48 protein-coding genes and 2 pseudogenes (2 of these 50 only partly in view) are annotated in these 57,671 nt (G+C 48.4%); 20 read left to right on the top strand and 30 right to left on the bottom strand.

All coding sequences use genetic code 11. The features are described from left to right. The 3 genes from ACR9Y8_RS18470 to ACR9Y8_RS18480 all read left to right on the top strand — a co-directional run. Positions 1–66: the 3' end of a helix-turn-helix domain-containing protein gene (locus ACR9Y8_RS18470; RefSeq protein ID WP_481214724.1), read on the top strand. Its footprint begins 753 nt before the window's first position; the window shows 66 of its 819 coding nt (coding positions 754–819); its start codon lies off the left edge, out of view; it ends in the stop codon at positions 64–66. Positions 67–172: 106 nt separating this feature from the next. Next, on the top strand, positions 173–1,681 hold the full coding sequence (locus ACR9Y8_RS18475) for a PQQ-dependent sugar dehydrogenase (protein ID WP_481214725.1): 1,509 nt from the start codon (positions 173–175) through the stop codon (positions 1,679–1,681). A 215-nt stretch (positions 1,682–1,896) separates the two neighbouring features. Then, a complete protein-coding gene (locus ACR9Y8_RS18480) occupies positions 1,897–2,238 on the top strand; it encodes a HopJ type III effector protein (protein ID WP_481214726.1) in 342 nt (113 codons plus the stop codon). Between the two features lie 37 nt (positions 2,239–2,275). Here the strand turns inward: ACR9Y8_RS18480 and ACR9Y8_RS18485 are convergent, their stop codons facing one another. From ACR9Y8_RS18485 to ACR9Y8_RS18505, 5 genes are all read right to left on the bottom strand, one after another. Continuing rightward, a complete protein-coding gene (locus tag ACR9Y8_RS18485; protein WP_481214727.1) occupies positions 2,276–3,013 on the bottom strand; it encodes a hypothetical protein in 738 nt (245 codons plus the stop codon). 56 nt (positions 3,014–3,069) lie between these two features. Continuing rightward, positions 3,070–5,049 carry a glycoside hydrolase family 97 protein gene (locus ACR9Y8_RS18490; RefSeq protein WP_481214728.1) on the bottom strand — a complete coding sequence of 660 codons (1,980 nt, stop codon included), beginning with the start codon at positions 5,047–5,049 and terminating at the stop codon, positions 3,070–3,072. Between the two features lie 220 nt (positions 5,050–5,269). Next, positions 5,270–6,313, bottom strand: a complete 1,044-nt coding sequence (locus ACR9Y8_RS18495) for a sulfatase/phosphatase domain-containing protein (protein WP_481214729.1) — start codon at positions 6,311–6,313, stop codon at positions 5,270–5,272. After that, complete coding sequence (locus ACR9Y8_RS18500) at positions 6,310–6,819, bottom strand: sulfatase-like hydrolase/transferase (protein ID WP_481214730.1); 510 nt, start codon at positions 6,817–6,819, stop codon at positions 6,310–6,312. The genes ACR9Y8_RS18495 and ACR9Y8_RS18500 overlap by 4 nt, the downstream gene beginning before the upstream one ends. Before the next feature lie 44 nt (positions 6,820–6,863). Continuing rightward, entirely contained in the window at positions 6,864–7,733 is an 870-nt protein-coding gene (locus ACR9Y8_RS18505) for an oxidoreductase (RefSeq protein ID WP_481214731.1), read from the bottom strand. Positions 7,734–8,231: 498 nt separating this feature from the next. On the opposite strand from ACR9Y8_RS18505, the gene ACR9Y8_RS18510 reads away from it, so the two are divergent. Then, positions 8,232–9,074 carry an aldo/keto reductase gene (locus ACR9Y8_RS18510; protein WP_481214732.1) on the top strand — a complete coding sequence of 281 codons (843 nt, stop codon included), beginning with the start codon at positions 8,232–8,234 and terminating at the stop codon, positions 9,072–9,074. On the opposite strand, the gene ACR9Y8_RS18515 is transcribed toward ACR9Y8_RS18510, so the two are convergent. Together ACR9Y8_RS18515 and ACR9Y8_RS18520 are read right to left on the bottom strand one after the other, a co-directional pair. Then, positions 9,075–9,758 carry a dihydrofolate reductase family protein gene (locus ACR9Y8_RS18515; protein WP_481214733.1) on the bottom strand — a complete coding sequence of 228 codons (684 nt, stop codon included), beginning with the start codon at positions 9,756–9,758 and terminating at the stop codon, positions 9,075–9,077. It abuts the gene before it with no gap. Between the two features lie 18 nt (positions 9,759–9,776). Next, positions 9,777–10,790 carry a helix-turn-helix transcriptional regulator gene (locus ACR9Y8_RS18520; protein WP_481214734.1) on the bottom strand — a complete coding sequence of 338 codons (1,014 nt, stop codon included), beginning with the start codon at positions 10,788–10,790 and terminating at the stop codon, positions 9,777–9,779. A 202-nt stretch (positions 10,791–10,992) separates the two neighbouring features. On the opposite strand from ACR9Y8_RS18520, the gene ACR9Y8_RS18525 reads away from it, so the two are divergent. Continuing rightward, complete coding sequence (locus ACR9Y8_RS18525) at positions 10,993–12,417, top strand: RtcB family protein (protein WP_481214735.1); 1,425 nt, start codon at positions 10,993–10,995, stop codon at positions 12,415–12,417. 239 nt (positions 12,418–12,656) lie between these two features. Here ACR9Y8_RS18525 and ACR9Y8_RS18530 read toward each other — a convergent pair whose 3' ends face one another. Further along, positions 12,657–13,034: a winged helix-turn-helix transcriptional regulator gene (locus tag ACR9Y8_RS18530; RefSeq protein ID WP_481214736.1), complete on the bottom strand. Its 378-nt coding sequence runs from the start codon at positions 13,032–13,034 to the stop codon at positions 12,657–12,659. Positions 13,035–13,110: 76 nt separating this feature from the next. On the opposite strand from ACR9Y8_RS18530, the gene ACR9Y8_RS18535 reads away from it, so the two are divergent. Beyond that, the gene (locus tag ACR9Y8_RS18535) at positions 13,111–13,875 is read left to right on the top strand and encodes a nucleotidyltransferase domain-containing protein (protein WP_481214737.1); all 765 of its coding nucleotides are present in this window, start codon (positions 13,111–13,113) and stop codon (positions 13,873–13,875) included. Further along, a complete protein-coding gene (locus ACR9Y8_RS18540; RefSeq protein WP_481214738.1) occupies positions 13,865–14,935 on the top strand; it encodes a DNA polymerase beta superfamily protein in 1,071 nt (356 codons plus the stop codon). Before ACR9Y8_RS18535 ends, ACR9Y8_RS18540 begins: the two co-directional genes overlap by 11 nt. A gap of 35 nt (positions 14,936–14,970) precedes the next feature. Here ACR9Y8_RS18540 and ACR9Y8_RS18545 read toward each other — a convergent pair whose 3' ends face one another. The 3 genes from ACR9Y8_RS18545 to yiaK form a co-directional block, all read right to left on the bottom strand. Beyond that, positions 14,971–15,666 carry a 3-keto-disaccharide hydrolase gene (locus tag ACR9Y8_RS18545; RefSeq protein WP_481214739.1) on the bottom strand — a complete coding sequence of 232 codons (696 nt, stop codon included), beginning with the start codon at positions 15,664–15,666 and terminating at the stop codon, positions 14,971–14,973. A gap of 47 nt (positions 15,667–15,713) precedes the next feature. Then, complete coding sequence (locus ACR9Y8_RS18550) at positions 15,714–16,115, bottom strand: hypothetical protein (RefSeq protein WP_481214740.1); 402 nt, start codon at positions 16,113–16,115, stop codon at positions 15,714–15,716. Positions 16,116–16,254: 139 nt separating this feature from the next. Then, positions 16,255–17,241: a 3-dehydro-L-gulonate 2-dehydrogenase gene (gene yiaK / locus ACR9Y8_RS18555; protein WP_481214741.1), complete on the bottom strand. Its 987-nt coding sequence runs from the start codon at positions 17,239–17,241 to the stop codon at positions 16,255–16,257. Between the two features lie 106 nt (positions 17,242–17,347). Between yiaK and ACR9Y8_RS18560 the strand changes: the two genes are divergently transcribed. Further along, positions 17,348–18,541 (top strand): MFS transporter, encoded by a 1,194-nt coding sequence (locus ACR9Y8_RS18560; RefSeq protein WP_481214742.1) that lies wholly within the window; start codon positions 17,348–17,350, stop codon positions 18,539–18,541. Here ACR9Y8_RS18560 and ACR9Y8_RS18565 read toward each other — a convergent pair. The 8 genes from ACR9Y8_RS18565 to ACR9Y8_RS18600 are packed head-to-tail and all read right to left on the bottom strand — an operon-like array spanning position 18,486 to position 32,249. After that, positions 18,486–20,087: an IPT/TIG domain-containing protein gene (locus ACR9Y8_RS18565; protein WP_481214743.1), complete on the bottom strand. Its 1,602-nt coding sequence runs from the start codon at positions 20,085–20,087 to the stop codon at positions 18,486–18,488. The genes ACR9Y8_RS18560 and ACR9Y8_RS18565 overlap by 56 nt on opposite strands. Before the next feature lie 11 nt (positions 20,088–20,098). Then, positions 20,099–20,791, bottom strand: coding sequence for a fasciclin domain-containing protein (locus ACR9Y8_RS18570; RefSeq protein WP_481214744.1), 693 nt, complete (start codon positions 20,789–20,791; stop codon positions 20,099–20,101). Between the two features lie 10 nt (positions 20,792–20,801). Then, positions 20,802–22,289, bottom strand: coding sequence for a RagB/SusD family nutrient uptake outer membrane protein (locus ACR9Y8_RS18575; RefSeq protein ID WP_481214745.1), 1,488 nt, complete (start codon positions 22,287–22,289; stop codon positions 20,802–20,804). A 19-nt stretch (positions 22,290–22,308) separates the two neighbouring features. Next, the gene (locus ACR9Y8_RS18580) at positions 22,309–25,542 is read right to left on the bottom strand and encodes a SusC/RagA family TonB-linked outer membrane protein (protein ID WP_481214746.1); all 3,234 of its coding nucleotides are present in this window, start codon (positions 25,540–25,542) and stop codon (positions 22,309–22,311) included. 11 nt (positions 25,543–25,553) lie between these two features. Further along, on the bottom strand, positions 25,554–26,588 hold the full coding sequence (locus ACR9Y8_RS18585; protein ID WP_481214747.1) for a DUF5007 domain-containing protein: 1,035 nt from the start codon (positions 26,586–26,588) through the stop codon (positions 25,554–25,556). A gap of 11 nt (positions 26,589–26,599) precedes the next feature. Beyond that, complete coding sequence (locus ACR9Y8_RS18590; protein ID WP_481214748.1) at positions 26,600–27,739, bottom strand: carbohydrate-binding protein; 1,140 nt, start codon at positions 27,737–27,739, stop codon at positions 26,600–26,602. A gap of 11 nt (positions 27,740–27,750) precedes the next feature. Continuing rightward, a complete protein-coding gene (locus ACR9Y8_RS18595; protein WP_481214749.1) occupies positions 27,751–29,232 on the bottom strand; it encodes a RagB/SusD family nutrient uptake outer membrane protein in 1,482 nt (493 codons plus the stop codon). Positions 29,233–29,249: 17 nt separating this feature from the next. Continuing rightward, positions 29,250–32,249, bottom strand: a complete 3,000-nt coding sequence (locus tag ACR9Y8_RS18600) for a SusC/RagA family TonB-linked outer membrane protein (RefSeq protein WP_481214750.1) — start codon at positions 32,247–32,249, stop codon at positions 29,250–29,252. A 715-nt stretch (positions 32,250–32,964) separates the two neighbouring features. Here ACR9Y8_RS18600 and ACR9Y8_RS18605 point away from each other — a divergent pair. Both ACR9Y8_RS18605 and ACR9Y8_RS18610 read left to right on the top strand, forming a co-directional pair. Then, positions 32,965–33,990 (top strand): endo alpha-1,4 polygalactosaminidase, encoded by a 1,026-nt coding sequence (locus tag ACR9Y8_RS18605; RefSeq protein ID WP_481214751.1) that lies wholly within the window; start codon positions 32,965–32,967, stop codon positions 33,988–33,990. Positions 33,991–34,251: 261 nt separating this feature from the next. After that, positions 34,252–35,912 (top strand): annotated as a pseudogene (locus ACR9Y8_RS18610) (gamma-glutamyltransferase family protein). Positions 35,913–35,927: 15 nt separating this feature from the next. Here ACR9Y8_RS18610 and ACR9Y8_RS18615 read toward each other — a convergent pair. Then, positions 35,928–36,284 carry a winged helix-turn-helix transcriptional regulator gene (locus ACR9Y8_RS18615; protein WP_481214752.1) on the bottom strand — a complete coding sequence of 119 codons (357 nt, stop codon included), beginning with the start codon at positions 36,282–36,284 and terminating at the stop codon, positions 35,928–35,930. 452 nt (positions 36,285–36,736) lie between these two features. Between ACR9Y8_RS18615 and ACR9Y8_RS18620 the strand changes: the two genes are divergently transcribed. Together ACR9Y8_RS18620 and ACR9Y8_RS18625 are read left to right on the top strand one after the other, a co-directional pair. After that, positions 36,737–37,573 carry a carbohydrate-binding family 9-like protein gene (locus ACR9Y8_RS18620; protein ID WP_481214753.1) on the top strand — a complete coding sequence of 279 codons (837 nt, stop codon included), beginning with the start codon at positions 36,737–36,739 and terminating at the stop codon, positions 37,571–37,573. A gap of 11 nt (positions 37,574–37,584) precedes the next feature. Further along, positions 37,585–38,655, top strand: coding sequence for a family 10 glycosylhydrolase (locus ACR9Y8_RS18625; RefSeq protein WP_481214754.1), 1,071 nt, complete (start codon positions 37,585–37,587; stop codon positions 38,653–38,655). A gap of 77 nt (positions 38,656–38,732) precedes the next feature. Here the strand turns inward: ACR9Y8_RS18625 and ACR9Y8_RS18630 are convergent, their stop codons facing one another. After that, a complete protein-coding gene (locus tag ACR9Y8_RS18630; RefSeq protein WP_481214755.1) occupies positions 38,733–41,045 on the bottom strand; it encodes a GH92 family glycosyl hydrolase in 2,313 nt (770 codons plus the stop codon). A gap of 90 nt (positions 41,046–41,135) precedes the next feature. Between ACR9Y8_RS18630 and ACR9Y8_RS18635 the strand changes: the two genes are divergently transcribed. The 3 genes from ACR9Y8_RS18635 to ACR9Y8_RS18645 all read left to right on the top strand — a co-directional run bounded on the left by ACR9Y8_RS18635 (position 41,136) and on the right by ACR9Y8_RS18645 (position 44,637). After that, the gene (locus ACR9Y8_RS18635; protein WP_481214756.1) at positions 41,136–42,326 is read left to right on the top strand and encodes a DUF5009 domain-containing protein; all 1,191 of its coding nucleotides are present in this window, start codon (positions 41,136–41,138) and stop codon (positions 42,324–42,326) included. Positions 42,327–42,556: 230 nt separating this feature from the next. Then, positions 42,557–43,018 (top strand): BP74-related protein, encoded by a 462-nt coding sequence (locus ACR9Y8_RS18640; RefSeq protein ID WP_481214757.1) that lies wholly within the window; start codon positions 42,557–42,559, stop codon positions 43,016–43,018. Beyond that, complete coding sequence (locus ACR9Y8_RS18645; protein WP_481214758.1) at positions 43,015–44,637, top strand: L,D-transpeptidase family protein; 1,623 nt, start codon at positions 43,015–43,017, stop codon at positions 44,635–44,637. The genes ACR9Y8_RS18640 and ACR9Y8_RS18645 overlap by 4 nt, the downstream gene beginning before the upstream one ends. Before the next feature lie 7 nt (positions 44,638–44,644). Here the strand turns inward: ACR9Y8_RS18645 and ACR9Y8_RS18650 are convergent, their stop codons facing one another. Next, the gene (locus tag ACR9Y8_RS18650) at positions 44,645–45,418 is read right to left on the bottom strand and encodes a murein L,D-transpeptidase catalytic domain family protein (protein WP_481214759.1); all 774 of its coding nucleotides are present in this window, start codon (positions 45,416–45,418) and stop codon (positions 44,645–44,647) included. 213 nt (positions 45,419–45,631) lie between these two features. Between ACR9Y8_RS18650 and ACR9Y8_RS18655 the strand changes: the two genes are divergently transcribed. The 3 genes from ACR9Y8_RS18655 to ACR9Y8_RS18665 are packed head-to-tail and all read left to right on the top strand — an operon-like array spanning position 45,632 to position 47,224. Beyond that, a complete protein-coding gene (locus tag ACR9Y8_RS18655; protein WP_481214760.1) occupies positions 45,632–46,576 on the top strand; it encodes an SRPBCC family protein in 945 nt (314 codons plus the stop codon). Between the two features lie 20 nt (positions 46,577–46,596). Continuing rightward, positions 46,597–46,752 (top strand): hypothetical protein, encoded by a 156-nt coding sequence (locus ACR9Y8_RS18660; protein ID WP_481214761.1) that lies wholly within the window; start codon positions 46,597–46,599, stop codon positions 46,750–46,752. Then, positions 46,739–47,224 carry a ribonuclease H-like YkuK family protein gene (locus ACR9Y8_RS18665; protein ID WP_481214762.1) on the top strand — a complete coding sequence of 162 codons (486 nt, stop codon included), beginning with the start codon at positions 46,739–46,741 and terminating at the stop codon, positions 47,222–47,224. The genes ACR9Y8_RS18660 and ACR9Y8_RS18665 overlap by 14 nt, the downstream gene beginning before the upstream one ends. A gap of 122 nt (positions 47,225–47,346) precedes the next feature. Here the strand turns inward: ACR9Y8_RS18665 and ACR9Y8_RS18670 are convergent, their stop codons facing one another. The 3 genes from ACR9Y8_RS18670 to ACR9Y8_RS18680 form a co-directional block, all read right to left on the bottom strand. Then, a complete protein-coding gene (locus ACR9Y8_RS18670) occupies positions 47,347–47,817 on the bottom strand; it encodes a hypothetical protein (RefSeq protein ID WP_481214763.1) in 471 nt (156 codons plus the stop codon). A gap of 167 nt (positions 47,818–47,984) precedes the next feature. Beyond that, positions 47,985–48,464, bottom strand: a complete 480-nt coding sequence (locus ACR9Y8_RS18675; protein WP_481214764.1) for a hypothetical protein — start codon at positions 48,462–48,464, stop codon at positions 47,985–47,987. Between the two features lie 332 nt (positions 48,465–48,796). Continuing rightward, positions 48,797–50,053 (bottom strand): alkaline phosphatase family protein, encoded by a 1,257-nt coding sequence (locus tag ACR9Y8_RS18680; protein WP_481214765.1) that lies wholly within the window; start codon positions 50,051–50,053, stop codon positions 48,797–48,799. Between the two features lie 80 nt (positions 50,054–50,133). On the opposite strand from ACR9Y8_RS18680, the pseudogene uxuA reads away from it, so the two are divergent. Next, positions 50,134–51,308 (top strand): annotated as a pseudogene (gene uxuA / locus ACR9Y8_RS18685) (mannonate dehydratase). A 6-nt stretch (positions 51,309–51,314) separates the two neighbouring features. Here uxuA and ACR9Y8_RS18690 read toward each other — a convergent pair. Then, positions 51,315–51,869 (bottom strand): cupin domain-containing protein, encoded by a 555-nt coding sequence (locus ACR9Y8_RS18690; RefSeq protein WP_481214766.1) that lies wholly within the window; start codon positions 51,867–51,869, stop codon positions 51,315–51,317. 92 nt (positions 51,870–51,961) lie between these two features. Here ACR9Y8_RS18690 and ACR9Y8_RS18695 point away from each other — a divergent pair, with 92 nt between their 5' ends. Then, complete coding sequence (locus ACR9Y8_RS18695) at positions 51,962–52,213, top strand: hypothetical protein (protein WP_481214767.1); 252 nt, start codon at positions 51,962–51,964, stop codon at positions 52,211–52,213. Positions 52,214–52,219: 6 nt separating this feature from the next. Here the strand turns inward: ACR9Y8_RS18695 and ACR9Y8_RS18700 are convergent, their stop codons facing one another. From ACR9Y8_RS18700 to ACR9Y8_RS18715, 4 genes are all read right to left on the bottom strand, one after another. Next, positions 52,220–54,121: a monovalent cation:proton antiporter-2 (CPA2) family protein gene (locus tag ACR9Y8_RS18700; protein ID WP_481214768.1), complete on the bottom strand. Its 1,902-nt coding sequence runs from the start codon at positions 54,119–54,121 to the stop codon at positions 52,220–52,222. 211 nt (positions 54,122–54,332) lie between these two features. Beyond that, complete coding sequence (locus ACR9Y8_RS18705; RefSeq protein ID WP_481214769.1) at positions 54,333–54,950, bottom strand: NAD(P)H-dependent oxidoreductase; 618 nt, start codon at positions 54,948–54,950, stop codon at positions 54,333–54,335. Positions 54,951–54,973: 23 nt separating this feature from the next. After that, positions 54,974–56,827, bottom strand: coding sequence for a chloride channel protein (locus ACR9Y8_RS18710; RefSeq protein ID WP_481214770.1), 1,854 nt, complete (start codon positions 56,825–56,827; stop codon positions 54,974–54,976). Between the two features lie 31 nt (positions 56,828–56,858). Beyond that, on the bottom strand, positions 56,859–57,671 hold the 3' portion of the coding sequence (locus tag ACR9Y8_RS18715) for a transglutaminase domain-containing protein (RefSeq protein WP_481214771.1). The gene runs 108 nt beyond the window's last position; only the last 813 of its 921 coding nucleotides appear in the window; its start codon lies beyond the right edge, outside the window; it ends in the stop codon at positions 56,859–56,861.

Below are 57,671 nucleotides of genomic sequence, written 5' to 3' on the forward strand. Positions count from 1 at the left end.
ACTTTTAAAAAGATAAAAGGTACAACACCCAGTGCTTATCAGCAGTCCATTGCTCCGGATTTATAAAACCGTACTACGGGATCCGCTTTATAACACCTTCCTATTGAAAGTATAACTGATTTTTGAGCACGAACGGAAATGGTCCGTTCCGAATAATCAAAAATACTTTATAATGAAAAAGCTGATTCTGCTAGCCGGTTTATCGGTTATTTTTATCCCCTCATTTTCTCAGAGCACTGTCACCGAAAGACAGTTAATAGAAAATATGATCCAGCTCTATTTTGAAGGCTGGGCAACCGGGGACACCCTTAAGCTGGACAAAGCCATGCATGCGTCCTGCCATTTAAAGAACTACCGGGATGGAAAATTCATCGAATTTTCCAAAAGTCAGTACCTGAGTTTATTCACGCCACATGCCAGGCCCCAAAACCTTAGCACGCGTATAGTGTCGCTTGATATTACCAATAATATGGGTAGTGCAAAAGTGGAGATCAGCACAGCACGGGATTTGTTTACCGATTATTTCAACCTGATGAAGACGGCTGAAGGCTGGGTGATTGCAGACAAGGTATCGACCCGGACATCCCACAAGACCTTTGATATAAACGCCATACGGCTTGAAAAAGAAACGGTCCTGGAGGGCTTGAAACGTCCCTGGAGCATTGCCTTTATAACGGAAGAAGAGGCCCTGGTATCAGAAAAGGATGGCGATCTGGTAAAGGTTAATTTACTGAAGAAAGACAAGACCAGGATCGAAGGTTTTCCATCCGATATGGCGGACAGCCTCATTGGATTTGGCGATAATACCGGCAAATTCGAAATACTGCTGGATCCTGATTTCAGGAACAACCAATACATCTACCTGTCGTATGCTGCAAGGAAAGACACTGTGAGAACCACCAAAATTATCAGGGCTGTACTGAAAAATAATTCTTTGCAGCAGGTCAAAACACTTTTTGTGGCAACCCCCTATACACATGAACGTTTTCATTATGGCGGCGGAATGGTATTCGGGAAAGATGGCAAGCTATATTTTACGATCGGGGAACGGCTGTTTTCGGAAAAGGATCAACCGCTTGTTCCGATAGCCCAGGATATACAGGACAGAAGAGGCAAGATCTACCGGATTAGTCCTGATGGAACTATCCCGGATGATAATCCGGATTTTGGAGCCCAAGCGCCTCCGGGTTTATATGCAATTGGTATCAGGGCAGCCCAGGGCATTGCGCTTGACACGCTTACCGGTAAAATATGGTTTAGCGAACATGGCACCCACCAGGGAGATGAGATCAATGTGTTGAAGGCAAAGGCTAATTATGGCTGGCCGATGAAGACAACGGGAAAATACCGCTATGCTGAATATGCCCCCCAGGCTATTCCAGGTAATAGTTATAGTGATCCGGCCTGGTTCTGGCTGCAAACCGTAGCGCCCACGGGGCTGCATTTTTATTCAGGCAACGAATTTGCGGCCTGGAACGGGAACCTCCTGGTTGGCGGTCTGTCAAGGGGTAGTTTATGGCGTATGGTGATAGAAGGTGAAACTATAAAAAGCGCTGAGGAACTTTTTACTGACGAGCGCGTGAGGATCCGGAAAGTAGCGCAAAGTCCGGCGGGTAGATTGTATGTACTTTCTGATGAGGTAAATGGAAAAATAATCAGGATAAAGAACGCAGCGCTTTAGGAATTTTCATTGGAAATGCCGTTTGGATATTTAGCTTAAGGGTTAAACAGCTGCCAATGCCCCTCGGAGATGACCTCGATGGAACCAACGGTGACTTTAATGGCAGTCTGATGATCAATCGCATATGATGGCATGGCCAGTATTTGTTATCTGGAAGATATGTTTTTGCTGTTATTTAAAGACAGGCTATTTAATTTTAGACAAAAATATTCTGAATGAAAGAGCAACTGCCAACTTTGATTAAAAGGTTAAAAGACAATTCACTTCCGTTTAAAGAGGTGATTGAATTCATAGAAACTTATTACCAACATCAGCCAGCAGCCTTTAGAAATGGTGAGTTATATAATGAAGCAAGTCAGAATCAGGGGAGTGCTAAAGTTTTTACTTTCGCGCAGCTGAACGGGTTGGATAAGGAAGATACCCTTTATTTATTCGCAGAGCATTATCAGTCCGTATTAAGTAATCCGGACGGAACGGATCACCAGAATATCAGGCAGTTTATGATCCATGGCTGGCCGGGGATCGTTTTTGAAGGACAGGCCCTGCTTTCGAAATAATACAAATATTAAAAAAGCCACCTTCGGGTGGCTTTTGTTATTTTAAACGTGGCGTAGCGCTCGCCAGTAGAAAGTCTTTTACGGAGTGCCTTTTGATCCAGACCCAGTACAGCCAGGCCAAACCCATAACCGTGATCGTTATCTTCATTTCAAGGCCATGCGAAGTAAATGGAACAAGTGATAAAAAAAGCAGCATTAGTATTACCGAAGTGCGGTGAAGTAATCCCGCTCCCGTTATGGCGAGTGCAAGAAAAGGTAATATAACGGCTGCAAAATTCACTGGCTGCGGCTCAGTCAGTGCCAATGCGGAGAAAATGGCCATTATTAATGCTACAGCCCAGCTTTTTAAGCCCCAGGGCATACGTGGCATGAACTGCTTTACCTCGATATTGGAGAGCAATTGATCGTTAGTATAAAGTTCCACCCTTTCAAACAGGATTCTGGCCTTTTTATCCTGCACCTCAAAGAATATTTCAGCTGGTTCGCCCGGGCGAAGATTGCGGTATATCTGTGCAAAGTTTTCAAGTTTGCCATATTTATCATGTACGCTGAAATGCAGCATGATATCAATGGGAGTGTTGCTTACATTCTTAAAACCAATTCGCCATGCCTGGGAAACTTTTATCATGGTGTAATAACCCTTGCGTACGTGGATATGCCCACCGTCTGTAAGGTGGCCGCTGTAACCAGTACTATGGTATTCTTTTTGGCGGTGCTGATAGGGTTTGATCTTTAAAAACTCGAGACCAGGAACATTCGGAATGGTAAGGGACATAGGATGTTTGTTATGCTTGGGTGCAATAATAAGGTTTTTTGCATACCCAAGCATCACTACTCTTCAGTTAAAATAGCACTCCATCCTCCTCCCGGTTGCATATGAACGGAAACCTCCTGCCCTTTAACCCACTCCGCATTAGAAATCTTATAATCCTCTGCAAACCTATCAGCATTTATCCCATCAGCAAACATCCTTACTTTATATTTCTTATTTGCATCCAGGAAATCCAAATGAAGTGTTAAATCCCGCGCGCTCCAGTTACTCATCGCACCAATAAACCACTGATTTCCCTTTTTCCTTGCAACAGCCACATACTCCCTTATCTTCCCTTCCAGCGCAACCGTTGTATCCCATGTTGTGGGGAATGCTGCAATGTACCTGGTGCAAACAGTATCCCGCAAATAATTCGACGGATTATCTGCCAGCATTTGCAAAGGGCTTTCATAAACAGCATACATGGCAACCTGGTGTGCCCGTGTTCCCTCGCTCATAGGCGCATCGAAATTTATGTGGAAATCCTTTTTGGTGGCATTGCGCATTGCACCGGGGGTAAAGTCCATAGCGCCTAATACCATCCTGGTAAATGGCAGCGTTACTTCATGGGGAGGCGTGGCTTCGTCATCACTCCACTTGTAGTTTTCTAAACCTCGTACGCCTTCATAAGAAATGATATTAGGATACTTTCTGTTTAAACCTACAGGCTTGTATGCACCATGCAGGTCTACCAGCAAATGATGTTGAGCAGCCTTCGCAGATAGCCGCTCATAGAAATTAACCATGTACTGATCTGCACGCGCCATGAAATCGACTTTGACACCCTTTACGCCCCATTTTTCATAAGTGGACAATACATTATCCATATCTCTGTCCATGGGCTGCCATAGACTCCATAGAATAACTCCGACATTCTTTGTTTTACCATATGCTACCAATTCAGGAACGTCGATGGAATCTCTGGGATGAGTAATATCCCAGGTTGTTTTAGTCCATCCTTCATCCAGGATAATATACTGTAAGCCAAATTGGGCAGCGAAATCGATATAGTATTTATAAGTCTGGTTGTTGATCCCTGAGCGAAAATCAACTCCGTAAATATTATTAGCATTCCACCAATCCCAGGAGACTTTCCCGGGTTTTATCCAATCGGTATTTTGAAGAACATTGGGTGAGGCCAATTGAAAAACCAGGTTGTTTTCAATTAGTTCCTTATCCTCGTTAGCGACCATGATCAAACGCCAGGGGAAGGACCGGGCGCCATAGGTTCTGGCAATATAATCTGCATTTTCTTCTATTTTGGTGCCTCTATCCCTGATCAGGCTTTCTTTAAGTATAACCTTGGGAAAGCCGCTGGTTATTTTATTACTGCTTGTTCCAAAGAAGAACAGGTTGGAATAATCCAGCAGGTCTGCTTCACTAAAAAGCATCTTTGTTCCTGAATCGGAGGATACATACAATGGAAGGCCACAGTGTTGCTCCTTTGAAAAGGATGCCATGCTGGTATCCTTGAATAAAAGCTCGAAATGTGAGAGGAACTGCTTGTTCTCTTCTATTCCCCATAGCACCCGATTGTTATTGGGGAACATATAATCAACAATTTCGTTCTTTATGTTTATTGAATCTTTGAAATGAGTGACCCATCTATAAGCAACACCATTATCATAAGCCCTGAAAATAATGGCATTACCGCTCCTGAAATTTATTCTCAGTTCATTGTAAACATCTCTGATCGTTTGCTGCCTTACGGCAACGGTTGGATAAATAATATCGTTTTTAGAGCGCCTGTCAACAGACTTTACCTGCTCATTAAAACCAATGTAAGATTTGTTTTCAATGTCCAGACCTGCAACGGCACGGCTCACCAGCGTTTCATTTCCTTTCATGAGTTTCCATGACAAGCTGTCTTTAGTACTGATCTCGATAGTTAAGTTGCTGCCCGGGGATTTAAGCAGCATAGTGGATTGCGAAAATGAGGTAACAGAAAGTAAACAGCATACCCCTACAAACAACGCTGTTACTGCTTTATTTTGAATCATTCTAAATAGTTCGATTTAAAGATGTTGGATGTTTCCCTTAGCCCGTTAATTCAAAAGTAGCATCCATTTGCGCTATTGTTTATGCACATATTAACCGATAGAAGGCAAAAATTAACTCGCGCTGTAAACAGGTGAAAGCTTCACGAATGACTGGGATGCGAAAGCCTGGCTGAAACAGTTTGTATAAAGAAAAAGGCGCTCGTCAAAAGCGCCTTTTTCTTTATTTAGATGGTCGTTCCAGTATCCGTGCTGCCGCTGTGTCCTTGTATTCTTTTACAAGTACCTGTAGCTGTTGTTTTAAGGAATCTGTTATTTGCTCATAGCCCTTCTGTCCGTATACATTATTCACTTCTCCCGGATCTTTTTCCAGGTCATATAATTCCCAGGTGTCTGCCTGGTCGTAGAACCTGGCCAGGGTAAATTTCTCCGTACGTATACCAAAATGGGGGTACACATGGTGTGGCTGCGGAAACTCATAATAATGATAATAAGCGGCCTTACGCCAGTGCTGTGCGTTACCTTTGATTAAGGGCAAGAAAGACTTGCCTTGTATCTCTTTCGGTGCCTCCACACCTGCAATGTCAAGCATGGTAGGCGCCCAGTCTATATTCACCATTAGTTGAGGGATGGATGTACCTGGTTGGATCACGCCCGGATAGCGGATCATGAAAGGCGTACGCAACGATTCTTCGTAAATGAAGCGCTTGTCGAACCAGCCATGTTCGCCGAGATAAAAACCCTGATCTGAAGCATATACTATGACGGTATTCCTGGATAGCCCTGTTTTGTCTAGGTAGTCCAGCAGCTCGCCAATGTTCCTGTCCAGTGAGCGGGCGGTAGCCAGGTAATCTTTCAGGTAGCGTTGGTATTTCCATTGTACCAGTGCATCTCCGCTCAGGTGTTGCTGGTCAAATTCCCTGCTCACTTTCCCTTCGTAATATTCCCGGAAAGCCCTGAGCTGGCTGCTGTCAAAACGATTGTATATCGGACTTTTGCTGTAGTCTGCATGTACTTTAAGATCTTCTTTCAGGCGCATGGTCTTTGCAATGGTCATGTCCTGGTTTTGTGCTGCCACACGGTTTTTATAATCATCCCGGAAATTGGCGGGTAAAGGGAATTGGATGCTATCATAAGCGCCCAGGTCCTGCAAATCGGGTAGCCATTCCCGGTGAGTGGCCTTGTGCCCTACTACCAGGAAGAATGGTTTGCTCGTGTCCCGTTTTGCCAGCCAATTGATAGAAAAGTTGGTGACCAGGTTACTCACATATCCGGTACTCGTGTGGTATCTCCGCCTTTCTCAATAAAATCCGGGTTGTAGTAATGTCCTTGTCCGGGTAAGATACGCCAGTAGTCAAACCCTTCAGGAAGATTACCCAGGTGCCATTTACCGATCCAGGCGGTCTGGTAATTGTTTTGTTGCAGGATACGCGGGAAAAGTTCCTGAGATACGTCGAACTTCCCCTCGTTCATCATATAGCCGTTCATATGGCTGTACTTACCTGTCAGCAAGGTGGCCCTGCTGGGCCCGCAGATGGAATTGCCCACCAGTGCATTCCGGAAGATAGCGCCTTCCCGCGCAATGCGGTCAATGTTGGGCGTCTGAACCAATCTGCCTCCGTAAGCGCTGATCGCCTGGAATGCATGGTCATCTGAGAGGATGAAGATAATGTTGGGACGGTTAATCTTTTCCGGTTCTTTCGCTGCTTGCTGTGCGCAGCCTGCTGCTATCAGCAGGGATAATGCCAGGAGGGCCTTTCCGATAGTTTTCATGCAGGTGAAAATACGGTATCCTGCCGTAAAATGAAAGAAGTGAGTTATTCATGGACAGCGGTTTCAACCCTTACGTCGTCATGGTCTGTGCCGGTGATCACCTCGTACCATGCTTCAATGTCTTTCTCAAATGCAGCGCTCTTTTCCCGATAAGCGGCCAGTGTGTCCTTTCCTAAAGGCAGGTGAACCGGCGGGTTAGGGGAATTGGCGAGCAGTACAAATGCCTGCGCCAGTTTCTTTGCGTCTCCGGGCTGCTGTTTGTTGGCCTGGGTGGCAAATTCACGCATAGTCCCAACAGTAGTGGCATAGTCGGCTATCTCGTTACCGGTGCGGGTAAGAGAGCTGCTGTCCAGGAACTCTGTCCGGAAGAAACCGGGGGCTACAACCGTGGCCTTGATGCCCAGTGGGGCCAGTTCCTTTGCCATGGATTCGGTAATGCCTTCCACAGCAAACTTGGTGGAGCCATAGATACCCCAGCCAACATAACCGGTAAGCCCGCCAACTGAAGATATATTGATCACATGTCCGGAACCTTGTTTACGCATATAGGGTAATACAGCCCTGGTTACGTTCAGCAGACCGAATACATTGGTCTCATAGTTCTTCCTTACTTCCTCCGCAGCAGCTTCTTCTACAGCAGCCAGCAATCCAAAACCGGCATTGTTCACCAGCACATCGATCGTGCCGAATCGGGCAACGGCATCAGCGGCTGCTTTCTCTGCCTGTGCTTCGCTGGTAACGTCGAGGGTGATCACCTGCAGACCCTCCGGATTACCCAGCCTGGAGACGAGCTCTTCCGGTTTGCTACGTACGGTGGCAGTTACTTTGTCGCCGGAGGCCAGTACTGCTTTGGCTATTTCAAAACCGAATCCCCTGGATGCGCCGGTAATAAACCATACTTTCTGTGTTTTCATGATGTTTGATTTTTTTGTTGTTTAAAATGATGACACAAAGATGAGGCGGATTCCAGGGTGGGTTGATATGAGAAGTAATGCACTTTTTATGAAAATCAAATATTGGGGGTAATAGTAAGGCTGACCAATGAGGTAAACATATTCATACTATTTTAACAGCCTTCTCCAAGCATTCTATATGCCTTCTCCATGCTTTCTCTATGCTTTCAGTATGCTTCGGTCATTTTTGTTAAAATAGTATAAGTATTTACTCGTTTTGGTCAGCCCCCTGTAGAATAACCTTTTGAAACTGTCCGTTGGTGTAAAAATGCAGAACGTCTGATTAATATCAGCTCTTTTTCGGTAAACGGGCACAACTGGTCGTTCAAACGGGGATACCTTTCGGTGCTTCATCGTTGAAATTCATAAAAAGACCTTTGTTTTTAATATCGTCTGACATCTATAATACCACGAAATTTGTGATACGTGATTAAAACCGTAAAAGAAAATTCGTATAGTATGAAAACAGCAACTCAAAACCTCAGCTGGCAGCTAGGCGATCTTACTATTAATCGTATGGGGTACGGCGCTATGCAGTTAACCGGTCCTGGCGTGTTTGGCGAAGCAGCCGACCGTGAAAATGCAAAGAAGGTATTGCAGGCAGCCGTTGCCGCCGGCGTCAACTTCATCGATACTGCAGAGGCGTATGGTCCGCAGTTGAATGAAAGCCTGATAGCAGATGCGCTGCATCCCTATAAAGATGGCCTGGTGATAGCTACCAAGGGTGGTTTTCGCCGTCCAGGCCCCGGTGAATGGGTACCTGACGGTGATCCAAAATTTATTAGTGAGAATATCGATGGCAGCCTACGCCGCCTGAGAACAGACAGGATCGATCTTTGGCAGCTGCACCGTATAGATGCCAAAGTGCCGGTAGAGCAATCCCTGGAGTCAGTTGTAAAAGCAGTAGAGGCTGGTAAGATCAGGCACGTGGGATTGTCTGAAGTAGGTATAGAACAGATCGAGCAGGCAGAAAAAATATTGCCGATCGTTTCTGTGCAGAACCTTTATAACCTGGGTAACAGGCAGTGGGAAGAAGTACTGGACTATACGGCGACAAGGGGCATTGCCTTTATTCCATGGTACCCACTGGCCTCCGGTCCGGATACGCTGGCAGACAAGATCAGCAAAATTGCTGCAGCTCACAACGCTACCGTTGCGCAGATCGCCCTGGCATGGCTGCTGAAACGCTCTCCTAATATACTGTTGATACCGGGAACCAGTTCTTTAAAGCACCTGGAGGAAAACCTGAAAGCTACTGAGATAGCGTTAAGTGAAGAAGAATTTGATACGCTTTCCAGGTAATTATTTTATTACATTATACTTCATCCACACTACCTGTTTATCCAGCTGCTCCAGGTGGGTAAGCTCCAGCTCCGTTACGGGTACCCGCTCCGCATCTTTGGCAGTGGCATCGATCAGTGTGGGACTGCTGCTGCCATCGGCGATGGGGTAATACAGCACGCTGTAAGCGTCTATGAGCCCTGCCGCATGTAAGGCGCCGTTGATCTTTCCTCCGCCTTCCAGCAGCAGCTTTTTGATATTAAACAGGCGGTTCAGCTTTTCCAGCACCACACTAAAGTTAATGTGGATTTTACCACCGAAAATGTAGGATACGCCTTGCTGTTGCAGGTAGGAGAGGTATGCATCCGGCACCTGTTCGGTAAGCACAGCGATGATATGATCGCCCTCGATTTCGCCGCTGTCCCAGCCAAGCTTACCGGCAGCATCTACTGCAATAGCAAACGAGGCCGCCCCGGCATCCGCCACATAGTCGATCCTTGCTACGGGCGACGCAGCGGAAGACAGTTCGGGCAGCTTGCCGGCAAAGTGTTGTTCCATGGTGATCCGGCCGCACATCCAGCCATCGGCTTTTTCCAGCTTGCCTGTTCTTTCATAATGTTCGAAACCGTTTGCCCGGTTCCAGCGGTCCGTTTGTATCCGGCCGTCAATGGAACAGAGCATGTGGCAAATGATGTAAGGTTTCATATCTGCGTATTTAAAGCATTAGAGATCATAATATCCTGCCGCTGCCGCCAGCCGCTTTTTTATCCTTGATGCCAGTACGCGCGGGTACAGCACTTTTACATAGTCTCCGAATCCCAGTATTTCCCTTTCCAGCTCGAAGTTCAGCACAACATCAATGCGGATAGTGATACCGTCTGCATCTTTACTTAACAGTGCCTGTGAATGGTGGATTGGTTTTGTAAGCACATACGGCGCCTGGTCTTTCTTTACAAAAAGGACTACTTTATGCGCCCTGTCTTTCGATGTTTTGGTAACGCCCAGCAGATCGTCAAAGTACCGTCCGAAATCAACCCCGTCATAGGGCATAAACTTTTCTTTTACCAGTTCCTGGAAAGCAATGATCCTGTCCAGCGCCATTGTAGCCAGCTCCGGTTTCTTCTGTTGCTGAGCGATCAGGAACCAGCGGTTGCGATATTCTTTCAGCAGATAGGGGTAGCAGATCACCTGTTGCGATTGTGTAGCCTTAAATGACTTGTATTCGATCAGCAGTGATTTTTTCTGCAGGATAGCCTGGTACAATGGGTTTAAGTGCTCCAGCCCTTTGAGCAGGCGATTGCCCTCAAACTGGATGTGCTGCTGTCCGGGATGTGTTTTCTGGTGGAGGCTATTTTCCAGCCTGGCTATCATCTCGGTCATCTCATCAAAATAATTGAAGCCATTGAACTGCTTTAGCAGGCCTACAATCTCCCTAAGCTTATCCACATCGCCATCGTTGATCGGCGCCTGCATAATACTGTAGTCGGGGTCGCTATAGGAATAGAACTTCTTATCTTTTACAACAATGGGCGCATTGTAACCCAGCTTATCGCTGCGCATCACCTGGAGGTCTGCCTGTATGGTCCTCCGGCTTACACCTGATGTGATGCCTTCGTTTTCATACAGTACATCGGATACTTTTTTAATGAGTTCTTCCAGCGTCCATTTGCGCATTCTGTTGCGCAGGCAGGAGTCGATGGTTTTGTAGCGTATCAGGGCAAGTTTGTTAACAGACATAATGTGTAAAAGTAAAAATAGGAAATCATCCGCGCAATAGAGCTGCGCACTTTAGAGCCTTGCCCGGATTTAATTATCATTAGTAAGCTGATAACCATAGTAATGAAAAATATTTTTTGTGGATGATAAAACTGCGCAACTGGACTGCGCATATGGGCATGTATCTTGCGGCACAGATAATGAAGCATAATAACACAACAAAATGAAAACCTTACTGAACGGCAATGATCTGATCGCAATCGGCTATACCGAAGGAAAGATACTCGGACTGGCCCTGGACACCGTTAAAACGCATTTTGAAGAACAGGCCCCGGAAATTACCCTGGTAATGCTGCAAAAGGTAAAGGCGCAGCCTGAGGTTTTCCTGGATAATGAGCAGCTGGAAGCGCTGGCCACCGCGCTGATAGAAGAAGCGAATGCTCCGGCAGATGATACGATCGCGCTGGTGGAACGGGCAAATGATTACGCCATCTATGGTGAAGCATACATAGAAGCGGGCGCCCGCCAGCAAATGGATATTGCCATGAAGCTGCCGGTAACAGTGGCAGGCGCTTTAATGCCGGATGCCCATCAGGGTTATGGACTACCTATTGGCGGTGTACTGGCCGCCCGTAACGCGGTGATCCCATACGGTGTAGGCGTAGATATAGGCTGCCGTATGGCCCTGACTATTTTTGATATACCGGAAGAGCATTATACCGCCAACTGGGCCAAATATAAAAGAGAGCTGATCGCGCAAACGAAATTTGGCGCGGGAGAAGGATTCAAGGGTGAGAACAGGTCGGATCATGAAGTGCTGTCAAGCGACGCTTTCAATACAGCACCGTTTATCAAAGCCCTGCATGATAGAGCCTGGGCGCAGCTGGGTACTTCCGGTGGAGGTAATCACTTCGTGGAATGGGGTATAATAGCGTTCGCAGAACGCGATGAGGCACTGAATGTAGATAAAGGCCGTTACATGGCTCTGTTGAGCCACTCCGGTTCACGTGGATTGGGCGCTACAATTGCCGGTCACTACACCCGTCTGGCAAAAGAATTGTGTAAGCTGCCTAAAGAGGCTGCTAACCTGGCCTACCTGGATATGGATTCTGAAGCAGGGCAGGAATATTGGCTGGCAATGAACCTGGCAGGTGATTATGCTTCTGCCTGTCATGAAGTGATCCATCAAAAGCTGGTTAAAGCAATCGGGGGTAATGTACTGGCAAAGGTGGAGAATCATCACAACTTTGCCTGGAAAGAACGCTGGAATGGTGAAGAGGTGATCGTACACCGTAAGGGCGCTACACCGGCCGGTAAGGATGTAATGGGAATCATACCAGGCAGCATGACTGCCCCGGGATTCCTGGTACGTGGTAAGGGAAACCTACCGTCCATTAACTCTGCATCTCATGGCGCCGGCCGCCAGATGAGCCGTACCAAGGCAATACAACAGCTTACCAAAGGGGATCTGCAGGCAATATTGAAAGCTAACAATGTGACGCTGATCGGCGCCGGTCTGGATGAAGCCCCTATGGCGTATAAGGATATCAATGTTGTAATGGCTGCACAACAGGAGCTGGTGGATGTGGTAGCTAAGTTTCAACCGGTAATGGTTCGTATGGCGAGCGACGGAAGCCGGGAAGATTGATTTCATCCTTATATCTATATAAAGCAAAGGGAGGTGATCCTCCCTTGCTCATTCGGCTTTGTCATTTCACATTTTAATGGAGACGTATTATCGTCGAGGCAATATTTTTGCGCGTGATGGTATAGCAAAGATGCAACAAGGGCTATAAAACCATCTACGCGATCGGGAAAATGATTTACGCAAAAGGGAAACTTTTACAGAGAGGGAATGCGGCAGCAGCAAGGGACGTCAGCAGTAATTTAGATGTAGTCAAGCGACTTTTCGCCCTGCAGCTCATTACTGATGCGGTTAACATGTTCTCGTTGGGTAGTACCCCATTTATCCATGGCAGCAATAATCGGCAAGGCGCTTTTGCCGATGTCGGTAAGGAAATATTCTACCTTCAGGGGAAAGCCAGGATATATTTTTTTACCGATGAGCTGATAGTCTTCCAGTTCTTTTAGGTGCATATTGAGAACACGGGCAGGTGCTTCGGGGATATCGCGGTGTATTTCGCTGGGCCGCTTCATGCCACGGCTGATGGAATCAATAACGCAGGCTCTCCATTTGCCTCCCAGGAGTTTGTTAGCGATGTTTATGCCACAGTCCAGGTTTTCAGGTATTTTCTTTTCGTACATGATGCCGGTGTTTGAAATAAAATTAAGTCATTTTCCCCGAAAGGGATTACTTTACTGTGTTAATCGCATATCAAGTATGTTGGAAATAATACAATCTAAACTTTCTGATATAGAAAAGGAACAACAGGTTCGTATACTTTACGCGTGCGAGTCCGGCAGCCGGGCGTGGGGATTTGCTTCGCCGGACAGCGACTATGATGTGCGGTTTATCTATACCCGCCGTGCAGACGACTACCTGAGCATAAGTGAAAGAAGAGATGTGATAGAATTACCCGTAAATGAGGTGCTTGATATCAGCGGCTGGGATATCCGAAAAACACTGCGGTTGTTTCTGAAGTCTAATGCGCCGCTATATGAATGGCTTCAATCTCCTGTTGTCTATGCGGCGAATGGTGGGCTGAAGGATGAAATGCTGTCCCTGGCCACCACTTATTTTTCGAACCGGGCAGGATGTCATCACTATCTTTCCATGGCTGCAAATACGCTTGAACATCAGCTGCAGGGCAGCACCGTGACAATGAAGAAGTATTTTTATGCACTACGCCCTGCCCTGGCGTGTCTCTGGATAGTAAAGAAGAGGGCTGTCCCACCGATGCAGTTCGGGGAGTTGCGTACGCTTGTGGACGATGCTAAGTGGCATGCGGCAATAGACGAACTGCTAAGGCAGAAGCGGATGGCAAATGAGAGGGCGGAAATAAGACCCATACCCCTGCTGCATGAATGGTTGCAGGAGACATTGGCATATTGCAAACAGCAATCGGCCGATATGCCGCCGCTGAGGAATGAGACAATCATACTTGATGATTTGTTCAGGAAGTATATCAATAAATATGACGTTTGAACAACTGATAGCTGCGCCGCACCACCTTTTGCTTAAATGTATCAGTGGCAGCAGGGCCTATAATCTGCATTTGCCGTCCTCCGATACAGACGTGAAGGGCATCTTTGTGTTGCCTCAGCGTCAGCTATATGGACTTGAACAGGTAGCGCAAGTAGCTAACGACACCAATGATGAGGTATATTTTGAAATCGGAAGGTTCATTGACCTGTTATCAAAAAATAACCCAAATATCCTGGAATTGCTGAGTACTCCAAAGGCCTGTGTGTTGTTTAGTCATCCCTTGATGATGCTGATAAGGCCAGCCGAATTCCTTTCCAAGCTATGCAAGGACACCTTTGCAGGATATGCAAGAACCCAGATAAAGAAGGCCAGGGGCCTTAACAAAAAGATCCATCGCCCTATGGAAAAGGAACGTAAGGCGGTGTTGGATTTCTGTTTCGTAGTCTATGAGAACGGGAGTGTTCCCTTGATACAGTGGCTTACAAAGCTCGGATACAGGCAGGAAGAATGCGGGCTTACACAGCTATCGCATTTCAGGGACGCCTACCTGATATATCACCAAAGCCAGCTTGCGGGTAATGATAAACTAAAAGGCATAGTGTCCGGGGATATGGCTAATGATGTGCAGTTAAGTGCTGTTGCCAAGGGAATCAATGCCCTGGCTGTTATGCATTTTAACAAGGATGCATACTCCGTCTACTGCCGGGAATACAATGAGTATTGGGAATGGGTGGATAAGCGTAATGAAGCACGCTATCAGAACACACTCTCTCACGGAAAGAATTATGATGCCAAGAACATGATGCATACATTCCGCCTGCTCACAATGGCGGAAGAAATAGCATTAGAGCAACGGGTGATTGTACATAGAAATGACAGAGAGTTTCTGTTACGCATCAGGAGCGGTGAATTTGACTATGAGGAGCTGCTGCGTATGGCCGAAGAGAAGGTGGAAAGAATAGAGGAGTTATATAGACGGTCTTATCTGCCCGATACACCAGACGTCAAAAGGGCAGAGGCGATCTTAGTGCAGATTAGAGAATCTTTCTATGCACGCTGATAAATGGAAATCGGAGCTGAATAACTTTATTTCAACTATTTGCCCGTTTTACTAAGTTGCCTAATAGGCGTCAGTTCCACCTTTCTAAACTCTACTTCCGCGCCTTCGGCCTGCAACGCTATATTGCCTTTACTGACTGTACAGTTGTAGCCATCATTCACCAGCTCGCCGTTTACCCATACACGTATTTTATTCCCTACACATTCAACAGTCATGGTATTCCATTCGCCTAATGGTTTTTCAGAATGATCCGTAAGGTTGATGATCCTTCTTTCCTTACCGTCAACACTGCCCCAATTGGCTTTAGGACCGCGTCTTTTCTCCATGTCGGGCACTGTAATATCCTCGCCTATGCACCAGAAGTCGCCGGCGTTATCATGCATCAATTGAGCTTCTATGGATTTTGGGAACATGCCATATAATACGCGGGGAGTTGAAGCGTGTACCAGCACGCCGCAGTTACCCGGCTTGGCGGGGAAACGATATACTACCTGTAAACGGTAGTTCTCATAAACAGCGTCGGTGATAATATGCCCCTGCGGACTAGCCAGGCTGACCATCATGCCGTTGCGGATAATAAAAGGGCTTTTAACGTTAGGGTCCTTGTCCATGTCAGGCACGTCGATGTGCCATCCCGTAAAGTCTTTGAAGTTGAAAAGACTGCGTGTTTGTCCAAAAGAAAAGCTGGCAAAGGTTATGAACAGCGATAGTAAAAGCGACTGTTTCTTCATATGTGGAAATCCGTATTTGTGCGGACTTCCAAGATAGCATTTTTTACTCAGGATGCGGTGCGATATTCCGCCGCCGCACCAGTGCAGATATTGAACAGGCCAGACCAATACATGCCGGCCGCAATAACAAGCACCAGTTCATCGGGCCGGTTGCCTGCCAGGAACAGCGAGGGTGTTTCCTGCCTGTATGGGGCAACATATTCCGGGAAGAAAAGCAGCATACCGCCGTAATAGAAGAGGCATAATACCAGGAAGAACACCCCCTGTATGCACATCTTTGTTTTGAGCTCGGGCCGGTATATCAGGGTGGCTAAGGCGCCAAGGGCCAGTGCAGTGCTGCCGCAATAGACCCAACTCAGGGGAGTGGACAGTATCAGCAGCAAAAAGACAGGTACTGGCGATAACAAAATAACAGGGCGCGTCAAAAGGCTCCGGTAAAGCTTTCTCATAGTTAGTTCGTGTATTCGGTTATAAAATCATAATAGCCGGTCAGTAAGTGTGATACAAAGCTACTTCCCTGTTACCGGCAGGAAAATGATGTACATCAAACACCTTGCTGATATTAATCACCAATGATCTTGTCCCTGGTCACATTTTCAGGAGCTGGCCCCATATCTCCTCATTTACGGCTACACCTTCTTTTTCGCTTTGGAGCCGGGTGCGTAAGGTATTTTCACCGGGATAGGAGATCCGGCCGCCGGGTTTGTCGGGCGCGCTGTTTTTCGTATAGTTCAGTATTTCCTCTACGAGACCGGCATGCAGGTCGGGCTTATGCAGACAGATGAAACACTGGGATACGCCGTATTCCTTTTTGTCTGCCGTTATTTTGGCCGTAGAACGCCCGCCTGCCAATGCCGTCAGTACTACGTCCAGTACCAGCGCCAGGCCTGAGCCTTTCCAGAAGCCGACAGGCAGCGCACGTTTGGTTTTACGGATAGCCGCAGGGTCGGTGCTGAGCTGACCTGCTTCATCATATCCGCCGGCTACGGGCAAGGGCTCGTGCTTCCATTCATATTCCTGCATTTTGCCATAGGAGAATTGGGACATGGCCATGTCCAGCACAATATGCCCTTCTTTACGGGGCACAGCTATTACCAGGGGGTTATTGCCCAGTACAGGCTCTGCACCGCCCCAGGCGGGCATACCTGCAATCGCGTTGGTGAAACAAATGCCAATACAGCCCGCATCAGCCGCCTGCCAGCCATAAGTGCCGCCCCGCATCCAGTGGTTGGTATGCTGCATGGCCACCACACCGGTACCGTGCTGCTTTGCCAGCGCTATTGCGCGGTTCATGGCCTGGGTGGCGTTATACATACCCGGTCCGAGGTTACCATGCCAGGTTTCAATGACGCCGTTGGTATGTAAAAGGGACGGCGATGCTGCAGGCTTCACCAGGCCCTCCTTTACATACTGTACAAAGACGGGAAAACGGTTCAGCCCGTGGGAATGTATTCCGTCGCGGCTGTTGCCTGCAAAGATGGATGCGCATAGTTCCGCTTTGTCTTCCGGGAAAGAGAGCTGCAGCAGCACTCTTTTGAATTCCTGTTTCAGTTGTTCAAATGGTATCCGTAACATACTAACAAATTACATAGGTTAAAATAATCCAATTCCACCGGCACATTGTACCGGTTTAAACTACTACTTTTTTCTAGCTTTGCAGGGCTTCAAATTTACGGTTATCATGCAGAGTAAATCGCTGGGAAGATCGGATACATTATTTATGTCGGCCTGTGCAGGCCTGGTGGTAGCCAATATTTATTATTGCCAGCCGCTGATAGTACTTATTGCTAAGGACTTTGAGCTGCCGGAGAGCCGTGCCGGCCGTATAGCCTGGCTTACGCAGATAGGTTACGCCTGTGGCCTTTTGTTGCTGGTGCCTTTGGGTGATATCATGGAACGTCGTAAGCAGATCCTGATCTGTATGGCGGCCACTATGGTTTCCCTGGCGCTGGCCGCCTTATCACCCACATTCCTTGTGCTGCAGATAGCCAGCTTCCTGATAGGCGTGAGTTCCATATCGGCGCAGCTAATATTACCCTTGGCGGCTCACCTGGCGCCCGATGATAAACGGGGTAGTGTAATAGGCACCATCATGAGTGGCCTGATCGTAGGAATTCTGGCTTCACGCTCAGTAAGTGGCACCCTGGGCGCAGTGTTCGGCTGGAGGGAGATCTACTTCATGGCGTCAGGCATATGCGCCCTGCTGCTGGTCATGATGCGGATGCGTTTTCCCCAGAGCTATCCTGCTTTTAACGGTACTTATCGCCAGTTAATGGCATCGCTGATACATTACGTCCGTACGCAACCTGCTTTGCGGCAGGCAGCGTTTCGTAATTTCATGTCCTTTGCGGCGCTCAGCTCCTTCTGGGTCACGATGGTGCTGTTCCTGTCTGCTCCGCCTTTTGGTTACAAGAGTGATACCATCGGCCTGTTCGGACTGGCGGGTGCCGCCAGCGCACTGGCATCTCCGCTGGCGGGTAAACGTAGCGACGGCAAAGGCCTTTTTACGAATATATGGATAGGGCTGATCATGGAACTGCTTAGCTTTGGCGCCTTCTACTTCACCGGCAACAGTCTCTTTCTGTTAATACTGGGTATTATACTGGTAGATGTAGGTCATCAGACCATGCAAATATCCAATCAGACTATCATTTACTCCCTGATGCCGGAAGCGCGCAACCGCTTCAATACCGTATTCATGACCAGCACCTTTATAGGCGGCGCATGTGGCTCCGCCATCGGTATAGGCCTCTGGAACATGGGCAGATGGCCGTTGTTTTGTATAGGCGGTGCGTTAATGGTACTGGTGAACATTATCGTTACCTGTATTGTATCCGCAAGATCCGGTTACACTGCCGGAAATCGAATCGCGTAAAGCTGCCTGTTGCCAGCATGGCTTTTTCTCCCGGTAGCTGCAATACACGGCTAATAGCGCCGTTCACGTCATTTGTGCCCATGTTAATACCGCCATTGGTATTGTAGGTAGCATGCAGGCTGCCGTCAGGATTTAGTACTGCAAAATTGTTACGCATTACATCGTTGAATTTTGTAAAGGCCCCGCTTAACACGATCTCTCCCTGCGGCATCACACTGATATTATAGATAGTGCCATCCACGCCGTTGCCGGCCTGCAGGGAAGGATCAAGAGTACCGTCTGCCTCAATGCGTGCCAGATGAGGTACCGTTACATTGGCGTAGGTGGTGAACGGACCGGTAACAACATATTTGCCATCAGGCTGCGCTGCCAGATCGTATATAGGGTAGTTAGCTCCCGTGCTGCTCTTAAAGGTCAGGTCAAGGCTGCCATCAGTATTCAAACGGGCAATCCGCTGTACTTCCTGCCCATTGTATTTGGTAAATGCTCCGGCGATCAGCAGCTTGCCATCCGGTAAAAGGATGGAACGGTTAATGGCGCCATTTACACTCTCTTTACCCCTGTGATTTACCAGGTCGTAATTATAGCCAGTGTCCAGGGTACCGTCTGTATTGAGACGGGCCAGGAAGTTCACCATGGTAGAATCCAGGTGCAGGGAGTCGGCCCCGGTTACAGATACCAGGTTATAGTTGGGCCGCACATAATAGCGGAAATAACCTACCACGATCATTTTACCATCCTGCTGCACATGCAGGCCTGTAACGATGCCAGACACGCCTCCTTTCAGTGCCGATGCAGGTTGCACTTTACCTGAAGGACGGGTTACGTTCATGGTTTCCAGTCCGCCGTTGTTATACAGCCGTGCAATGCTGCTTACATAAGGCAGCCCTTCATAACTGGCGAAGCTTCCAGCTACCAGGTATTTACCGTCCGGCAGCGTAGCAGCTTTTACTACCGTAGCCGGGGCTCCTGTATTTTTTCCGTACCGGAAAGACCTGTCCAGGGTACCGTCGCCGTTGATGCGCGCCACCCGGTTTACCCCTCCATCTATATTGGCATTGTCAAAATTAGTGAAATCTCCTACTACCAGGTATCTCCCGCCTTCTACCGGGATGATATCCTGTATGGTGTTATTAGCGCCGCGTGCACTGGGATATACGGTATCTGTTTCCATCATGCCCATTACCCTGAAGAAGGGACCGAAGAAATACTGCTGTCCCACCTGGGCGGTGATATTACCCGTACTGGCGTAAGACGGCACTTTTACTTTTACGGTAGAATCGGTAACAGAAAGAATAGTACCGGCTTGTCCGTTGAAGAGGATGGAAAGCTCCCTTTGATGGTCCCTGAACCCTTTTCCGCGGATAGTGATCTCGTCATTCACATATCCCCTGTCAGGCGATACGCCGCCCTTGCTGATAAGGATGGCCGGAGTTACCGTATCCTGGTAAGGGTCTTTCCCGCTTTGGGTGATGTTATCCTTGCTGCAGCCGGGTAAGCACAACCAGGCTGCTGTTATGATGATTAAAAAGTTGAGTAGCTTCATCTGATCAGTTTTTATTGTTCCAGGTATTGTTGCGCCAGTCTGATAAAAGTGCCGCCACGGAAACCGAACACGTGATTGTTGTTTAGCACATGCAACACGCCGTTCTTTGGTTGTATATCGGACGTAGCAACAATGATGGATGGATTGTTCTGAAAGTTCTGTGGGTCGTAGGTGATATCTGTAAGGCGGATAATGCGTGGGCCTACTGCTTCCACGTTGTTATAGTTCTGATAAATAAGCCCGATGTTCAGCACATAACCACCGTCCATTACATAGTTGATCCCCGGATAGGCGTATACGTTAACCGGGTCTACCCGGGCAAACTCTTTGGCCAGGTATTTTCCTTTCAATATGTACATGGAGAGGAAATACTTCCATACTTCCGGATCAATATCCTGCAGGTGCACCGAGTCCTGTACGTTGTAGTAGCGGTATTCATTCAGTGCATTCATCACCACTTTCACCGCATCGTCTGTAGGTGAAAAGAAGGTGACGGTATCGCGTTGCAGTATCTCCTTCATACCTGCACGGTCTATGATATAGCTGATGGTATCGAACCAGTATGGTGTGTTAACTAAATAATCGTAAATACTGCCGTTGTAATGCGGATCGGCCAGCCCTCCATCTACGTAGTAATCTTTCTTGCAGGCATTCAGCAACAGTATGGTGGTCAGTACAGCTACAATAAGGTGAAGTCTTTTCATAAAGCAATATTTATCTGGACCAGAATTCATTTTGGATGATCATCGGGTTGTTCCTTACAGCACCCATGTCTATAGGCCAGGTCCAGGCGCGGCGCTGGAACTGCTCCGGTGTGAGGTAGTTCTCGCACTGGTTCCTGTCCATTACACGGCCGGTGCGTACAAGATCATACCATAGATGCCCTTCGCCCCAGAGCTCTTTAGCGCGCTCCAGGAAAATGGCGTCTTGTAAAGCCTGCCCTCCGCCGCCGCTATAAACGCGTGCACCGGCGCGGTTTCTGATCATGTTCAGGAGCGCAATGGCGGGGCCGTCCTGCCCCAGGTAAGCCAATGCTTCTGCGCGCAGCAGGATCAGATCTGCATAGCGGAACAGGATGAAGTTGGCATCGTAGTCGCGTGTACTGGGATTAGATACCGATGAGAATTTAAGGTACATGGCCGACTGTGGGTTCTGTGTGCTGTAAGGATCATCGAACCATATATCAAGGCGTTTGTCTGATTCGCCTGCAGGATAGAGCTTCTCCAGCCATTCGCGCCGGGGAGTGATCTCGCTGCCGAAACCGCCGTAGAGGTTACCGCTGCTGTGGATAATAGGCTCATGGAGTACCCACTGTGCGATCAGCGAGTGAAATTCTACGCCGTAATTAATATCCAGTGAGAGTTCGAAGATACCTTCCAGTGAACGCCCTTTGAAGATGGTCTGAAAATCTTCTTTCGTATATGGGAGCAACTGGTATACGCCGAGGTCCATTACCTGTTGGCCCAGGGCGGCGGCCTGCTGCCAGCACTCCTGCTTTTTGGCAGGTTCAAAGCCGGCCTTCCACATATACATGTGTGCCATTAAGGTAAGCGCTGCGCCCCTGGTGCCCCGTACCGCCCGGAAGGTAGGGTCCTCATAGGATACCGGCAGGTCCTGTTCACTGTTGCGAAGGTCGCGCAGACAGGTATCCAGCACGGTCAGCATGTCTGCTCGTCCTTTGATCTCCGTATCGTAGGGGTTTAGCTGAAGAGGGACGTCTCCATACAGCCGTACCATATAGAAATAGATAAAGGCGCGCAGAAAACGGGCTTCCGCAACTAAAGCTTTTCGTTCCCCTTCACTGAACGAAGGGTCAGTTATACCGGGTATACGATCTATGCAAAGATTTGCAGCGGCAATGGCCCTGTAAAATTGTGTCCAGTTCTTTGGCCGGTCAGAACCATCAGAGCTGCCCAGGTCTGAGCCCAGCAAGTCGTTACGCCCGATGGCAGCCAGGTTTCGCTTGTCGAACCAGTTCCACCATCCCGGCCGAAAATCCCCGGTATTGTATAAAGTAGACTCCAGGAATTTTTCCAGCAGCAGGCGGTATGCACCGTTGATGGCCTTTTCTGCATCATCCTTGTTCTGCCAGAATTCCGCGCCGGACAAGGTATCCACCGGTTTTACTTCCAGGAATTTTTTACAGGAAACGACCAGCAGCAGCAAACCTGCCAGCAGTCCTATTTTATAGCGTGTATACATAATCATGTCTTTTGCGTGATCAGAATTGTACTGCAAGTCCTAAAGCAAAGCTGGTGGCGGATGGATAACCGTTAATGTCATCACGACCCAGTGAGGTAACCGTTTCCGGGTTAGGCCCGGAGTAGGGCGAGAATATCCCAACATTGTAGGCCGTGAAATAAGTGCGCAGCATCCGCATCCTTAGTTTGCGCATGAACTCCTGTCCCCGGAAAGTATAGGCAAGTGTTATCTGGTTCAGCTTAAAGTATGATCCGTCTTCCTGGAACAGTGTCTGGTCCAGCCTGTTGGGCAGCACTGCCTGTGCGTGGTAGATATCGCCAATGGAGGGGTATTGGGCATTATCGCCGGGTTGTTTCCAGTAGTTGATCTTGCTCAGGTCGTAATAGTTCACCGGACCTTCAACGTTGCCGGTGATCCTCAGTTGTTCAGGGAATTGTGCCCTGTACAGGCGGGCGCCCATGGCGTTATTGAGGATGCTGCGCTTGATGAGGAAGGAGCAGAATATGTTCAGCGAAAAGCCTCTGTAAGTGAAATTATTGGTAAGGCCGCCAGTTACGAGTGGGTCGGGATTGCCAGTGATCACATTGTCGTCTGCATCATCCAGGGCATAATCGCCGTTTACATCTGTCCATATCGGATCGCCTCCCTGGAAATATTGGTTGCCATTGCCGCGGAATGATTTATACCGTACGCCTTTCACCGGGTCTACAGGCACCTGTCCGGTGGTGGAATAGATGCCGTTCGTTTCATACAGGTAATTGCTGATAGGATTGCGGCCTACTTTCAATGCCAGCTCTTCCCAGTAGGGCGCTCCCTGTGTTTGCCGGTAGAACTGTACGCCGCCGGGCAGCTTTGTAAGCACACCCCTGTTGTACGCGCCATTCACACTCACCATCCATTGAAAGGCGCGTTGATTGGGAGAGCTGATAGGGCGCGCCGTAATGGTCAGTTCATGTCCATAGTTCACCAGGTTGGCTCCGTTCACCTGTACGCGGTTAAAGCCGGTTACGTCTGGCAGATAAAGATCGCGGATGAGATTAAATGAGTTCTTGAAATAGGTGTCATAAATGAACTCAAGCCGGCCTTTGAACAACCCAAGGTCCACACCGAAATTGAACTGGTTTGACTTTTCAGGCCCCAGCGACTGGTTAGCCATTACATCAAAGTTCGGTGCAATGGCAGGGTTGTTATTATAATTGTTATACACCTGGTAAATGCCCAGGAAGTTGGGTAGTGTGGCAGCAGCACGGCTGTTGGAGCCGTAGGTAACACGCACAGAGCCGTAGTCCAGCCAGTTCAGCCGGCGGAACAAAGGTTCTTTGCCGAAGTTCCAGCGTACGCCCACCGCGGGGTTCTTGGTGTACGGATTGTTAACGCCTGCAGAGGAGTTGCCATCCAGCCGGTAGGAAAGATCTATACTGTATTTCGTGCGGAAGTTATAGGAAATGAAACCCGCCCAGGAAAGCGCATGGTAGAGGTATGACACACTGGTGCCGTTCACGTTGGTACCATTGGCATCATTCCACGGATTGCCGGGATAGAAGCGGGGAGAATATCCGCGCGGCCCCCAGAAATAGTCACTGGGCCCATTGCGTACATCACGCACGTGCTGGTTATCCGTTTTGATATTCACTTCGCTGAAAACACTGGCATACAGGTTATGGCCACTTTCTACATTCACGGGATTGGAGCTGAAGTTGTAGTTGACGCCATTACGCGTATTCAGCTCGTCGTGCCTGCCTATAAAACCGTACAATAGTGTCTGGTTATTGTTGGCAAAGGCCTGGTTAAACCTGTCGCGCGTGTCTGTATAGTAATCATAGGAGGTGATGGAGTTAACGCGCAGGTTATGGAACAGCTCATAGTCCATGTCCACAAAGCCGCGGATGTTAATGGTGCTGTTATCGTCCATATTATTTTCATAACCATCAAACTGGGGGTTGCCAACAAACCTGGATGGGCCGGGTAGTAAAGAAGAGGTAAAAGCATCGCCTGCACCGTTGCCGGTAAGGCCGCCGCCATTGCCACGTTGTTTTTGCCCTAAGGCGCCAAATAGCTGCGTACTGATGCGCAGGCGGGTATTGGGTTGTATGTTCAGCTGCATGTTAAGGCTGTACTTATCAAAGCCGGTATTCCTGATCACACCCTGGTTGCGCTGGTAGGCCAGGTTGGCCTTATAATTCAGCTTAGGAGTACCGCCGCTGATCTGCACATTGTTCTGCGTGTTGATAGTGGTTTGGTAAAACAGGCCCTGCCAGTTTGTAGAGTTATTATAGAAGCTGTTCAGGCTATCTGTGAGGAACTGTGCGTTCTCCAGCTTGTCCCGCGCTTCCTGCATGTCTCTGCTGTGATACAGGATGGAGTTAATACGGTATGCACGCTCCAGGTCGCCGCCCCAGGTGGGCCGCAGTTGTGGGGCCAGGTTAATGAATACGCTGCTGTTGATGTCGATCACCGGGGTAGGTGAGTTGCCTCGCCTGGTGGTGATCACGATCACACCGTTGGCTCCGCGTGAGCCATAAAGTGACGTGGCTTGTGCGTCTTTCATGATCTCTATGGACTGGATATCATCCGGTGGTATCAGGGCCAAAGGGCCGGTGGCTGCGCCTGGTTGCAGCATGGACTGGGAGAAGCCGCCATCGTAATCTACCGGTACATTATCAATCACCAGCAGCGGGTTATTGGTGGCCAGGTAAGTCTGGTCTCCGGTACCGCTGATACTTAGCTGAGAAATGCCGCGGATAGATACTGTTCCGCGAAATCCCGGTGCACCGGTGTTATTCTGGATATTAAGGCCCGCTACTTTACCCTGCAGTAGTTCCTGTACACTGGAAACCGGTACATCCTGCAGGTCCTTCCCCGAGATGACTGCCACAGAACCAGAAACGGTTTCTTTTGTGCGTTTCTGGTAACCCACCACCACAGCTTCTTTTAAAGCGCGGTTCTCCGGCGTAAGTGAAAGGTTCAATGTTGCCTTGGTAATCTTCATCGTTACCTCCCGGTAGCCTACAAAGCGGAACTGCACGGTTTTTCCTTCCTGCACAGAGAAGCTAAAGTTACCCTGTACATCAGTGATACCCAGTCCTTTTTTAGCCTGCACATCTATGATGGTAACGCCGGGTAAGCCTTCCCTGGAATTCACGTCGGTTATTCTTCCTTTTACGGTAATGGTTTGCTGTGCATAGCCCAGGCTGCAGGCCATCAAAAAGGTCAGGACCGTAAGAAATAGTTTATGATAGTAGTGTATTTGCATAACGTACTTTTTTAATCGTCCTGGAATTTTGGATTGAGCTTGAACTTGAAGATCACTTCCCACTCTCCCGGTTCATAGATGGCAAAGCTGAGCCCTATACCTGCATTGTAGCGCCGGCCGAAAGAGATGCGGTTATACTGGAAAGCGATGTAAGCTTTGTCCGAATTGCCGGAAACATCTGCCAGCATCGGGAAGGGGTTGGTAATGTCGTAGGTTACCGCTGTGCTGTCTTCGTTCATCTTGCGGTTAAAGGCAAAGCGAACATCTTCTCCTATCATGCCACTGCGGTAGCGAAGGCTATCCCATTGTGTGAGGTTGAATCGGGAGAACGGAATGGCCAGCGAGTCTTCGTCAAACATTCTGAAGGTAAGCGTGTTGCCTTTTATGCCTGTCTTGCGGAAATAAACATTAACGCTGTCTCTTGGTAGGGACAGGTTCACCATATCTACCACGCCACTGACATCGGGATGGGTAATACCTCCCTGGTCCGGTGCTTTCCGGATGCCCGTGACATCATCAAACTCATACGGCTCATAGGGTTTCGGACGGCGTACATCCAGTATCATATTTTTGAATACTTTTTCTCCGCCTTTGTTCTTTACCCGTATGTCAAAAAAGTAAATGCCTGGTTTTACTTTAGTGGAATCAGTGCTCCAGAAGAAAATCTCACCCGAGTTAGGGCGTATGTCCAGCACTGGTCTCCGTTCAGTATAGCGTTTGGCTTCTATTTCGGCGACACTGGTTTCCTTACCACTGTAATAGTCTTTCCACAGACGGGCTTGTACCATTTCCCGCAGTTCGGGCGCGGCGCTGCTGTCTGCATGGCGGATGTTCTCCAGGCTGAAATCCAACGGCTGGGTAGAATAGTCTGCGTTGAAAATGTAGGCGTACACGTTAGTACGGCCCAGGTTCACCGGAAAGTTGTTCCGGTTATAGTTCATGTTAGTGCTGAAGAAATCTTTTTCATCCGGCACCATGTCCTTATAGCATCCCGCCACCAGTAAAGGTAGAAGGGCCAGGAGCATCCTGAGTATATTGCGTTGCATAATGGGCGGTTTTAGAGTTTGGTGAAGATGAATTTGCTGACATTGTATCCGCCGGATTCTTCGTAGAACCGCATGATATGTTTGCCGGCAGTAAGGCTTACTTTTGTGTCGACAGTGATCCAGTTCTGCCAGCCGCCGGTGCCGCGGCAGTTTACCGTGCCGGTGACCGGTACACCGTCGAACTCAAGGTGAAAATTGCCACCACCACCATCGGCAGCCATGCGGAAGCCTACGTTGTAGTCGCCGGTGGCCAGTACCTCTACCGTATATTCCATCCACTCCGAGCCGTTGGTCCATCCAATGTTGAAACCTCCTTCACTGCAGTTCTCTATATCTACCCCTTCAGTTCTATACTGGTTACCGTTGTTGTTAACATCACCGTCGTGATAAGACAGGCCTTCGCCTCCATCATCATAGTCTTCCGCTTCTATGGTACCGGGTATGGGCGAGGGCAACCCCAGGTAGGGCGACTGCACGGGGTTTAGTGAGTAAGGGAAGGCCAGGGGTACAAAAGAGACGAAGCCGAATACGTGCTTGCTTTCCAGTACGTGCAACCATCCGTTAGCAGTTTGCAGGTCGATGCTCTGGGTGCTGGAGGTAGACCAGTCGCGAATAAAGCGGGATTTGTTCATGTCGCTGTACTGCAGCACCAGCGGCCCCCCTCCTGAAATGCCGGAAGCATTGGTAGGAGCAGATTTTCCGTTCATCCTGTAACCATAGGCAAGCGTTGTAAGATTTACACCATCAGCATATTCCAGGGAATCAGAAAGTACTCTTCCGGGCAGCATATAGCGGCGCAGCAGCGTATCCCATACGGCTACCGGTACGCTGTCCAAAGTCCAGTTACCTGGAAAAGCATACTTGCCCCTGCTGAAGTTGAGGTTGTACAGTGCTGTGCGGATGCTGTAATCCTGTGGTGCAAAAAAAGTGATACGACCTTGTTTAAGGGTATCTGTCAATCCTGCTTTATCCACCAGGTACAGTAAGGTGTCGTATAGCCCAGGCTGTGCTTTGAGAAAATCATAGGTGCTGACGGACACCTGAGTTACCGGTTTTGCATCCCGGTATTCATGCTCTTTCTTACAGGCGCCTGCCAGCAGCAATCCTGTTATCCAGAGTATGGGACGTGCTTTGTTGAATATCTTTTGCATAAGGGTCAGCATTATTTCCAGAAATTATTTTGTACCAGTGCGCTATTGGCGGCAAGGGCGCTTTTAGACAGGGGCCAGTACATGGCGCCATTACTCACGTCCTGTTGCGAAAGCCTTGTGTATTGCGCTACCTTGTTGAAATGCACCAGGTCATACCAATACCAGCCTTCCCCTATCAGTTCCCGGCGCCGTTCCAGGAAGATGGCATCCAGGAGCGCATCAGCAGAGGGACTACCCGGCAGTGCTTTAAGACCGCGCCGGGTGCGAATGCTGTTAAGATCGCCGACCGCATCAGACATCCCCAGGCGTGCTTTGCATTCCGCCTGCAGCAGATATAATTCTTCGTAACGGAAGATGATGATGGCGGAAGTATAGAAGCGCAAGGTGGGGTTCTTTACAGCGCTGTTCACCTGTTTCATTTTATAGAACACGGGGAAGGCATCATTGAGCTGTGAGAAAAACATCGTGGCCCTTTGATCATTGGCTTCGCTGTAAATGCCCAGGATGCTGTCTTTAGGGACATAGATCTCAGACTCGCTTTTTGGAATATCAGGGGCGCGGAGCGTCCAGTCTTCCAGCTGGCCGGTGGTGGAGAATTCAGCGTGATCAAAATTCATATCCACCTGGAAGATGTTGCTCAGCCCTCGTCCGCGAAAGGATCCATCCAGCCGTGTGAGGTCAGCAGTGCTCACAAAGTTGTAACCGGTAAGGCCCTGGTTGTCGATCACGGTACGGGTTTGTTGCAGGGCATTTGTATAATCACCTTTCCAGGCATACAGGTGAGCCAGCAGGGTATGAGCCATGCCCCGTGTAGCAGCAATGTCAGTATGGTGGCCTTCACCCTGCCCCTGGTAGTCGCCTTGTTGTTCAGGTGATCTGCCATCGTATTTCCAGGGTAGTCCGTATGCCGCTGCCATGGCATCCTGTATAGCAAAGTCAAGCACCTTTTGCCAGTTCTCACGGGCCACCGGAGTAAAATTGCCGTTGGGCGCGCTGGTAACGAGTGGCACATCACCCCATATACGCACAATATAGTAATAGAGAAAAGCGCGCAGGAACCGCACCTGGGAGCGGTCCAGCTCCATATCATTTACAGAATAACGGTAATCCCGTTGGCTCACTTCAGGCAGCCTTTCAATGGTGATGTTGCATTGGTTGATGGCCGCATAGAACCGCCGCCAGTCCCGCCATTGGTCCATCGTGGTAAAACTGGCGTTCAGGTTATTGTCTGTCAGCGCCTGCAGGTCGCTGCGCCGGGTAACCCGAAAATCTCCTCCCCGCATGTCGCCGTACACCCAATGGGCATTCTCATTTAGCAGGGCCGCGCGGAGCAGGCCGTAGCAACCATAGGTAGCGGCCCGTGCATCATTTTTGTTTTGCCACATGTTCTCTTCTGTGAGTGCGCGTTTGGAAGGCTGGTCCAGCATTTTGCTGCAGGCGCTGCCCAAGACGGCGGTCCATAGTAAGAGAAGGCTTGCATATGTATATCGCATAAGAATAGTTTTTAGGGTCAGAACTGGAAATTAAATCCAAGTGTGAAGCTGCGGGGAGCAGACCAGTTATAGTATCCCTGGTCATACCCGAAATAGTCTATCGCCTCCGGGTCGCCGCCGGAATAGGGTGTCCACGTCCACAGGTTGTTGGCGGTGGCATAAATGCGGCACTGGTCAATACCTGTGCGCTGCATCCATTTTGTTCGCAGACTGTAGGCAAGTGTGATGGCCCGCATCTTTACATAGGAACCATCTTCCAGGAACAGCGTTTGGTCTGGCTGATAAGGGTTGACCAGGCTCCAGGGATTGTAGCGCGGATATTTACCGTAATCGCCATCCAGTTTAGCCCAGTAGTTCACTTCCTTGATACCTTTCATATCATCCGCCCCTTCGCGCACGGCAAAGTCAAAACGATCTGCCATAGCCTGGTTGATGATCTTACGGCCAAAGGCATAATTGCAAAGCACGTTGAGTTCCAGTTGCCGGTAGCGGAAGGTATTGCTGAAGTAACCTTGTGCTGCAGGTACCTGTCGTCCTTTCATCACCCGGTCTGCATCATTGATCACGTAGTCGCCGTTGAGATCTTTCCATGCAGGATCTCCGGCATGAAGGGTAAGACCCTGGTAAGTCATTTTTTTGCCGGTAGAAGGGTTCACTGGTACTGCTGCATCGGTATCATAAATGCCTTCATTGATAAGCAGCCAGTAACGGTCTACAGGTTTTCCTACCAGGAAACGACGATTGCCCATTGTAATATCCTGTATGCCGTCTGGCATAGCCAGCAGTTTATTCTGACTGGTGTAAACCGATAGGGCGCTGCTCCATTGAAAGGGGCCATTGCGCAGGATATCGGCATCTACCGTAAGCTCGTAACCATAGTTACGTATGTCCATACCGTTCCTGATAATGCCGGTGTAGCCTGTTTCTTCCATTACCGGGATCTTCAGCAAAAGATCGCGGTCTGTTTTGCTGTATATATCGAGGCTGGCGCGAATGCGGTCATCTAACAGGCCCATGTTCAGCCCGATGTTCCATTGTTCTACATAGGGCCATTTAAGATGGTCGGTAACATAACCGGTCCCGAATGCCGCATTGAGGGCCGGGAAGGCATTATAGGTGGCACTGTTGGGAAGTCCGTTCCATCCTATATCTACGTTATAGATGGGCCCTCCCTTAAAGTATTCATCCATCAGTATGCGCCCTACACGGCCATAGCTGGCGCGCAGCTGCAGTTGACTGAACAGGCTTGCGCGTTTCATAAATTCCTCGGCGGTTATTTTCCAGGCGGCGGATATAGTGGGTGAGAACAGCCAGCGGCTATTGGCCGGTACATTGGAGCTGCCATCTCTGCGCAGGTACAGGTTCAGGAAATATTTTTCCGCATAATTGTAACCAATGTTGGTATAGAATGAGGCCAGGTTTGACTGTGTATAATCCTTGAAGTTGGATTGCAGGCGAAGGTTACCGAAAACGCCCTCTTTGTTCGAATCATCGCCGGGTTTATAGATCTTGATATAATCGCTTCTTCCTTTGTAGGCCTTGCCATAATCATAGCGCCACTTGTCCCATTGTGCATACTGCCCAAGCGTAACATCGAGATGGTGCTTGTTCACAAATGTATGATCATATCGGATAGAGTTGTCTAGTGTCATTCGGCGGCTGAGACCATCAAAATTGGACACGAAGTTGTTACCATCGTTGATGGTGGTTGGAATGAACAGGTCCCGGAAGTTCTGGCCGTAGTCGATGCTAAACCGCGTGTTAAGCGACCAGTCTGCAGGTAAAGTGTAATGCAGGTTCGCCAGTACACGGGCATTGTTATTGCGGTTGCGGTTCAGGCCATCTTTCAGGTAATTATAGTATTGCTGCAGATATTGTTTATTGGGGGAAGGTGGATTTTCGAAATTAACCAGGTAATCTTCATCAGCCGCTCTGTCGCGGATAAACTCATTTCTTTTGCGGGTGATGGCAGCTCCGCTGATGTAGGTGGTCAGCATCAGGTGCTTTATCGGCATAAGGTTAACACCGAAGTTTACATCGTACCGCTGCATATTGGTATGGTCTGCTACTCCCTGCTGTACAGAACGGCCCAGGCTGAAACGGAAGTTGGCCAGGCGGGTGCCACCGCTAACAGCAGCCTGTATACCGTTGCTCAGGCCGTTGCGGTAGTAAAGATCATCCCAGTTGGCCGGGCCATAATACCTTGACTGTGTGGAGTCTGCCAGGTAGCGGGGGAAGTTGCGCCATTGCGCTTCGGTGGCATACTTTTCATAGAATGGCATGCGGAAGTCCCGTTCAAATTGTGCATTTACTACATCAACAGACGGCTGGAGAGTGAGGCCCACCCAGGAGTTGACGGCTACTTTCATGCGCCCGGAGCGTGGCCCCCTGGTAGTGATGCTGATGATGCCATTGGCCGCCAATGGACCATATTTTGCGCTGGCAGCAAAGTCTTTCAACACTTCCAGGCTTTCGATATCATTTACATCCAGGAAAGAAAGGATATTGGTTTCTGTGCCCAGGCGGTTTACATCAAAGCGCTGTATGTCGTATGGGAAAGGATGGTCGGGTACCAGGGGGATGCCGTCTACGATATAAGTGGGCTGCCCGTAGAATACATCACTGTTTTTCAATAACAGTGTGGCCGTGCCCCTTATGAACACACTGCTGCGTTTGCCAGGTTCGGCGCTGGGCATGCGTACATCCACTCCTGTTACACGGCCTGCCAGCATCTGATCAATACTGGTATATGGTAATTTTCTTAGTTCATCGATATCGGCAGATGAGATAGCGGCTGCTTTGTTGTGTTGCAGAAAAAGTTCGTTGTTGGGAAAATGTCCTGTAGTGTCCCGTGACAGCAAGGGGGTTCGCTTTAACCAGCTAATGCTGTCTGTGGCGGCATTCATGGTGGTGTCCTTGCTTTTATACACCTGTTGTGCATGGCTATATGAACATAACAGCATGCAGGCAACTGTCCCTGTCAGTACCTGCTGCAGGGAGACGAAACGATTGTTCATCGGAATTGAATTTGGATGGTTACCTCACCGGATGGCAAATGACTCCCTTCACCGGCCAGTGATGGTTCGGTGAGCCCCGGTTTCATAAGGGAATTTCAGGCAATACATTCCCTGCATGCAAGATGGCTCGCATGTGGAGAGTAATGCTGTTTTGCGAAAAGCGTTAACTATTGATCCTGTGTAGGATCAATGGCCGTTCGCAAGTGCAATAATGGAAGCCGGAAACATGGGCTGACGGGCATGCGTATTGCATGGCCTTTTGTGTGATGTAAAATTTTGACCTGCATGTGCAATAATTGTGGAATTCTTTAATGGACTTTTCAGTGCTATACAATCTTCTGGAATATGGTTCTGGATTAGCTTTGAAGGGCATTTGACAGTTTGGGCTGATGACGCGGGTTCGGGGATACTACACTGTTAACGTGGACCTGAACAAAACTTAATCCGATGACGTATTTAGTTCTTCAATCGGTTGTGACCAAATATAATCAGCGAAATGGATTTTTCATAATTTTTTAACAAATATTTTAATAGTCCATACTGGGTGGTCCGTCGTACATGGTTTGTACCAGGTAAATTAGTGGTTTAGCCGTATGCGTTATACAGGTATTAAAACGCATGTTTGGACTATGAACCGTCGGGGTAATTTTATTTTTTAGTGTACGGGTAACAATTCGAAGTAAAAAACGTTTTAATGTGACATAACCATTTCTCTATGAAAACCAGAAGAAAAGTACTGTTAGCATTGCCCATGCTCCTGAGCATTCTATCCTGCTCGCAAACCGAAAAAGTATCACCATCACAACCTGAAGATCAACGAAAACCGCAACCCGAACTTGCTGCAATTGATTACAGGGAAGAGATGCGAAAATTTGTAATCGGCATCAGCCAGTATGCCAAAGCCCAGAACTCACAGTTTGCCATTATCCCACAAAACGGGATAGAGCTGATCACCACCAACGGGGAATCCGATGGTTCTCTTGCCACCAGCTACCTAAATGCAATTGATGGTGTAGGCCAGGAAGACCTGTTTTTCGGCTATGATGGGAAAGACAATGTACCCACTCCTTCCGAGGACAACCTGTATTTGAGAGAATACCTCAACAGGATCAAGACCGGCAAGAAAGTGCTGGTAACGGATTATTGTTCTGGCCAGACGAACATGAGCAAGTCCTATAGCTCCAACAATACCAACGGCTATATTTCGTTTGCTGCTGATCAGCGTGAGCTGTTCAACATCCCGTCCTACCCTGCGCAGCCTTACAATGTGAACACCAGCAACATCACCAGCCTTTCACAGGCTAAGAACTTTTTGTACCTGATCAACCCGGAGAAATATGCCTCCAAAACAGCGTTCATCAACGCAGTAAAGGCTACAAATTACGATGTGATCCTGATGGACCTGTTCCTGAACAACACCGCGTTTACGGCTACGGAAATCGATCAGCTTAAAACAAAGGCGAACGGCGGCAAGCGCCTGGTGATCTGTTATATGTCTATCGGCGAAGCGGAAGACTACCGTTACTACTGGCAGAGCAGCTGGAAGGTAGGTAACCCGCCGTTCATTGCTGCTGAAGATCCCGATTGGGAGGGCAACTATTTTGTTCAGTACTGGAACACCGATTGGAAGAACGTTATTTATGGTAATGATACTTCCTACACCAAGAAATTGCTGAACAGCCATTTCGACGGCGCCTATCTGGATATTATAGACGCTTTCGATTACTTCGAAAACAACTAAAACCGCTCATCTATTTTGCAGGCATAACAATGAACAAATCAGTACATTTATCTCTATCGCAACCAAAATCTATTTGCTATGGGAAAATGTCACGCTATCCTGTTGCTGTTATGCCTGCCTGTATTATCACAAGCCCAGCACACACAGAAACCCGTATTGCACGGCCAGCATTGGATGGCCATTACCGGTAAACCGCTGGCCGCCACCGCAGGGGCTATGATCTTCCAGCAGAAGGGCAATGCAGTAGACGCTGCCTGCGCCATGATCGCTGCTACATCTACCATGTGGGACGTGCTGAGCTGGGGCGGTGAAACACAGGCACTCATCTATAATCCGAAAACGAAGCAAGTTATAGGCATAAATGCACTGGGCGTGGCTCCTACCGGGGCCACGCCTGCTTTTACAGGCAGCGCAATATGCAATACCCGCCGGAATATGGCCCACTCTCTGCAGTTACTCCCGGCACCCCTGGCGGTATCCTTACCATGCTGGCAGAATATGGCACCAAAAGCTTAAAGGAAGTGCTGGCTCCGGCTATGGAACTGGCCAAAGGCTATCCCATAGAGGCACAAACAGCCAATTACATCCAGGAGAACAGGAAATGGATCACACAGTGGCCCTATTCCAAACAATTATTCTTTACCCATCCGGAACGGCAACGTGTAGCACCTGATGCCGGTGAGATCTTTCGTCAGCCGGATCTGCTGGCTACGCTGCAGAAAATGGTGGATGCAGAACAGGCAGCGCTTAAAAAAGGTAAGTCGCGTAAGGAAGCTATTTACGCTGCCTATGACCGGTTTTATAAAGGCGATATCGCACAGGAGTTTGTCAGGGGCACCCGGGAACAGGGCGGTTTGATCACCTTGCAGGATATGGCCAACTGGAAAGTGCATATTGAAGAGCCCATGATGGTGAGCTACAAGGGCATAGATGTATACAAACTATCGCAATGGACGCAGGGACCAGCCATGCTGCAGGCCCTGAATATCCTGGAGAATTTTGACCTGAAGGGAATGGGGTATAACTCCTCCCGCTATATCCATACCGTATATCAGGCCATGAACCTGGCCTTTGCCGACCGCGATTTTTATTATGGGGACCCTTATTTCCCGCCCGAAGAACCGATGAAAGGCCTGCTTTCCAAAGCCTATGCAAAGGAACGCGCTAAAATGATCAAGCCTGAAAAGAATGATACCACTATGGGGCCCGGCGATCCATACCCATTTGAGGCTAAACAAAACCCTTATTTTGACCTGTTAAAAACCTGGGGGCATACCGCGGTATACCGCCCTGAAGAGCAGATAAAGGGACTGGATGACCCTTTCCTGAAAACGTTCCTGAGCGGCACCACTTCCGTGGAAGCAGCAGACGAGGAAGGATGGGTGGTATCTGTTACGCCAAGCGGCGGCTGGATACCCGCCACCATCGCCGGCCGTACCGGTGTTGGCCTGAGCCAGCGCCTGCAAAGCTTCGTACTGGATGAGAAAGAAAATCCTTTCAATGTAATGGAGCCCGGTAAACATCCGAGGGTTACCTTAACGCCCACGCTGGCGCTGAAAGATGGAAAGCCTTTCCTGTCCTTCGCCGTACAGGGGGGCGACAGCCAGGATCAGAACCTGCTGCAGTTTTTTCTCAACGTAGTGGAATTTGGTATGAACGTACAGGAAGCTGTGGAGGCAGCTAATTTCAATAGTTACCAGATGTATTCCTCCTTCGGGATACATGAACGCAAGCCCGGAGGCCTTACCCTGCAGGAAAATACGCCCTTCTGGACCCGTAAGGAGCTGGGCCGCATGGGCTACAAAATAGATTACCAGGAACGCACCTCAGGCCCGATCAATGCCATTTATTTCGACTGGCAGCACGGCAGCTTCTGGGGCGGTTCCAGTAACCATGGTGAAGATTACGGGATCGGGTGGTAACACACCCGCATCCCTTTAACAGCATATTGACAAGCTATCAGAAAAATTGCACAGCTTCTCCAGCAGCACGCATAGTTCCTCGCCTTTCTCGGTAAGTGAGTATACCACTTTAGGGGGCACTTCAGGAAAATGCTGCCGGTTAATAAGCGCGTTCTTTTCCAGTAATTTCAACCGGTCTGCCAGGATATGATCCGTAATGGGCGCCAGTTCTCCTTTGATGCCAGAGAACCGGTTATTCCCCTCCTGGATACAGAAAAGGATCTCAGTGATCCATCTCCTGCTTAACAATACCAACATTTCATTCAAAGAGCACTTGTTTTCCAGCAAAGCCTGGTTTTGGTAATTGGTGGAGTTTACCTTCCTTCCCGCCATATCTATTTATTTAAGTAGTTACTAATTATATAGTGAGTTATTGCACACGTTACCCGGATGTATTTGCTTTGTTCCCTGAACGGAAACCATGCTTTTGGAATATCTCCCGACTGTTTTAAGACCTGTTCCGTAAATCGTTTTAGCCAAAGTAATCGATTAAGCGCAAAGATCAAACTTGAAAAGTTTAAATGCGTGTGAAATTACATGGACGGATCGTTTTTATACTTTTTACAGGCGTAAAGACAGGCTGGATGACCAAAGCCGAATTTTAATACAGCACAGAGAAGCACTAAAAATAAACGACAGTGAACAGCGTGTTACCCCCAATATTATTTACAGCAGCATAGATACATAGGGACGTTCAATGGCGGATTCTAACAGCGGCGTGGCGGTCATCCTGACCCTGCGCCGCTTCTTTTGTAAACCGCATTTTTATTGTTTATATTTACGACATGCACCATTTTACTACTGCCAAAAGCAACGTCCGCATCGTTTTAACCGGGGTGATCTTACTATTGACTGCATTAACTGTAAACGCGCAGACCATTGAACCTTTACGCTATACCTGTTACCAGGCCGGCAAAAAGATAAACATAGACGGCAAACCAGATGAAGCAGCCTGGCAACAGGCGCCCTGGACCAGCGATTTCACAGATATCGAAGGAGATAAACAACCCAGGCCGCCTTTGCGCACCAGGGTAAAAATGCTGTGGGACCAGGAATACCTGTACATAGCGGCGGAGATGGAAGAACCGCATATATGGGGCAAGCTCGTGAAACATGATACCATCATCTTCCACGACAATGATTTCGAGGTTTTCATAGATCCTGACGGAGATACAAAAGAATATTTTGAAATAGAAATCAATGCACGCAATACCATCTTTGATCTGTTCATGCCCAAACCTTACAGTGAAGGTGCACATGCATTAATGACCTGGGACACAAAAGGCATGAAGACAGCAGTGCATATTAACGGCACTTTGAATCAACCTGCAGATAAAGACAAATCATGGACCGTTGAGATGGCCATTCCATTTAAAGCGCTTCATCTGCTCGGTGTTCCCATGATACCACAGAACGGTACCACCTGGCGCATCAACTTCTCCCGCGTGGAGTGGGACACGGATATCAAGAGCGGACAATATGTAAAAAAGATCAATCCTGCCACCGGCAAACCATTACCCGAACATAACTGGGTATGGTCGCCTCAAGGCGTCATCAATATGCACGTGCCACAGAAATGGGGCTATCTTCAATTTTCCGCAGAAAACGGCAATAATCAGTAAACCAAACAGGAATGCACAAGCGTAATTTTATCAAATCACTGGGCATCGGCAGCATGGCGCTCACCCTGCCTTCCGGTTCCTCCAAAGCAGCAGCATTGTCAACAAATCCGCAACAGAAGGGATCCCACCGCGTATGGATCAATCCTGACCACAAAGACACAGAAGCGCAAATCCAGGAACGGTATGCCGCTTACAAGAAGGCAGGTATAGGCGATATCTTTTTTGAAGACGATAGTGAAAAGCATTTTCGCATCGCAAAAAAGAACGGCATCAAAGCGCACCGCTGGATATGGACCATGAACCGCGCCCATGATAAGGAACTGCTGACAGCGCATCCTGAATGGTATACACAAAACCGTAAAGGGGAGTCCTGCGCTACTCATCCGCCTTATGTGGACTATTACCGCTGGCTGTGTCCCAGCAAGCCAGAAGTGATCAACTACCTGAAGGAGCAGGTGACCAGCATACTCTCAAAAGATTATGTAGATGGTATCCACCTGGACTATATCCGTTTCTGCGATGTGATCCTGCCGGTGAACCTGTGGAGCAAATACGGTATCGATCAGTCCAGGGAGCTGCCCGAATATGATTTTTGCTATTGTGAAACCTGCCGCAACGGCTACAAGGCGCAGAAAGGAATAGATCCGCTGGAGCTGGAGCATCCTGACCAGAGCCCTTCCTGGCGCAAGTATCGCTACGATCGTATCAACAATGTAGTAAATACCCTGGCAAAGGTGGCCCAGCAGCATAAAAAGCCTATCTCCGCAGCAGTATTCCCCACACCGGAAATCGCCAAACGCATTGTCCGGCAAGACTGGACTAACTGGAACCTCAATGCTGTCTGCCCGATGATCTATCATGGCTTTTACAAAGAAGACGTGAGCTGGATAGGAGATGCCGTAGCAGAAGGTGTAAGAGGGTTGAACGGACGCTTCCCGCTCTATGCAGGTTTGTTCCTGCCTGATTTCAATGGCAACATGGCAGATCTGAAACGCGGTGTTGAGCTTGCGGTGCAGAACGGCGCGGCAGGTGTATCACTGTTCGGAGATGTAACGCCGGAAGTACTGGCAGCTATTAGCTGATAAACCGCAACTCCTGTAAAAGAAAACGCCTGACGTATTTTACGTCAGGCGTTTTCTTTTATAAATGACAATAAAGCTTAGTCTATTAATGAATTAGGACGATCTGCCACAGGTTTACCAAAATCATAATTCGGTTGCTTGCCCATTTTGATGGTTAGCGTGCCGCCTTTCAGGATATCTGCGTGTTTGATGTAGCTTTTTGTATAAGGCTTTCCGTTCAGCGTAATGCTTTGGATATACTTATTCTCAGCGCTGTTATTAATGGTTTGTACGGTAAATGTTTTACCACCCTGTACCTGCAGGCTGGCCTTGTCAAACAGCGGGCTGCCAAATACATACAGGCCTTTGGCCGGGTTAACCGGGTAGAAGCCTACGGAAGACAATACGAACCAGGAAGACATGGCGCCTACGTCCTCATTGCCTGCCAGCCCATCGGGCTTTGCGGTATAGAAGTCTTTGATCACCTGCCTCACTTTCTCTGCTGTTTTCCACTGGTTGCCAGCATAAGTATACATATAGGTAACATGATGGCTGGGCTCATTGCCATGTGCGTACATGCCAATAAGACCTGAGATGTCAGGAGAAGCTTCCGCGCCCATATCGCTTTTTGCTTCAAAAAGGCTGTCAAGCTTTTTGGTGAACGGCTCATCGCCACCCATCAGTTTGATCAGGCCTTCCACATCCTGCGGTACCAGCCAGGTATACTGCCAACCGTTACCTTCGGTGAAATCGCCTTTTTCATGTATGGAGCGGAAGGGATCGTAAGGCGTTTTAAAGCTGCCATCGCTCATGCGCGGACGTACGAATTTGATGGTGCTGTCAAAATAGTTCTTGTAGTAAGCAGCGCGTTTGGAATAGAGCGCATAGTCGTCCATCTTACCCAGCTTTTTGGCCATGGCGGCGATACACCAATCGTCAATCGCATATTCCATGGCTTTGGACACGGATTCATATTCCTTGTCTGCGGGGATGTAACCGCGCTCTTTCACATATTTAAGCCCGAATTCATCACGGGTGGAAGTAACCTTCATGGCCTCCAGCGCAGCGGCTGGGTCAAAGCCTTTAATGCCTTTCAGGTAGGCATCTGCTATCAGCGGCACAGCATGATAGCCCACCATACAATTGGTTTCGTTACCCATCAGCGGCCATACCGGCAGCTTGCCCTGCTGCTGATAAATAGCGAGCATGGAATTCACAAAGCTGCTCACCCGGTCTGTATGCAGCAATGTGCTGAGCGGAGCAGTAGAGCGGTAAATGTCCCACAGGGAGAAAACAGTATAATTGTCAAATCCGGGGTTCTTATATACCTTTTTATCCGTGCCGCGGTAAGTGCCGTCATGATCATTGAACAGGGCCGGGCCTATCATAGTATGATAGAGGGCCGTATAGAACACATGCTTGGCGCTTTCATCCTTTGTTTGCACGTTGATCTTGGCCAGCTGCCTGGTCCACTTGGCGTTGGCGCTGTTTACTACCTGGTTGAAGTCCCAGCCGGGGATCTCCGCATTGATACTGGCCAGTGCATTCTCGCTGCTAACAGGTGAAATGCCCACTTTCAGCATTACCTGTGCAGGCGCCTTGTCAAAGGAGATCAATCCTTTGGTGAATTTCGACTTCAGTTCTTTACCCTCTTTTTTCTCATCGCCATCATATACGGCAAACTGTTTTACAGGAACGGAGCTGCGGATGGCAAACCACAGGCGCTGATCTTCCGCCCAGCCTTTTGAAAAGCGATAGCCTTCCAGCGTGTATTCGTCTTTCTGCCGGATGTAAGTTTCAACCGGTGCATCCCATCCGATGCCTTCTTTCAGGTCAACGATGATGTGTGCGGGCTTGCCTTCCGGGAAGGTGTATTTATGAAACCCTACGCGCTCGCTGGCAGTCAGCTCTACTTGTATGTTATGGTCTTCCAGTTTTACCGCATAGTAACCCGGTCTGGCTGTTTCGTGGGAGTGTGAGTAATGAGAGCCGTAACCCGAAGTTGGGTCAGCCTGGCTGCCTTTGCTGGTTTTTACGCTGCCGGTGTAAGGCATGATCAGCACATCTCCCAGGTCGCCGATACCGGTACCGCTGAGGTGAGTTTGCGAAAAACCGATCACCACACTGTCAGAATAGTGATAGCCGGAGCACCAGTCCCAGCCCTTCACAATATTGTTAGGCCCTACCTGAACCGCCCCAAAAGGCACGCTGGCGCCTACAAATACGTGACCATGGCCGCCAGACCCGATATAAGGGTCGACATAAGCCAGTGATTTGCTTTCCGGTAACTTTTGAGTTTGTTTTTGTCCCTTTGCTTGTACCTTGGCAGGTTGCTCCACCTGAGCCATTGATTGACCGCTTGTTACCAACCCGGAGAGGGCCAGTAAATACCATTTTAACCCCAAATTCATATTGTCTGCTTTAAAAAGGCAAGATACGCCCTGTATCTTAAAATTGCAATTCTCCGCCGTATGTATTACATTTCAAGATAAACCCTGTACATGATCAACCAATTAAGCAGCCAGCGCATACTTTCCATCGATGCTTTACGCGGCATCACCATCCTGGTAATGATCTTTGTCAACGAGCTGGCCGGTGTAAGCGGCATTCCGGCCTGGATGAAACATATGCCTGCAGATGCTGACGCCATGACCTTTGTGGATGTGGTATTCCCTGCCTTCCTTTTTATTGTGGGCATGTCCATCCCATTTGCCATCAACCGCCGCCTCTCAAAAGGAGACAATTTTATGAAGCTGCAGTGGCATATCATCTGGCGTTCACTGGGCTTGCTGGTGCTTGGGTTTTTTATGGTAAATGCGGAAGATGATTACAATGAAGCGGCGATGGGCATGTCTATCTACGCCTGGTCATTGCTGTTCTATGTATGTGTGATCCTGGTATGGAATGTGTATTCTTTTTCACAGCAATGGGTCGTATACCTGCTGAAAGGTATCGGTATTGCAGGACTCATTATACTTGCGTTCATTTACAGAGGTGGTGAAGACGGCACGGAACATATGCAGCCGCATTGGTGGGGTATACTTGGCCTTATCGGATGGGCTTACCTTTATAGTTGTATTATCTACCAGCTCTTCAAAGGCAATGTATATGGCATACTGGCCATGATCGTTGTGTGCGTGATATTCTATGCCGTGGCGAAGCAACCAGTCGTGCAGCAGTCAGCATGGAAGTGGATGGTGAAGCAGAGTGGTAATGCTGCGCATGTCTCCATTGTGCTGAGCGGCATGCTGCTGTCACTGATATTCTTTGACCAGGGACTGAAACTCAGCCGTCGCCAACGTTACCTGTATGCAGCAGGATTTACGTTGCTGCTATTGATCGCCGGTTATTTTTTGCGCCCGTATTTCAAAATATCAAAGATATACGCTACTCCTACCTGGTGTCTGTATAGCGCAGCCATATGCTGTATACTATTCTGTTTTCTATACTGGCTGATAGATATAAAGCATCAGAGCAAGTGGACCAACTTTTTCCGCCCGGCAGCCGCTAACCCGCTGTTGACTTATATAGTGCCTTTTGTGATCTATGCTTTGCTGCACCTGTTGCATATTAAGCTGCCTGCAATATTGCAAACAGGTATTGTAGGACTGCTGTGGTGTATGTTTTATGCGGTAGTGGTAATGGGCATCGCCAAAGGATTGAACAAGGCTGGTATAAAACTGCAGTTGTAATAACATTTGAAGTTTGAGGTTCAGACACCGGACCTCAAACTTCTACCCCAAAAACTTTCCCCTGTAACTTAATAAGCCTCCGGCACGTTTTTAAATTACCGTCTTTATTGGTAAACAGCTTTCTCCGGAGATCCAGCCAATACCCGTAAATATGTTCAGCACGCTTCTCACGCGTGCGGGTATAGTATTTGTAGTTTCCTTTATTGTCAATCTATTAAAACCTATTGACCATGCTCAGATTATGCGTACTGTTTGTTTTATTGTTTACAGTGGCCTGTTCTAATGATCCTTCGCCTGGCCCTGCACTCCGTTACTACGAAGTGGGGTTCACCGATTTTACCGATGAAAAGAAGACCAACGGCACAGATGACTGGCGCGATACATCTTTTATAGTAGCAACTTCAAACGCACAATTGATCCGTAAAATAACGGAACAGTTAGCACTGCCCCTTGCGCAAAGGCAGATAGTGAATGGCGCGCTTGTAGCTGGTAGTGGTGGTTATAACCGCAACGGCTCATACAATTTTAAATGGCACTTTAAAGAGGATGACTGGCATCTGACAGATATGAGCGCTGAAGCGCTCGACGGGCGTCCTTACAACGATGTGGACCTTCATAACGCTTATTGGCTGGATACAGTTAAACGGTTCTCGCCATGGCATAGCTATATCAAAAAAGAAGTCACACCATGAAAAAAAGCATAGCAACTGTTAAACTGAGCACTTTAATAATCCCGGTCGGCCTGTGTTTGCTGTTGGCGGCTTGCCAGCCGGGCACACAACAACATGCGGTAAAGATTTCGCCCAGGAATACGGCGATAAATCAAAGCAACGCTTACAATGACCTGTTCCTGGATAGTACCGATGTTGAAAAATTCATTACAAAGCAACAGCTGAATGATACCATTGCCAATATGATGCGCAGTTTTTATAACGCGCGCAACTTTGAATATGCGTGGTTCGATACCCGGGGCCTTACAGAACAGGCCCTGGGTTTTCGTAGTCTGTATGATTACAGCCAGGATACCGCGGAAGTAAACAAGCAGCTGGAAGCGCGCCTGAATGAGCTTGCGGCAGAAGATGATACCACGCTGTCTGCACACGATGCTGGCGTTATCAAAACAGAATTGCAGCTTACCCTGCGTTTTATAAACTATGCGCAGCACACATTTGATGATCCTAGCCCGGAATTACTCGAACAATTTATTCCTATGCAGCGGCATAAAACAATGGAACTGGCAGCGGCTGTAGTGTCTCGTGATAAAGATAAGGGGAACAATCATCCCGTTTATGCAAAATTGAAAGAGCTCTTACCCAAGTATATTGATATTGCCGGGAAAGGCGGGTGGCCCGTTATTACTGCGGATAAGAAAAAATATAAGAAGGGCGATCAGGGACCGGCTGTAGCGGCAATCAGAAAGCGGTTGCAGGTGACGGGAGAGTTGCCGGGAAACGATACCCTGGCCGTATTTGACGATGCACTGGAAGCAGCAGTGGAGACCTATCAGCAATATCACGGCTATACGCCGTCCGGCCTTGTGACAGATACCCTTATCATGGAAATGAACGTACCGGTGCAGGCACGTATCCGTCAGCTACTGATGAATATGGAGCGTATGCGCTGGGCGCCTGCAGAGCCTAAAGGCCGGCTGATCATCATCAATATACCCGAATTCGTATTGCATGCCTGGGATGGCAAGGAAAAGGCATTTGACATGCCGGTGGTAGTAGGGCGTGAAGGACAACATACCACCATGTTCTCAGGTGAACTAAACCAGGTGGTATTCAATCCTTACTGGCATGTACCCCGCAGCATTGTAAGTAAGGAGATCTTACCTAAACTGGAAAAGGATGAAAATTACCTCGAGGAAAATGATATGGAGGTTACCGGTGAACGCAACGGTTTGCCAGTGATACGGCAGCGGCCTGGCGAAAAGAATGCGCTTGGAAGAGTAAAGTTTCTCTTTCCCAACAGTTTCAATATCTATCTGCACGACACCCCCTTGAAAGGGCTTTTTGAAAAAGATAAAAGGGCTTACAGCCATGGCTGCATACGGGTAAGCGATCCTGCCAAACTGGCCCGCTACGTGTTGGAAGGCACCTCAGGATGGTCGCCTGAAAAAATAGACAGCGCGCTCAGTAAAGGGGACGAAGAAAAGTATGTGAAAGTCAAGCACCCCATCCCGGTATTGATTGTTTATTACACCGCCTTGGCAGATGAGCAGGGTAAACTGCAGTTCCGGGACGATATTTACGGGCATGATGTACGGCTGGCGCAAAAGATGTTCAGTGATGCGCCAACCGCTCCATAATACCGGTTTACATGACTGGTGTAGTCATTGCAATATTGTGTCCGGGTGCTTTGAGTATTTTTGACCTGGTAATATAATTCTTGTTAGCGCTGTACAGGAACAGGCAGGCGCCGTTGCTGATTGCATTGATCACCTCGCGGTGTACAGATAAGGGAATAGCGGGGCAACCGAGGCTGCGTCCTATATATCCCTGGCTATCTATCAGGTTTTCATTTACATAATCGGCTCCATGAACTACAATAGCTCTGCTCAGGGCATTGTCGTTAATACCTTTCTCTGTACCCCTTAGGCGCAAAGAGAGCCCGTGTTCACCCATGTAGGTATTATCAGTAATATAAAAACCAAGGCTACTTTTATAACTGTTGAGCTTATTGGAGAAACTGGTAGCGTTGAGTTTGCCGGAATTCCTTCCATGAGAAACCAGCGTATTGAACAGTAACCGGGCGTTCCTGACATCGATCACAAATAGGCGTTTCTGGCTGGAAGGAAGGCTGAAATCCACGATGGCGATCACACTGTCATTCTTAAGACGGCCATGATCCAGCAGGTATTGAAATCCCTGCATGCCATAGGTAAATGCTTCCTCTGAAAGGCCCAGTCCGCCCAATTGCAAACTGTCATAAACCATCATAGCGCTGGTAGCCGCCTTGATGGCCGGGCTGGTTTTTTTTATTGCTCTGGCAGGCCCTGTAGAGGACGAGACATGGTCGGCAAATAAAAAAGTAAAAAAGATAACTGGTAAGAGTAAATACTTGGCTTTTTTTCGGATAGGTATACGCATCTGCACAATTTCTTTTACACTTGGATAAATAAATAGTTTTTCAAAGATTGCTCAGTATGGTCAGCTGGACAATAGTGCAAAGGTCGGAAAAATCCATGGAAAATGAAGCTGGAAAAGGCGTCGTAACGGTTTTTTAACATTTTTAGGACAATTGAACAGCCGGGTCCGGTAGGTCTATTATCTTTGGCCCTTGAAAATGTTAACATGCCGTTTATGAATACGCTCTTACCTGTGGACAAAACGCCACGAAAATGGGTGGCAATCGGATTAACCTCGTTTGTTGCCCTCCTGTTAACCGCATGGGGGATTTATGGAATTGGTGAATACGGAATAGCGCTTTTTATATTAACCCCCATTTTCATCGGCGGATTTTCAGCCGCAATTTACGCTTATAAAAGACAGCTAACCCGATGGGCAGTTGTGAAGACCGGCTTTTGGACGCTTGGTATATGTATGGTGCTGTTGATACTATGTGCGATGGAAGGACTTGTTTGTATCGCCATGGCGGCTCCCCCCGCGATTATCCTAACCTGGATAGGCAGTTTACTGGGATATGAGCTGGTCAGGAAGACGCCCGGCAAAACGCCGCTGGTGATATTGATACTTACATGCAGCATTCCTTCACTGTCTTTTGTTGAGAAGAGTTATCCGCCGTCGCTTGTCGCAGTTACCACTGCTGTAGAAATAAAAGCTTCTCCGGAAACTGTCTGGAAACATGTAATAGTATTTCCACAGCTACCCGAACCAACTACCCTTATCTTTAAGGCGGGTATAGCTTACCCTGTCAACGCAACAATATCAGGCAAAGGTGTTGGGGCAGTGCGGCATTGCAACTTCAATACCGGCAGCTTCGTTGAACCTATTACCGTATGGGATGCGCCCCGCTTGTTGAAATTTGATGTAGTGGAGCAACCCGCGCCGATGAAAGAGCTAAGTTTTTGGGATGTGAAAGCGCCTCATCTGCATGACTATTTTGTTTCAAAACAAGGGCAGTTTCGCTTAGTACCACTACCCAATGGTAATACATTACTGGAAGGGACTACCTGGTATTATCATGATATAAAGCCTGCATTTTACTGGCGTCAGTGGAGTACATTTATCATTCATAAGATACATCAAAGAGTGCTGGAGCATATAAAGCAGCAGTCAGAAAAGTAATTGATCATGCAACCCGGAGATTGGACATCAACCAACAGCAACTCGCAACTGCAGGATATACTATCATCAACAATGTATTTACAACCGCTGCGGTCAACGCCATCGCAACTGAGATAGCAGATACCTCCGGTCCTGAAGAGATGCAATGGGCAGAATCAACCCATGGAACATCGTAAACAATGGAGGCGTTTGAGTGGGACAATAGTCAGACAGACTATTGAGGATGAAGTGCGGGAGGTATTGTTAAACGCCCGGGACAACGGTCATGAAATGAAAGTATGCATCGGTACAGACAGCCAGGTGAATGGCTGCTACACAGAGTTTGCTACAGTGATCGTATTTATTCGCAAAGGTAAAGGTGGCTTTATGTACATCCATAATGACACTATGGTTAAAAGAATGTCTGTTAAAGAGCGGATGCTTACGGAAGTAGCGAAAAGTATTGAGGTTGCCTACGAATTATGCAGCCTGTTCACCGCCTTCAATGTAGACATGGAGGTACATGCAGATATTAATACCAATCCAGGGTTTAAAAGTAACGACGCCTTGAAAGATGCAATGGGTTACATCCTGGGAATGGGCTTTTCCTTTAAAGCAAAACCCTTTGCTTTTGCCAGCAGCAGCTGCGCAGACAAAGCGGTTCATTGATATCAGCCTCACCGGCAATGGCGTACTGATAGACCAGTTGTGCCAGATCTTTATACCTCAGAAATAAGAAAGCCGGCTGCATAAGCAGCCGGCCCTTTTAACAAGCAAACCATGTAACCACATCAATCCCTGTGGCCTCTTCCTCTTGATCTTTCTCTTTTCCAATTGCCATGCTCAGGATGGCCTTTAACCCTGTAATATCTTGCATCATGACTGTCGCGGATAATCACCTGGTCGTGACGGCCCCTGTATCCTGCATATCTTACCTTATAGGTATTGTGATGCAGGTAAGGTCTTGGTTCATTGATCACTACCTTATAGCCATGATAGATGTCATAACCACGGTAACGTGGCGGTAAAGAAGGCGCCCATACCCAGCGCGGACCATCAAGGTATATAAACTGCCTGGAAGGCACGTAATAGTATGCTTCAATATCAGGCATATAATAATATTCTGCATAATCATAACCTACAGGTCCCCAAACCGGTTGACTGCCGATATTGAAGTTTACATTCACCCTCACCTGTGCACCTGCTTTCTGGAAAGCTATAGTACCCGTTAACAGTATAGCCAGCATTAAGATTCGTTTCATACTCGCATATATTTGATCTGATAGTTAGACAGCCACCGGAAAAAGGAGTTTAAAGCGTTAACATTCTTTAACAGTTGGATATCAGTTACATATAATTTTTTTCAAATAAACAGGGCGCCTGTAAAGACGCCCTGTAAACATTTCTTCACAGACAAAGCCGGCAATGGTTATTCCGTTAGCGGCGCTTTACGACGCGCCCCGCCAGAAAACCACTGTTGCAGATCATTATAAATAACATCTGCATCCGGCACATTTAATGTGGCCGCCCGCTTTACCGAATGGTAATAGCCAAGGGCCGTTGAGTAGGCTTCGCTTCCGCACAGTAGCATGGTATCATCCACGTTATTGTACAGCTGCTCGGCGAGGTAAAACAATGGAGTAAGGCCGGCAACCGCGCTTACGTTTTTCTGCAGCTCTTCAGGTGCTATGAAGGGCGGCGCAAACTGCGGCTGGGAACGGGCGTATACTACAGTTTTCTGAATAAAGGGAATGGTGTGCTCCTGCACCCTGATTAAACCCTGTCGCTCCTCAGGTGTTAGCTGGCGCAGGTAAGGATCTAATAAATGGTAAAGTTCGGTCAGCTTCTGTACTGCCTCAAGTAAGATTTCGGCGGGCATTACAATGGGAAATGCATTTTTTGCAGTCATTAGTATGGTTGGTTTAATCTGAAAAAAACGCTGCTAAGCTATTATTCACTATTCATCCGGCCATTAACCATTTTGTTCATTTTAATAATTATGGTTTCATATTATATATCTACTGCTAAAACAAAATGGAAGTACAGCTTCCGGTATTGACAGGACAGGCCGCCTGGAAAGGCAGCCTGCGCATGTTAGTTTTTATTGTAACCTATAACCCTGATAAGGGTAAATCTTAATATCCTGGAACTGCCAGCATAAGGGCACTTAGCAGTTGTTTTTGCATAGGTAAGAGATAAATTAAGCTTAAAGATAATATAAAGTTTTCGAGATAAACGGAGTTAATCCTTTAGTACATCTCTTAATACTGCAGGGTCCCCATCTATCTTTTCCGTGACTGTTAATCCTAAGATATGGGCTATCAATGGGTAGACATGCACATTGGCAAATGCACTTCTGGTATAACCGGTTTTGAATGCCGGCCCCCATGCCATGAATACCGCCTGCATATCCGGCAATTTATTGTCATAGCCATGGTGCCCGGGAGATATACGGCCATTTTTCCCTGCAAAGGAATAACCGGGATCCGCCAGAAGGATAATGTCGCCAATAAGATGATGACGATCTTCCTGTCCGTAATGCCACCTTTCCGGTGTTTCCTCTCTGAGTAATACCTGGTAGTGCTTCGCCCCTGCTTTCAGCTTCTGGTATATTGCTTTTACCCGTGCAGGATCATTGTTATACAGCATGATCTTTTCATTGGCCGCAGCTATTTTACAATCATCAAGAGAAAGATCTGCAGGAAGGCTGAGCGGATGAAGCGTATCTGCCTGCGTCATGCCATGATCTGATACAATAACGAAGTTAACGGGCAGCTGCAGCTTTGCAACTGCTTCCACCATCCTGCCAATAGCCGCATCCACAAATTGCACAGCATTCCGTGTACTGTCTGAATCGGGCCCGTACCGGTGCCCTGCATGATCCACTTCAGGAAAATAGAAAGTAATCAGGTGCGGGCGTTGGTCTTCCGGAAGACTTAACCACCTTGCCACTTGCTGTACGCGGCTGTCAGCTTCGGCCAGCTCATTATAAAGGAAATAGTATGTTGGCCGCACGCCCTGGATAGCCGCTTCAGACCCTACCCAGAAGTAACTGGCGCTTAGCATCTGCTGTTTTTCTGCCAGTACCCACAACGGCGTGCCTTTGTACCAGGAACTGTCTTCCACCGCAGCACGGTCACCTACACGGTATTGCCTGGTACGGCTGCTGTCATAAAATATATTGTCTGCTATGCCATGGTGAGAAGGATACATACCCGTGGCCAACGCATAGTGATTGGGAAAGGTAAGACTGGGAAAGCCTGGCTGCATGCTCTTTGCACGTACGCCTGTAGCAGACAGCCGCAACAGGTGCTGCGCATTGAATTTTTGTGCATAATCATGTCTGAATCCATCTATGGAGATCATGATTACATAAGGCTTTTGTTGCTGGGTGGCGCTGTTGCTGCGGCCCGGTACGATATGTTGTGTAGTGTCCTGGGCAAAGGCGGAAAAGGATAAGCTGGCGAATAGGCTAAATAACAGTAGGCGTTGTATCATATCCGGAATAAAACAATAAAATTAGGGATCATTTACTATTTTACGTGTTACATTTCAGTTATGCCAATAGTTCCACAGATATGCAATTACTAAAACCCACCTGGCGCTGGTTCGGGCCAGCCGACCCTGTTACTTTGCAGGATATCCGTCAAACGGATGCTACCGGCATAGTTACCGCATTACACCACATTCCTCATGGAGAAGTATGGACCGTAGACGAGATCAATGAGCGTAAACAGATGATAGCTGCTGCAGGTCTAAGTTGGGATGTAGTCGAAAGTGTTACCGTGCACGAGTCTATCAAAACACAAACAGACGATTACCGTACCTATATTGAAAAATACAAACAAACACTGGAAAACCTTGCGGCTTGTGATATCCGCATTGTTACCTACAATTTCATGCCGGTGCTTGACTGGGTGCGTACCAATATAGGCTATCGTCTTTCTAACGGCGCAGAGGCCTTGTATTTCGACCCGGCAGATCTGGCCTTGTTCGATATTCACTTACTGCAAAGAGATAACGCGGCTAAAGATCATGCCCCTGCTGCTGTGGCAACAGCAACACTTCGCTGGCAGCAGTATACGACAGCGCAGAAGCAGGCGATCGCCGATACTATTCTGCTGGGCATTCCCAGCGAAAAAAACTGGATATACCGGGTATAAAAGAACGGCTGCACAATTACGCTTCCATTACCCGTAACGATCTGCGTCAGCACCTGAAATATTTCCTGGAACAGGTGACGCCCGTAGCGGAAAAGTTAAATATTAAACTGGCCATTCACCCTGATGATCCTCCTTTTGATGTATTGGGCCTGCCTCGTATCGTAAGCAATTATGATGACATTGCATTTATACTCCAGGCAGTAGATAGTCCTGCCAATGGTATCTGTTACTGTACCGGCTCATTGGGCGCCGGCCGCCACAACGATCTCCCGGCTATCCTGAAGATGATCGGCAGCCGTGTACATTTTGTGCATCTGCGTAATGTACAGAAAGATGATAAGGGTAATTTCTTTGAAGCGGATCACTTGAATGGCGATGTTGATATGTACGCAGTCATGAAGCTTTTACTTGAACTACAGCAACAACAACCGCAGCCGATACCCTTCCGTCCCGATCATGGGCACCGCATGCTGGATGATCTTCATAAACAGGCTAACCCGGGATATACCGCCATCGGCAGGATGAAAGGCCTGGCAGCGCTGCTCGGCCTGGAGCTGGGTATTGCCGGCGGAATGTCAAACGGGCGATGAAGCTGCCTATAAGCTCTGCCTGCGCCATTCCATCCAGTAATTGAACAGAGGACCGTCTCCTCCGTAAACAGGATCTGTTGACGGCATTGATAACAGGGCTATGCGTGCATCTGCATCGGGCCTTTCGCCTGGCAATCCTTTCATGATGTCATACTGTTCCTGGCCCGGCGGATAGGCGCCCACACACAGGAAATCTGTACTGCTGTCAAGACTGCAGTGTGACACTCCTGCAGGGATGATCACTACATCGCCTTTTTTCAGCGGCAACACAATGCCATGCGGGCCGCCAAATTGCACATTAGCGTGACCGGCGGCTATACCTATTACTTCGTGAGAGGTGCTGTGATAATGAGGAAAGTCATAAATACCATTTTGCCACACACCGCCCCAGTTATTGCTGATGAAGAGTGCTTCAATGCCCGGTCCCGCTGCAAAGTTATCAGGCACCTGCAGGCAGTCTTCATAGTATAACACCGGCAGGTGCTCGTTATTGGGAAAAATGCCATCATCTTTGAGGGAATATGGCTGTACCTCGCTGGATAATAAAACAAGCTGTGCCATAAGATGTGAGTTTATAAATGTTATTATGCCTCAACTCTTGTACCATAAAAGTTTAAATTTGATAAGGGAGGAAAAATAGTATGGAAAATTTCATGTTAAAGTTTGAACATAACGGTCAACCGCATATCCTGGAAGTACGGCCATGGGTGCAGCAATATAAGGCAGTGTATAAGGTAAAGATCGAACAGCACGACATCACCTTCGAGCCGGATGAAGAAGGCCAGTTGCGCGCGGTAAGCGATACACATAAAGAACCGGGGCATATAGATGCCGGTTTATTGGAAAATGTAGCACGCCGTATTGAAGAACATCTTGAAGGAACAGATACACCGGAGAACACCTGACGGGGCTCAGGCGCCCTGGTTAACAGGCTTTATCTCCTCGTCATCCTTTGATTCTGCGATCAGGGAGCGTTCGTCCCAGCTGTCGGCCTCATTGTTCCACGGGTTGATTTTATCCTTATTGATCAGGTTTGATATTTCCTCTATCCGCTCTTTAAACATGTTCAGGAAGCTTTTCCTGTCATCCCGCAGGGCAGATAGCTCTTTCAGTGCTTTTTCATCATGCCGGCGGAAGGTGGCGGCTGCACGGCGGGCATTATAGGCGCGGTGACCAAGCATCCGTAGTGCATCGGCGCCCATCCGCAGTGAAGTGTCCAGCGGTTCGCGGTAAATATGCAGTACCCCTAGTTCCATCAGGTCAAATACGTCTGTAATGGTTTCTGCTTTCACCAGCATTTGAAGGTCCGGAAAGTGCTTGCGTACCATTTTCACCACGTCAGTCGTTTGTTCAATGGAGCCGGTGGCGATGATGATCAGTTTCGCTTCTGCAGCGCCGGCCGCATGCAACAGGTCATACCGGGAAGCATCGCCGTAATAGGCGCGTATGCCCAGGTTATGCAATAGGTCTATGCGGTCAGAGTCCAGGTCCAGTATGGTGGTGCGTACACCATTGGCCAGCAGAAAACGGCCTATTATATTGCCAGACTTGCCAAAACCTGCCAGTATCACGGGGTTCTTTACATCTATAGCGTCCGCTTCGCGGGCAGAATCTTCTGTAATAGTAAATCTTGGCTGCAGCAGCTTTTCATAAAGCATGATCATCAGCGGAGTAAAAGCCATGCTCAGGGCCACGGCAGCAGTGATCATGCCGGTAGTTTGTGCCGGTAATATCCCGGTCTGCTGACTGAACGAAAGGAGTACGAAAGCAAATTCACCTACCTGCGAAAGGCTGACAGCAAAAAGCATATTCTGGTCTGTGCTTAAGCGAAAGATCTTTCCCAGGGCAAACAGCAGCAGGCCTTTCAGCAGCATTAGCGCCAGCACAAAGCCCAGCATCAGCAACGGGCTGGATAGCACCAGCTTGAAATCGATCGAGGCCCCTACCGCCATAAAGAAAAGGCCCAGCAACAGACCTTTAAAGGGCTCTATATCGCTTTCCAGTTCGGCGCGATATTCACTATTGGCCAGCACCACGCCGCCTAAAAAAGCTCCAAGCGCAGGACTAAGCCCCACGATCGTCATCAGTACTGTAATAGCCACCACTAAGAGCAGGGCAAAAGTGGTGAACAGCTCCCGTATCCGGGTGCCGGCCACCAGGCGCAACAGCGGCCTTACAAGGTAACGCCCGGCCACTATAATGATACTGACTGCCCCTATTACCACCAGCGTTTGCGCCCAGCCGGGCAGGTTCTCCCGGAAGGTATGGCTCCCGCTATCATGGGCAGCGCCCGCAGGAGCCAGGAGCGGAAAGACGGCCAACATGGGGATTACGGCAATATCCTGGAATAGCAGTACAGAAAATGCGCTCTGCCCAGCGGCAGATGACATAGCGCCCTTCTCTTTGAGGCTTTGTAGCACAATGGCCGTGGAAGACAGGGAAAGGATCATTCCCAGCGCCAGCGCAGCTTGCAGGGGCAGGCCGATCAACCAGGCCAGGCCTGCGATCAGCGCGGTAGTAGCCACAACCTGTATACCGCCCATGCCAACGATGGGCGCACGCAGCTTCCAAAGCAGTTCAGGTTCCAGCTCAATGCCAATCAGGAACAGCATCATTACCACCCCAAATTCTGCAAAATGCATGATGTCCTGGCCTTCAGCCCCTATGAAGCTCATTACGTTAGGGCCTATGAAAATGCCGGCCAGCAGGTAGCCCAGTACAGAACCAAGCCCCAGCTTTTTGGCAAGCGGTACAAATGCAACAGCGGCGGCCAGGTATATCAAAGCAGTAAAGAAAAAGGAGTGTTGGTCCATAAAGTGACGGTTCGACGGTTACCGATGTTGTTCGTATGTTTTCTTTGTGTTTTCTTAGTTTTATCCAGGTCTTTTTCTAGTCTTCTCCTGGTCTTTTCCTCGTCTTACCTTAGTGTTATCGCCGGGAGAGCTTAACCCTGCTTTAGTGCTTTCCGCACTAAAAGCGCATGGAAGCTTAGGTTAAAGCGCATCACAGCTTAGTAAGCGCTTACTAGCCATGATGATCCTCTCCGGATACTTCGGCAGGAGTTAAATCGTTCAGGTATTCTGCCTCCTCCAATGCGGCCTGTGTAAAACGGTCGTCTCGCAGGTCTTCCAGCAGCCGGCGGTAAGACTGGCAGCAGAACGGCAGATCCTTGTTCTCCATGCGGTGTGTGCCATGAATGACCATGGGCGGCAGGTAATACATATTGCAGAGGTTCGCTGTTTGCCGGAAAGGCAGCAGGAACTCATGAACGGTAAAGCCATGATGTCCACCACGGGTATAAGACTCCCTGGAACCGCCGGCCGACACCACATTGCCCATCCGCTTGCCCTTCAGGGCAGTGCCGGTATGGCCGTATGCCCAACCGTGCTCCAGCACCAGATCCTGCCACTGCTTTATAATGGCCGGAGCGCTGTACCAGTAAAAAGGATGCTGGAAGAGGATGGTGTCGTGCTGTAGCAGCAGCGCCTGTTCCCGCTCTATGTCTATATCCAGGTCCGGGTACAGTTCATACAGGTCATGCAGGGTAACTCCTTCCATTCCTTTGACACTGTTCACCAGTCCCGCATGTATCCGCGATTTCTCCAGCGCCGGATGCGCAAAGAGGATCAGTATTTTTGCCATACCATAAATTAGTTAATTATTCATTATTCTGCATCCGAATATTCCTGCAGCAGCTGCCGGTAGCGGTTCAGGATGCCTGATTTAGACACAAAGCCTGCCAGGCGTTTATTTTCCACTACCGGCAGGTTCCATACATGCGCTTCGTCCAGTTTCCGGATCACTTCAGCTGCGCTGTCTTCGGGGTGAACCACCGCCGGCGGCGCCTTCATCAGCTCCTTAACGAAAACGGTGTCATATAGTGAGGGGTTGAACATGATGGGACGTATGTCTTCCAGTGTTATAATGCCTTCCAGGAAATATTCATTGTTCACCACCGCCACCATATTGCGCTTGCCCGCTTTAATAAGTTCTACCAGCTCCCGTAAACTGCTGTTAATATTGATCTGCTGCACATCCCTTTCAACCAGTTCTTCAATCTTCAGGATAGACAGGATATTCCTGTCATGCTCACGGGTAAAGATCTTACCCGCATCCGCCAGTTCCTTCAGATCAGGTGAAATAGTGGAAAACCATTTGCCCACCAGGAAGGAGGTAGTTGATACGATCATCAAAGGTATAAAAAGGTCATATCCTGAGCTGGATTCGGCAATCAGGAAGATAGCCGTCAGCGGAGCATATAATACACCGCTCATCACGCCGGCCATGCCTACGATCACCAGGTTCATCACCGGCACTCCGGAGAGGCCCATCTGTATGCAAAGCATGGAAAAGAAATATCCCAGGAACCCCCCGGCAAACAAGGAGGGGGCAAAATTACCGCCATTGCCACCCGCCTGGATGGTAAAGGAGGTGGCAAAGCTCTTGAGCAGGCATACACAACCGGCAAAGAGCAAAACGATCCAGTTCTGCACAGGAATATACCGCAGGAAACTATGCTGGATAATGTTGCCTGCATCGCCATTCACCAGCTGCTTAACAGATTGATAACCTTCTCCGAACAGGGGAGGCATCATCACACAAAGCAATGATACCACGGCGCCGCCCAGCATGGCCTTCTGCAGTTTGCTCCATTGCAGCCGCAGAAAGAAATGTTCCACCTTCCGGGAGATTACCACAAAATAACGCGCATAAAAACCACACAGAATACCCAGTACAAGATAGTAGGGTACATTGTGGTAATTAAAAGGCACGCGGGATTCAAAGTGAAAAAGCGCTTCTTCCTGCAGGATCACCTTGGATAAGAGACTGCCACAAACAGCAGCCAGTATGAGTGGTATAAAATCAGAGAACACCACACCGGTAAGCAATATCTCAAAGGCGAACATCATTCCGGCAATAGGAGCATTAAAAGCAGACGCTATTCCTGCAGTGGCGCCTGCTGCCAGCAGCAAGGTCCGTTCCTTGTAGCCGAGATGATAATTGCGGGCATAATTGGAGCCGATAGCCGCCCCTGTAACGGCAATAGGGCTTTCCAGCCCTGCAGAGCCGCCCAGCCCTACAGTGATGGCGCTTTGCAGTATTTGCGAGTACATCTTTACAGGCGCCACCAGGCTGCTGTTCTGTGCTATCTCGTATAGGATGGCCGGAATCCCTTTGCGGGACTGCCCTTTAAAAAACCAGATCACCACCAGTGTGGTCAGCACAATGCCGAGGAAGGGAAAGACCAGGTAAAAAAATATCTGTGTGCTGAAATGTACTTTATAGGTGATAACGTAGTGAATGTAGTGTACCAGCATTTTCAGGGTTACACCCGCCAGCCCGGCAGCGGAGCCCACCAGTATGCCGGAGAGGATAAGGAACTGCGTTCTGTTCAGTTTGCTGCTCAGCCAGTGAATAATGAGCTCATAGCTTCTCACTTTCTTTACACTGTAGCGTTCAAAATCCTGTTTAAAGCGAAGAAAACTGTGGTATTTGCGGATACGGCTGAATTGGCTCATACCTGCAAAGGTAAAGATTAACGGGCGGAAGCTACAATTCTATCAGTGCGTACACCTTATCGTTCATATACGGGCCGCCCGGATGGCGCGCGGTATAATCCAGGTTGATCCAGTAATTACCTTTCATTTCATGGTAATAAATTTCGCGTACGGCGGGCCTGGGAAAGAGGGTCACGATCGCCTGCTTCAGCGCTTCAAAATCTGCTTTGTTGCCGCAATATAGTTCCGGGTAGGCATGCCCCTGTATCAGCACAATACGGCAACGTGCGCCAATAGACTGCAGGCAGGAGGCCATAAGAATAGAGTGGTCATCGCAATCGCCACCCAGCCCGTTCATAATGGTTTCCTGTGGGGTGGCAAAGTATTCGTCCCTGCGGGAATCCTGCACGTATTTAAAATGGGTGTTGATATAGCGGAAGAGCGAAAGGTACCGTACTGCTTTTCCGTACTTGGGAAAGTATTCATCGAAGTTTTCCAGGGAATGCTGTACGGAAAAATTGCGCACCAGGGAATCCTTGAAATTAACCTTGTCTTTGATGCCTTTTACTGTTTTATCCCGGTAAGTTTCCACACGGGTAGGGTACAGGCTAAGGATATCCAGCATCTTGTTGTCTTTAGCGCCCCAGTTGCCCTGTACCATGCCTTTATAGTCGTTCAGCACATTGTTGAAGGTGTAACGGCCTGAGAAATAATTGAATAGCAGTACGCCCGTTACCAACGCAAAGGCGGGAATGATCAGGGGCTTGAAGATCCATAAAAGCAAACGGGTGAACAGGAAAGACAGGATAATGGAAACCATCATGTCCAGGTGCCAGCCTCCCGCTACAATCTGCGGGATATACCG

It is taken from the genome of Chitinophaga sp. SVR4-12A, from assembly GCF_056754765.1.

Bases quoted from the DNA above. Each gene is read 5' to 3' on its own strand.
- ACR9Y8_RS18580 (WP_481214746.1), bottom strand. From the start codon at position 25,542: ATGCAAATACACTACTATCATAAACTATTTCTTACGGTCCTGACCTTT.
- ACR9Y8_RS18640 (WP_481214757.1), top strand. From the start codon at position 42,557: ATGCTCAGATTATGCGTACTGTTTGTTTTATTGTTTACAGTGGCCTGT.
- ACR9Y8_RS18690 (WP_481214766.1), bottom strand. From the start codon at position 51,869: ATGGCACAGCTTGTTTTATTATCCAGCGAGGTACAGCCATATTCCCTC.
- ACR9Y8_RS18710 (WP_481214770.1), bottom strand. From the start codon at position 56,827: ATGAGCCAATTCAGCCGTATCCGCAAATACCACAGTTTTCTTCGCTTT.
- ACR9Y8_RS18695 (WP_481214767.1), top strand. From the start codon at position 51,962: ATGTTAAAGTTTGAACATAACGGTCAACCGCATATCCTGGAAGTACGG.
- ACR9Y8_RS18615 (WP_481214752.1), bottom strand. From the start codon at position 36,284: ATGGCGGGAAGGAAGGTAAACTCCACCAATTACCAAAACCAGGCTTTG.
- ACR9Y8_RS18665 (WP_481214762.1), top strand. From the start codon at position 46,739: ATGGAACATCGTAAACAATGGAGGCGTTTGAGTGGGACAATAGTCAGA.
- ACR9Y8_RS18600 (WP_481214750.1), bottom strand. From the start codon at position 32,249: ATGAACAATCGTTTCGTCTCCCTGCAGCAGGTACTGACAGGGACAGTT.
- ACR9Y8_RS18700 (WP_481214768.1), bottom strand. From the start codon at position 54,121: ATGGACCAACACTCCTTTTTCTTTACTGCTTTGATATACCTGGCCGCC.
- ACR9Y8_RS18630 (WP_481214755.1), bottom strand. From the start codon at position 41,045: ATGAATTTGGGGTTAAAATGGTATTTACTGGCCCTCTCCGGGTTGGTA.
- ACR9Y8_RS18680 (WP_481214765.1), bottom strand. From the start codon at position 50,053: ATGATACAACGCCTACTGTTATTTAGCCTATTCGCCAGCTTATCCTTT.
- ACR9Y8_RS18525 (WP_481214735.1), top strand. From the start codon at position 10,993: ATGAAAACCTTACTGAACGGCAATGATCTGATCGCAATCGGCTATACC.
- ACR9Y8_RS18670 (WP_481214763.1), bottom strand. From the start codon at position 47,817: ATGAAACGAATCTTAATGCTGGCTATACTGTTAACGGGTACTATAGCT.
- ACR9Y8_RS18545 (WP_481214739.1), bottom strand. From the start codon at position 15,666: ATGAAGAAACAGTCGCTTTTACTATCGCTGTTCATAACCTTTGCCAGC.
- ACR9Y8_RS18595 (WP_481214749.1), bottom strand. From the start codon at position 29,232: ATGCGATATACATATGCAAGCCTTCTCTTACTATGGACCGCCGTCTTG.
- ACR9Y8_RS18645 (WP_481214758.1), top strand. From the start codon at position 43,015: ATGAAAAAAAGCATAGCAACTGTTAAACTGAGCACTTTAATAATCCCG.
- ACR9Y8_RS18535 (WP_481214737.1), top strand. From the start codon at position 13,111: ATGTTGGAAATAATACAATCTAAACTTTCTGATATAGAAAAGGAACAA.
- ACR9Y8_RS18675 (WP_481214764.1), bottom strand. From the start codon at position 48,464: ATGACTGCAAAAAATGCATTTCCCATTGTAATGCCCGCCGAAATCTTA.
- ACR9Y8_RS18605 (WP_481214751.1), top strand. From the start codon at position 32,965: ATGAAAACCAGAAGAAAAGTACTGTTAGCATTGCCCATGCTCCTGAGC.
- ACR9Y8_RS18490 (WP_481214728.1), bottom strand. From the start codon at position 5,049: ATGATTCAAAATAAAGCAGTAACAGCGTTGTTTGTAGGGGTATGCTGT.
- ACR9Y8_RS18515 (WP_481214733.1), bottom strand. From the start codon at position 9,758: ATGAAACCTTACATCATTTGCCACATGCTCTGTTCCATTGACGGCCGG.
- ACR9Y8_RS18635 (WP_481214756.1), top strand. From the start codon at position 41,136: ATGATCAACCAATTAAGCAGCCAGCGCATACTTTCCATCGATGCTTTA.
- ACR9Y8_RS18625 (WP_481214754.1), top strand. From the start codon at position 37,585: ATGCACAAGCGTAATTTTATCAAATCACTGGGCATCGGCAGCATGGCG.
- ACR9Y8_RS18540 (WP_481214738.1), top strand. From the start codon at position 13,865: ATGACGTTTGAACAACTGATAGCTGCGCCGCACCACCTTTTGCTTAAA.
- yiaK (WP_481214741.1), bottom strand. From the start codon at position 17,241: ATGTTACGGATACCATTTGAACAACTGAAACAGGAATTCAAAAGAGTG.
- ACR9Y8_RS18485 (WP_481214727.1), bottom strand. From the start codon at position 3,013: ATGTCCCTTACCATTCCGAATGTTCCTGGTCTCGAGTTTTTAAAGATC.
- ACR9Y8_RS18550 (WP_481214740.1), bottom strand. From the start codon at position 16,115: ATGAGAAAGCTTTACCGGAGCCTTTTGACGCGCCCTGTTATTTTGTTA.
- ACR9Y8_RS18650 (WP_481214759.1), bottom strand. From the start codon at position 45,418: ATGCGTATACCTATCCGAAAAAAAGCCAAGTATTTACTCTTACCAGTT.
- ACR9Y8_RS18475 (WP_481214725.1), top strand. From the start codon at position 173: ATGAAAAAGCTGATTCTGCTAGCCGGTTTATCGGTTATTTTTATCCCC.
- ACR9Y8_RS18655 (WP_481214760.1), top strand. From the start codon at position 45,632: ATGAATACGCTCTTACCTGTGGACAAAACGCCACGAAAATGGGTGGCA.
- ACR9Y8_RS18570 (WP_481214744.1), bottom strand. From the start codon at position 20,791: ATGAAAAGACTTCACCTTATTGTAGCTGTACTGACCACCATACTGTTG.
- ACR9Y8_RS18500 (WP_481214730.1), bottom strand. From the start codon at position 6,819: ATGAAAACTATCGGAAAGGCCCTCCTGGCATTATCCCTGCTGATAGCA.
- ACR9Y8_RS18575 (WP_481214745.1), bottom strand. From the start codon at position 22,289: ATGTATACACGCTATAAAATAGGACTGCTGGCAGGTTTGCTGCTGCTG.
- ACR9Y8_RS18560 (WP_481214742.1), top strand. From the start codon at position 17,348: ATGCAGAGTAAATCGCTGGGAAGATCGGATACATTATTTATGTCGGCC.
- ACR9Y8_RS18520 (WP_481214734.1), bottom strand. From the start codon at position 10,790: ATGTCTGTTAACAAACTTGCCCTGATACGCTACAAAACCATCGACTCC.
- ACR9Y8_RS18505 (WP_481214731.1), bottom strand. From the start codon at position 7,733: ATGAAAACACAGAAAGTATGGTTTATTACCGGCGCATCCAGGGGATTC.
- ACR9Y8_RS18530 (WP_481214736.1), bottom strand. From the start codon at position 13,034: ATGTACGAAAAGAAAATACCTGAAAACCTGGACTGTGGCATAAACATC.
- ACR9Y8_RS18620 (WP_481214753.1), top strand. From the start codon at position 36,737: ATGCACCATTTTACTACTGCCAAAAGCAACGTCCGCATCGTTTTAACC.
- ACR9Y8_RS18590 (WP_481214748.1), bottom strand. From the start codon at position 27,739: ATGCAAAAGATATTCAACAAAGCACGTCCCATACTCTGGATAACAGGA.
- ACR9Y8_RS18480 (WP_481214726.1), top strand. From the start codon at position 1,897: ATGAAAGAGCAACTGCCAACTTTGATTAAAAGGTTAAAAGACAATTCA.
- ACR9Y8_RS18585 (WP_481214747.1), bottom strand. From the start codon at position 26,588: ATGCAACGCAATATACTCAGGATGCTCCTGGCCCTTCTACCTTTACTG.
- ACR9Y8_RS18565 (WP_481214743.1), bottom strand. From the start codon at position 20,087: ATGAAGCTACTCAACTTTTTAATCATCATAACAGCAGCCTGGTTGTGC.
- ACR9Y8_RS18705 (WP_481214769.1), bottom strand. From the start codon at position 54,950: ATGGCAAAAATACTGATCCTCTTTGCGCATCCGGCGCTGGAGAAATCG.
- ACR9Y8_RS18510 (WP_481214732.1), top strand. From the start codon at position 8,232: ATGAAAACAGCAACTCAAAACCTCAGCTGGCAGCTAGGCGATCTTACT.